The organism is Aestuariivirga sp. (genome assembly GCF_046294715.1).
Taxonomy (GTDB): Bacteria; Pseudomonadota; Alphaproteobacteria; order Rhizobiales; family Aestuariivirgaceae; genus Aestuariivirga.
In genome coordinates this window covers 1-54,277 of the sequence record NZ_JBKBKI010000005.1, presented here as the reverse complement: position 1 = coordinate 54,277, position 54,277 = coordinate 1, and the positions used below count along the sequence as shown (strand labels likewise).

At 60.8% G+C, this 54,277-nt stretch carries 64 protein-coding genes, 1 pseudogene, 1 riboswitch and 2 other annotated features (1 of these 68 cut by a window edge); of the genes and pseudogenes, 21 read left to right on the top strand and 44 right to left on the bottom strand.

Features of this window, described 5'->3' with window-relative positions; all coding sequences use genetic code 11:
* Together ACK4HL_RS05300 and ACK4HL_RS05295 are read right to left on the bottom strand one after the other, a co-directional pair.
* Positions 1-1,290: the 5' portion of a sensor histidine kinase gene (locus ACK4HL_RS05300; RefSeq protein ID WP_409756999.1), read on the bottom strand. It extends 93 nt beyond the left edge of the window; 1,290 of the gene's 1,383 nt are visible here — the first part of the coding sequence; it begins with the start codon at positions 1,288-1,290; its stop codon lies beyond the left edge, outside the window.
* A gap of 74 nt (positions 1,291-1,364) precedes the next feature.
* Complete coding sequence (locus tag ACK4HL_RS05295) at positions 1,365-2,270, bottom strand: PhnD/SsuA/transferrin family substrate-binding protein (RefSeq protein ID WP_409756998.1); 906 nt, start codon at positions 2,268-2,270, stop codon at positions 1,365-1,367.
* A 177-nt stretch (positions 2,271-2,447) separates the two neighbouring features.
* Here ACK4HL_RS05295 and ACK4HL_RS05290 point away from each other — a divergent pair, with 177 nt between their 5' ends.
* The 10 genes from ACK4HL_RS05290 (at position 2,448) to ACK4HL_RS05245 (ending at position 9,854) form a co-directional block, all read left to right on the top strand.
* Entirely contained in the window at positions 2,448-2,738 is a 291-nt protein-coding gene (locus tag ACK4HL_RS05290) for an ArsR/SmtB family transcription factor (protein WP_409756997.1), read from the top strand.
* Positions 2,735-3,796: a permease gene (locus tag ACK4HL_RS05285; RefSeq protein ID WP_409756996.1), complete on the top strand. Its 1,062-nt coding sequence runs from the start codon at positions 2,735-2,737 to the stop codon at positions 3,794-3,796. The genes ACK4HL_RS05290 and ACK4HL_RS05285 overlap by 4 nt, the downstream gene beginning before the upstream one ends.
* A gap of 11 nt (positions 3,797-3,807) precedes the next feature.
* Positions 3,808-4,038, top strand: a complete 231-nt coding sequence (locus ACK4HL_RS05280; protein ID WP_409756995.1) for a thioredoxin family protein — start codon at positions 3,808-3,810, stop codon at positions 4,036-4,038.
* Between the two features lie 176 nt (positions 4,039-4,214).
* Entirely contained in the window at positions 4,215-4,688 is a 474-nt protein-coding gene (locus ACK4HL_RS05275; RefSeq protein ID WP_409756994.1) for a rhodanese-like domain-containing protein, read from the top strand.
* Positions 4,689-5,047: 359 nt separating this feature from the next.
* On the top strand, positions 5,048-5,947 hold the full coding sequence (locus tag ACK4HL_RS05270; RefSeq protein WP_409756993.1) for a cation diffusion facilitator family transporter: 900 nt from the start codon (positions 5,048-5,050) through the stop codon (positions 5,945-5,947).
* A gap of 5 nt (positions 5,948-5,952) precedes the next feature.
* Positions 5,953-6,174: a hypothetical protein gene (locus ACK4HL_RS05265; RefSeq protein ID WP_409756992.1), complete on the top strand. Its 222-nt coding sequence runs from the start codon at positions 5,953-5,955 to the stop codon at positions 6,172-6,174.
* Between the two features lie 75 nt (positions 6,175-6,249).
* Positions 6,250-7,071, top strand: a complete 822-nt coding sequence (locus ACK4HL_RS05260) for a class II glutamine amidotransferase (protein WP_409756991.1) — start codon at positions 6,250-6,252, stop codon at positions 7,069-7,071.
* A 289-nt stretch (positions 7,072-7,360) separates the two neighbouring features.
* Complete coding sequence (locus ACK4HL_RS05255) at positions 7,361-7,783, top strand: EamA family transporter (protein ID WP_409757174.1); 423 nt, start codon at positions 7,361-7,363, stop codon at positions 7,781-7,783.
* 430 nt (positions 7,784-8,213) lie between these two features.
* Positions 8,214-9,332, top strand: a complete 1,119-nt coding sequence (locus ACK4HL_RS05250; RefSeq protein ID WP_409756990.1) for a hypothetical protein — start codon at positions 8,214-8,216, stop codon at positions 9,330-9,332.
* A gap of 192 nt (positions 9,333-9,524) precedes the next feature.
* Entirely contained in the window at positions 9,525-9,854 is a 330-nt protein-coding gene (locus ACK4HL_RS05245; protein ID WP_409756989.1) for a S24 family peptidase, read from the top strand.
* Positions 9,855-10,145: 291 nt separating this feature from the next.
* On the opposite strand, the gene ACK4HL_RS05240 is transcribed toward ACK4HL_RS05245, so the two are convergent.
* Positions 10,146-10,481 (bottom strand): hypothetical protein, encoded by a 336-nt coding sequence (locus ACK4HL_RS05240; RefSeq protein WP_409756988.1) that lies wholly within the window; start codon positions 10,479-10,481, stop codon positions 10,146-10,148.
* 237 nt (positions 10,482-10,718) lie between these two features.
* On the opposite strand from ACK4HL_RS05240, the gene ACK4HL_RS05235 reads away from it, so the two are divergent.
* Positions 10,719-11,960: a D-alanyl-D-alanine carboxypeptidase family protein gene (locus ACK4HL_RS05235; RefSeq protein ID WP_409756987.1), complete on the top strand. Its 1,242-nt coding sequence runs from the start codon at positions 10,719-10,721 to the stop codon at positions 11,958-11,960.
* A gap of 103 nt (positions 11,961-12,063) precedes the next feature.
* On the opposite strand, the gene ACK4HL_RS05230 is transcribed toward ACK4HL_RS05235, so the two are convergent.
* On the bottom strand, positions 12,064-14,115 hold the full coding sequence (locus ACK4HL_RS05230; protein WP_409756986.1) for a transglycosylase SLT domain-containing protein: 2,052 nt from the start codon (positions 14,113-14,115) through the stop codon (positions 12,064-12,066).
* Between the two features lie 771 nt (positions 14,116-14,886).
* Positions 14,887-15,471, bottom strand: a complete 585-nt coding sequence (locus ACK4HL_RS05225) for a DUF2062 domain-containing protein (protein WP_409757172.1) — start codon at positions 15,469-15,471, stop codon at positions 14,887-14,889.
* 114 nt (positions 15,472-15,585) lie between these two features.
* Between ACK4HL_RS05225 and ACK4HL_RS05220 the strand changes: the two genes are divergently transcribed.
* From ACK4HL_RS05220 to ACK4HL_RS05205, 4 genes are all read left to right on the top strand, one after another.
* On the top strand, positions 15,586-16,164 hold the full coding sequence (locus ACK4HL_RS05220) for a J domain-containing protein (protein WP_409756985.1): 579 nt from the start codon (positions 15,586-15,588) through the stop codon (positions 16,162-16,164).
* Complete coding sequence (locus ACK4HL_RS05215) at positions 16,161-16,433, top strand: chaperone modulator CbpM (RefSeq protein WP_409756984.1); 273 nt, start codon at positions 16,161-16,163, stop codon at positions 16,431-16,433. Before ACK4HL_RS05220 ends, ACK4HL_RS05215 begins: the two co-directional genes overlap by 4 nt.
* A 715-nt stretch (positions 16,434-17,148) precedes the next feature.
* Positions 17,149-17,206 (top strand) — a sequence feature (sul1 is cis-regulatory element that is thought to sense ions involved in sulfur or methionine metabolism; They are found in Alphaproteobacteria).
* 156 nt (positions 17,207-17,362) lie between these two features.
* Positions 17,363-18,262, top strand: coding sequence for a 3-hydroxyacyl-CoA dehydrogenase NAD-binding domain-containing protein (locus ACK4HL_RS05210; protein WP_409756983.1), 900 nt, complete (start codon positions 17,363-17,365; stop codon positions 18,260-18,262).
* Between the two features lie 11 nt (positions 18,263-18,273).
* Positions 18,274-19,539 (top strand): M20 family metallo-hydrolase, encoded by a 1,266-nt coding sequence (locus ACK4HL_RS05205; protein WP_409756982.1) that lies wholly within the window; start codon positions 18,274-18,276, stop codon positions 19,537-19,539.
* 12 nt (positions 19,540-19,551) lie between these two features.
* On the opposite strand, the pseudogene ACK4HL_RS05200 reads toward ACK4HL_RS05205, so the two are convergent.
* From ACK4HL_RS05200 to ACK4HL_RS05165, 8 genes and pseudogenes are all read right to left on the bottom strand, one after another.
* A pseudogene (locus tag ACK4HL_RS05200) lies at positions 19,552-19,735 on the bottom strand (choline-sulfatase); the annotation flags it as partial.
* 253 nt (positions 19,736-19,988) lie between these two features.
* A complete protein-coding gene (locus ACK4HL_RS05195) occupies positions 19,989-20,216 on the bottom strand; it encodes a hypothetical protein (protein ID WP_409756981.1) in 228 nt (75 codons plus the stop codon).
* Positions 20,213-20,422: a TraR/DksA family transcriptional regulator gene (locus ACK4HL_RS05190; RefSeq protein WP_409757170.1), complete on the bottom strand. Its 210-nt coding sequence runs from the start codon at positions 20,420-20,422 to the stop codon at positions 20,213-20,215. Before ACK4HL_RS05190 ends, ACK4HL_RS05195 begins: the two co-directional genes overlap by 4 nt.
* Positions 20,423-21,008: 586 nt before the next feature.
* Positions 21,009-21,590, bottom strand: a complete 582-nt coding sequence (locus tag ACK4HL_RS05185; RefSeq protein WP_409756980.1) for a methyltransferase domain-containing protein — start codon at positions 21,588-21,590, stop codon at positions 21,009-21,011.
* 14 nt (positions 21,591-21,604) lie between these two features.
* Positions 21,605-22,204 carry a class I SAM-dependent methyltransferase gene (locus ACK4HL_RS05180; RefSeq protein ID WP_409757168.1) on the bottom strand — a complete coding sequence of 200 codons (600 nt, stop codon included), beginning with the start codon at positions 22,202-22,204 and terminating at the stop codon, positions 21,605-21,607.
* Between the two features lie 81 nt (positions 22,205-22,285).
* Complete coding sequence (locus ACK4HL_RS05175; protein WP_409756979.1) at positions 22,286-23,011, bottom strand: spermidine synthase; 726 nt, start codon at positions 23,009-23,011, stop codon at positions 22,286-22,288.
* 203 nt (positions 23,012-23,214) lie between these two features.
* Entirely contained in the window at positions 23,215-23,757 is a 543-nt protein-coding gene (locus ACK4HL_RS05170) for an RES family NAD+ phosphorylase (RefSeq protein WP_409756978.1), read from the bottom strand.
* A 465-nt stretch (positions 23,758-24,222) separates the two neighbouring features.
* Complete coding sequence (locus ACK4HL_RS05165) at positions 24,223-24,558, bottom strand: TraR/DksA family transcriptional regulator (protein ID WP_409756977.1); 336 nt, start codon at positions 24,556-24,558, stop codon at positions 24,223-24,225.
* 103 nt (positions 24,559-24,661) lie between these two features.
* Here ACK4HL_RS05165 and ACK4HL_RS05160 point away from each other — a divergent pair, with 103 nt between their 5' ends.
* The 3 genes from ACK4HL_RS05160 (at position 24,662) to ACK4HL_RS05150 (ending at position 28,891) form a co-directional block, all read left to right on the top strand.
* On the top strand, positions 24,662-25,915 hold the full coding sequence (locus ACK4HL_RS05160; RefSeq protein WP_409756976.1) for an MFS transporter: 1,254 nt from the start codon (positions 24,662-24,664) through the stop codon (positions 25,913-25,915).
* 482 nt (positions 25,916-26,397) lie between these two features.
* Positions 26,398-26,455: a sequence feature (sul1 is cis-regulatory element that is thought to sense ions involved in sulfur or methionine metabolism; They are found in Alphaproteobacteria), on the top strand.
* Between the two features lie 65 nt (positions 26,456-26,520).
* Positions 26,521-28,011, top strand: coding sequence for a SulP family inorganic anion transporter (locus tag ACK4HL_RS05155; protein WP_409756975.1), 1,491 nt, complete (start codon positions 26,521-26,523; stop codon positions 28,009-28,011).
* A 28-nt stretch (positions 28,012-28,039) separates the two neighbouring features.
* Complete coding sequence (locus ACK4HL_RS05150) at positions 28,040-28,891, top strand: universal stress protein (RefSeq protein ID WP_409757166.1); 852 nt, start codon at positions 28,040-28,042, stop codon at positions 28,889-28,891.
* A gap of 198 nt (positions 28,892-29,089) precedes the next feature.
* Here the strand turns inward: ACK4HL_RS05150 and ACK4HL_RS05145 are convergent, their stop codons facing one another.
* Together ACK4HL_RS05145 and ACK4HL_RS05140 are read right to left on the bottom strand one after the other, a co-directional pair.
* On the bottom strand, positions 29,090-29,872 hold the full coding sequence (locus ACK4HL_RS05145; protein ID WP_409756974.1) for a DUF1194 domain-containing protein: 783 nt from the start codon (positions 29,870-29,872) through the stop codon (positions 29,090-29,092).
* A 305-nt stretch (positions 29,873-30,177) separates the two neighbouring features.
* The gene (locus tag ACK4HL_RS05140; protein ID WP_409756973.1) at positions 30,178-30,504 is read right to left on the bottom strand and encodes a YnfA family protein; all 327 of its coding nucleotides are present in this window, start codon (positions 30,502-30,504) and stop codon (positions 30,178-30,180) included.
* Positions 30,505-30,708: 204 nt separating this feature from the next.
* Here ACK4HL_RS05140 and ACK4HL_RS05135 point away from each other — a divergent pair, with 204 nt between their 5' ends.
* The 3 genes from ACK4HL_RS05135 to ACK4HL_RS05125 all read left to right on the top strand — a co-directional run bounded on the left by ACK4HL_RS05135 (position 30,709) and on the right by ACK4HL_RS05125 (position 32,491).
* Positions 30,709-31,458, top strand: a complete 750-nt coding sequence (locus ACK4HL_RS05135) for a sulfite exporter TauE/SafE family protein (protein WP_409756972.1) — start codon at positions 30,709-30,711, stop codon at positions 31,456-31,458.
* A 49-nt stretch (positions 31,459-31,507) separates the two neighbouring features.
* Positions 31,508-31,568: riboswitch (Fluoride riboswitch) on the top strand.
* Positions 31,569-31,674: 106 nt separating this feature from the next.
* The gene (gene crcB / locus ACK4HL_RS05130) at positions 31,675-32,049 is read left to right on the top strand and encodes a fluoride efflux transporter CrcB (RefSeq protein WP_409756971.1); all 375 of its coding nucleotides are present in this window, start codon (positions 31,675-31,677) and stop codon (positions 32,047-32,049) included.
* 7 nt (positions 32,050-32,056) lie between these two features.
* Positions 32,057-32,491, top strand: coding sequence for an EamA family transporter (locus ACK4HL_RS05125; RefSeq protein ID WP_409757164.1), 435 nt, complete (start codon positions 32,057-32,059; stop codon positions 32,489-32,491).
* A 108-nt stretch (positions 32,492-32,599) separates the two neighbouring features.
* Here ACK4HL_RS05125 and ACK4HL_RS05120 read toward each other — a convergent pair whose 3' ends face one another.
* The 29 genes from ACK4HL_RS05120 to ACK4HL_RS04980 all read right to left on the bottom strand — a co-directional run bounded on the left by ACK4HL_RS05120 (position 32,600) and on the right by ACK4HL_RS04980 (position 54,231).
* Complete coding sequence (locus ACK4HL_RS05120) at positions 32,600-33,133, bottom strand: DUF4376 domain-containing protein (RefSeq protein WP_409756970.1); 534 nt, start codon at positions 33,131-33,133, stop codon at positions 32,600-32,602.
* 12 nt (positions 33,134-33,145) lie between these two features.
* Complete coding sequence (locus ACK4HL_RS05115; protein ID WP_409756969.1) at positions 33,146-33,697, bottom strand: hypothetical protein; 552 nt, start codon at positions 33,695-33,697, stop codon at positions 33,146-33,148.
* Positions 33,624-34,577, bottom strand: coding sequence for a hypothetical protein (locus ACK4HL_RS05110; protein ID WP_409756968.1), 954 nt, complete (start codon positions 34,575-34,577; stop codon positions 33,624-33,626). The genes ACK4HL_RS05115 and ACK4HL_RS05110 overlap by 74 nt, the downstream gene beginning before the upstream one ends.
* A gap of 51 nt (positions 34,578-34,628) precedes the next feature.
* Positions 34,629-35,612: a hypothetical protein gene (locus ACK4HL_RS05105; RefSeq protein ID WP_409756967.1), complete on the bottom strand. Its 984-nt coding sequence runs from the start codon at positions 35,610-35,612 to the stop codon at positions 34,629-34,631.
* Between the two features lie 24 nt (positions 35,613-35,636).
* Positions 35,637-35,858: a hypothetical protein gene (locus tag ACK4HL_RS05100; RefSeq protein ID WP_409756966.1), complete on the bottom strand. Its 222-nt coding sequence runs from the start codon at positions 35,856-35,858 to the stop codon at positions 35,637-35,639.
* The gene (locus tag ACK4HL_RS05095; protein WP_409756965.1) at positions 35,858-36,202 is read right to left on the bottom strand and encodes a hypothetical protein; all 345 of its coding nucleotides are present in this window, start codon (positions 36,200-36,202) and stop codon (positions 35,858-35,860) included. Before ACK4HL_RS05095 ends, ACK4HL_RS05100 begins: the two co-directional genes overlap by 1 nt.
* Before the next feature lie 132 nt (positions 36,203-36,334).
* Positions 36,335-36,592, bottom strand: a complete 258-nt coding sequence (locus ACK4HL_RS05090; protein ID WP_409756964.1) for a hypothetical protein — start codon at positions 36,590-36,592, stop codon at positions 36,335-36,337.
* Positions 36,589-37,527 carry a TIGR02594 family protein gene (locus ACK4HL_RS05085; protein ID WP_409756963.1) on the bottom strand — a complete coding sequence of 313 codons (939 nt, stop codon included), beginning with the start codon at positions 37,525-37,527 and terminating at the stop codon, positions 36,589-36,591. The genes ACK4HL_RS05090 and ACK4HL_RS05085 overlap by 4 nt, the downstream gene beginning before the upstream one ends.
* 87 nt (positions 37,528-37,614) lie before the next feature.
* Entirely contained in the window at positions 37,615-37,929 is a 315-nt protein-coding gene (locus tag ACK4HL_RS05080) for a hypothetical protein (protein WP_409756962.1), read from the bottom strand.
* 14 nt (positions 37,930-37,943) lie between these two features.
* Positions 37,944-38,951 carry a phage late control D family protein gene (locus tag ACK4HL_RS05075; RefSeq protein ID WP_409756961.1) on the bottom strand — a complete coding sequence of 336 codons (1,008 nt, stop codon included), beginning with the start codon at positions 38,949-38,951 and terminating at the stop codon, positions 37,944-37,946.
* Positions 38,952-38,957: 6 nt separating this feature from the next.
* Positions 38,958-39,179, bottom strand: a complete 222-nt coding sequence (locus ACK4HL_RS05070; RefSeq protein WP_409756960.1) for a tail protein X — start codon at positions 39,177-39,179, stop codon at positions 38,958-38,960.
* Positions 39,176-39,598, bottom strand: coding sequence for a phage tail protein (locus ACK4HL_RS05065; protein ID WP_409756959.1), 423 nt, complete (start codon positions 39,596-39,598; stop codon positions 39,176-39,178). The genes ACK4HL_RS05070 and ACK4HL_RS05065 overlap by 4 nt, the downstream gene beginning before the upstream one ends.
* Entirely contained in the window at positions 39,598-41,985 is a 2,388-nt protein-coding gene (locus ACK4HL_RS05060) for a phage tail tape measure protein (protein ID WP_409756958.1), read from the bottom strand. Before ACK4HL_RS05060 ends, ACK4HL_RS05065 begins: the two co-directional genes overlap by 1 nt.
* A gap of 3 nt (positions 41,986-41,988) precedes the next feature.
* Positions 41,989-42,129, bottom strand: coding sequence for a hypothetical protein (locus ACK4HL_RS05055; protein WP_409756957.1), 141 nt, complete (start codon positions 42,127-42,129; stop codon positions 41,989-41,991).
* Entirely contained in the window at positions 42,126-42,395 is a 270-nt protein-coding gene (locus tag ACK4HL_RS05050) for a phage tail assembly protein (RefSeq protein ID WP_409756956.1), read from the bottom strand. Before ACK4HL_RS05050 ends, ACK4HL_RS05055 begins: the two co-directional genes overlap by 4 nt.
* A 26-nt stretch (positions 42,396-42,421) precedes the next feature.
* Complete coding sequence (locus ACK4HL_RS05045; protein WP_409756955.1) at positions 42,422-42,952, bottom strand: phage major tail tube protein; 531 nt, start codon at positions 42,950-42,952, stop codon at positions 42,422-42,424.
* A 26-nt stretch (positions 42,953-42,978) separates the two neighbouring features.
* A complete protein-coding gene (locus ACK4HL_RS05040; RefSeq protein WP_409756954.1) occupies positions 42,979-44,226 on the bottom strand; it encodes a phage tail sheath family protein in 1,248 nt (415 codons plus the stop codon).
* A gap of 71 nt (positions 44,227-44,297) precedes the next feature.
* Positions 44,298-44,519: a hypothetical protein gene (locus tag ACK4HL_RS05035; protein WP_409756953.1), complete on the bottom strand. Its 222-nt coding sequence runs from the start codon at positions 44,517-44,519 to the stop codon at positions 44,298-44,300.
* A gap of 18 nt (positions 44,520-44,537) precedes the next feature.
* Positions 44,538-45,377, bottom strand: a complete 840-nt coding sequence (locus tag ACK4HL_RS05030; RefSeq protein WP_409756952.1) for a hypothetical protein — start codon at positions 45,375-45,377, stop codon at positions 44,538-44,540.
* Complete coding sequence (locus tag ACK4HL_RS05025) at positions 45,377-46,111, bottom strand: hypothetical protein (RefSeq protein ID WP_409756951.1); 735 nt, start codon at positions 46,109-46,111, stop codon at positions 45,377-45,379. The genes ACK4HL_RS05030 and ACK4HL_RS05025 overlap by 1 nt, the downstream gene beginning before the upstream one ends.
* Before the next feature lie 50 nt (positions 46,112-46,161).
* On the bottom strand, positions 46,162-47,358 hold the full coding sequence (locus ACK4HL_RS05020; RefSeq protein WP_409756950.1) for a hypothetical protein: 1,197 nt from the start codon (positions 47,356-47,358) through the stop codon (positions 46,162-46,164).
* Positions 47,359-47,362: 4 nt separating this feature from the next.
* A complete protein-coding gene (locus ACK4HL_RS05015) occupies positions 47,363-47,545 on the bottom strand; it encodes a hypothetical protein (protein ID WP_409756949.1) in 183 nt (60 codons plus the stop codon).
* A gap of 13 nt (positions 47,546-47,558) precedes the next feature.
* Positions 47,559-50,003: a hypothetical protein gene (locus tag ACK4HL_RS05010; RefSeq protein WP_409756948.1), complete on the bottom strand. Its 2,445-nt coding sequence runs from the start codon at positions 50,001-50,003 to the stop codon at positions 47,559-47,561.
* A gap of 7 nt (positions 50,004-50,010) precedes the next feature.
* On the bottom strand, positions 50,011-51,252 hold the full coding sequence (locus tag ACK4HL_RS05005; RefSeq protein ID WP_409756947.1) for a phage tail protein I: 1,242 nt from the start codon (positions 51,250-51,252) through the stop codon (positions 50,011-50,013).
* Positions 51,245-52,105: a baseplate J/gp47 family protein gene (locus ACK4HL_RS05000; RefSeq protein ID WP_409756946.1), complete on the bottom strand. Its 861-nt coding sequence runs from the start codon at positions 52,103-52,105 to the stop codon at positions 51,245-51,247. The genes ACK4HL_RS05005 and ACK4HL_RS05000 overlap by 8 nt, the downstream gene beginning before the upstream one ends.
* Positions 52,102-52,518, bottom strand: coding sequence for a GPW/gp25 family protein (locus ACK4HL_RS04995; RefSeq protein WP_409756945.1), 417 nt, complete (start codon positions 52,516-52,518; stop codon positions 52,102-52,104). Before ACK4HL_RS04995 ends, ACK4HL_RS05000 begins: the two co-directional genes overlap by 4 nt.
* Positions 52,515-52,739 (bottom strand): hypothetical protein, encoded by a 225-nt coding sequence (locus tag ACK4HL_RS04990; RefSeq protein WP_409756944.1) that lies wholly within the window; start codon positions 52,737-52,739, stop codon positions 52,515-52,517. The genes ACK4HL_RS04995 and ACK4HL_RS04990 overlap by 4 nt, the downstream gene beginning before the upstream one ends.
* 120 nt (positions 52,740-52,859) lie before the next feature.
* Positions 52,860-53,438 carry a phage baseplate assembly protein V gene (locus ACK4HL_RS04985; RefSeq protein WP_409756943.1) on the bottom strand — a complete coding sequence of 193 codons (579 nt, stop codon included), beginning with the start codon at positions 53,436-53,438 and terminating at the stop codon, positions 52,860-52,862.
* Entirely contained in the window at positions 53,431-54,231 is an 801-nt protein-coding gene (locus ACK4HL_RS04980; RefSeq protein WP_409756942.1) for a hypothetical protein, read from the bottom strand. The genes ACK4HL_RS04985 and ACK4HL_RS04980 overlap by 8 nt, the downstream gene beginning before the upstream one ends.
* Positions 54,232-54,277 lie beyond the last annotated feature (46 nt).

Here is a 54,277-nt window from a genome sequence, read left to right as displayed (position 1 = left end):
AAGTTCATCACAGTGGCGCTTCACGATCCAGAGGCCCAACCCGGACCTCCGGTCCATGGGAGCAGCGCCTGCGCCCTGGCGCTCCAGATACTCCCTTACATGCTGAGGAATTCCATCACCGGAGTCCGACACTTCGGCGAAGAAATTTCCATTCTCTACGCCTGCTCTGAAGCCCACACTGCCTCCATCCTTGCAGGCATGACAGGCATTCAGCAGCAAATTGAGAATTGCATCTCGGATCGGGACAGCAGGAACGTGCAAGGGTTGAGAAAACTCAATCTGCCAGGATAGCCGCAGCCGTTTTTGGCGCGCCTCAGGCTTCACAAGAAGCCGCAGGTCGTCGAGGTCGGTGGGGGTCAGATCCCTTGGCCGCTGATCGGCACGGTAGGACGTCAGTGTGGATCGTACAAGATCGCGTATGCCTGACAGTCCATGTTCCAGAAGCCTGATGGAGGTGGCCCTCACCTCCTCCCGCGCCCCATACCGGCGCAGCGAGTCCAAGGCGTTAAACATGCCACCCAGCGGATTGTTGATCTCATGCGCCATGCCAGACGCCAGACGGCCAACGCTCGCGAGCTTTTCCTCCTCAGCCAACTTTGCCGCCAGCATCTCGCGCTCGTTCACGGCCACAGTCATTGTATTGTAGTGCTCGAACAGGTCCTGGAACTCTCGGCTTTGGCGTTTGACATCAGCAGCCGGAATGGCTGTCATGTTCCCTTCCCGAGCTCGCGCGAAATGACGCGACAGCAGGCCGACTGGCTGCAGCATCCGCCGAACGAAGACAGCTCCGAAGGCGACAAGAAGGAGCGTTAGAATCGCATTCGTGATGACCAGCTCACGCAAGGCGTTCGCTCGCTCCGCGACCAGCCCAGAAATGTCCGCCACGGCATAGATATGGCCAATGGTTTGCTCCTGATAAACGAGCGTCCTTTTCATCCTGGCTTCGGCCGTATCATCGCTGATGGAGACATCTGCCTGGGGAGAAAACTGCGACACGACCTCAGACGGCATTTCCTCGAGAGGTGGAAAAGTGCCTGGAGAACTGGACGCGATCGTCTGATTGTCAATATTTGTGACGGTCACCCACTGAACATTCAACCCCTTGTACCGCTCGCGGGATCTGTCGAGCGTATCGAACACTTCCCAGACGTCCTCCCTGACCACGGCCGGAGCGAGAGAAGCCGACAGTCCGTCGAGATAGGCGGACGAAAGCTGTTCCAGACTTCGCTGCTGGGTGTCCTCGAGGCGGGTCAGGGCTCGCACCGTGACCACGGTGCTGATCGCGATCATCAGCAGCGCAACGACGGCAGGCACCCGCATGGCGAAGGAACGCGATGCCTGCGACCAGCCCGTGAGACCCCGCCTCACGGCGTTAGGCTCCGGACAAGCCGCATCTTGGCGGCGATGGGATCGAACAGGCTCTGCGGCTCTTCCGAGAAGCCGTCGAGACGCAGCAAGGAAAGAACAGAGCGTCCCTCCGGATCATCGCGCATAGCGAGCAGTGCATGCCTGATGAGTTCGACATCGGTTGAGGCGGTCTGGCCGGCGATACAGGCCACCGGCGGGAACCCGAGAAGTTCCGATTTCCGGATCACCTTTGTGCGCGCCGTAAGATCGGGTTCAATCGACGCCATGACCTCCCAGACATAGCCATCCACGCTACCGCTCTGTGCAAGACCAGAAGCGACGGCCCGCACCACGTTACGGTGGCCGTACGTAAAAATCGTGTCACGGAAAAACACCTCAGCTCTCAGACCAGTTGCGGCAAGAAGGGCTGCTGTAACGAGGTAACCCGAATTGCTGTTGGGATCGGAAAAGGCGTGGAGGTCGCCTCTCAGTTCATCGACGACGGAGACCTGACGGCCAGCAGGCACGATGACGTAGGAACTGTAGAGCGGCTGATTCCTCCAGAGCGGAACTGCAAGGAGAGACAGCTGCGGGCGGTACTGGACAAGCGGATATCCGCAGATCCAGGCGGCAGTGAGTTGACCCGACAGGAGCAGACCCGTGATCTCTTCGTAGGTGCGACGCTGAACGAGCTGGACCTCCCTGCCCGTTTGCCGTGAAAGATAGCCCTTCAGCTTCGTGAGCAATTCGACGTCATTGCTCAGAAAAACTGGGGTCAGCCCGAATCTGAGGGGCGACGACGTCGAAGCTGCTCGGACTGACTGCCCGCCTCGCCAATGAAAGAGGATACCGGCCGCGACAGTGCCCAGCACCTGCCGGCGCTTTGTTTTCATGCATTCCAGCGAGAGAAGCTTTCCAGCCATGATTTCATTATGAGCCCTCGCCGGTTTCGCTGTCCACCGACACCGTGGACTCCGGCCAGTCAGGCTCACGAGCCTGCACACGGGTTGCCTCATTGTCGCGGAAGTCCCTGGAGCGATTGACGATCGATCACGGATATCTTATATGCTATTAAGCGCATAAGCGGAGATCCACATACAATGCCTCTCGCAGTCCTGTCTGCACTTTCCGAACCCACCCGCCTCGCTGCGGTCCGGATCCTTGCGGACGGCGGCGAACACTGCGTCTGCGAGTTGATGAAGCGGCTTGATGCTTCGCAGAGCAGGATGTCGCGTCACATGCAGATACTGAAGCAGGCAGGACTGGTGAGCGACCGGCGCGATGCGCAGTGGGTGCGCTACCGGCTGAATCCTGCCTTGGCGCCCGCTGTCCGGACACTGCTGGAGGCGGTGCTTGCCGCTGCCGCAGCGGAGGAAAGGAAAGCCGCATGAGCACCGATCTGTCCGTCTCAGCCCGGCTAAAGCGCCCCGACTGGTTCTGGCACCTGGGGCTTACTGCTTCTGTGGCTCTCTGGTACGTCGCCTACACCCAGCTTATTCCCCTCTCCGAGTGGATCACGAGCCTGTTTCCCGTGGACCGCCACAGCCACACCGGGGAAGCCATCGCGTTCTTCTTCTACGATGTGCCCAAGGTGATGATGCTTCTGACTCTCATTGTCTTCGCCATGGGGGTGGTGCGCAGCTTCTTCTCTCCCGAACGCACCCGCGCCATGCTGGCCGGCAAGCGCGAGGGGGTCGGTAATGTGATGGCAGCAGGCTTGGGTGTGCTCACGCCATTCTGCTCCTGCTCTGCTGTGCCTCTTTTCATTGGGCTTGTTTCCGCGGGCGTGCCTCTGGGTGTCACCTTCTCCTTCCTGATCTCGGCGCCCATGGTGAACGAGGTGGCGCTGGTGCTACTCTTCGGATTGGTCGGCTGGCAAGTGGCCGTGACCTACGCCGCTTTCGGACTGATCATTGCAATCCTCGCAGGCTGGGTGATCGGACGGCTGCATCTTGAGGGATGGTTGCAGGACTGGGTACGAGACATACACTCGGGTGCATCGGTTCCGGCTGCGGTGGAAGGTGAGCGTCTCACCATGGTGGAACGCTACAAGCTCGGCATCGAGGCCGTGCGGGAAATCTTCGGCAGGGTCTGGATGTGGATCATCCTCGGCATAGGTATCGGAGCCCTCATCCATGGCTATGTGCCTCAGGACCTGATGTTGCAGATCATGGGTGCAGACAAATGGTGGTCGGTTCCGGCTGCCGTGCTCATGGGCATTCCGATGTACACCAATGCGGCCGGTGTGATCCCGATCGTCGAGGCTTTGCTTGGCAAGGGCGCCGCGCTGGGCACAACGCTCGCCTTCATGATGAGCGTCATCGCATTGAGCCTTCCCGAGATGATCATATTGCGTCAGGTGCTGACGCTGAAGCTCATCGGAGTGTTTGTCGGGGTCGTGGGGACAGGCATCCTCGCTGTGGGCTTTCTGTTCAACTTGCTCTTCTGAAAGGACGACACATGGAAATCAAGGTTTTGGGCCCGGGCTGCGCGAAGTGCAAGGCGACTGTTGATGTCATCGACCGCGTCGCGAAAGAGACCGGCAAGGCTGTGTCGATCGAAAAGATCGAGGACATGCGGAACATCGTTAGCTTCGGCGTGATGACGACCCCCGCCGTCGTGATCGAAGGCAAGGTGGTCCACAAGGGCTCTGTCCCTTCGCACGATCAGGTTCTGGCCTGGCTTGAGTAACGCCAAGGCTCCGCACAAAACGGAATTGAACCTCGGTTTCGGGCCTGACGTCTACCTATTCTGGGCGGCCTTTGGGGATTGCCGCTGTAAACGCGTTCCAGTGCCTTTCGTCCCCGTCCCCGTCGCCGCCGAACTGACAACCGGTCTGCCTGGCATTCACCCCTGAAGGATACCCCATGAAAGAGACAATAAAAAAGGACCTGACAGAGGCGCGGGAAGTCTGCCCGACCACCTCGCAGCGCCTCCTGAAAGAAGGCGCCCTGCTGGTGGATGTCCGTGAACCCGCGGAAGTGGCACAGATGGGTTTTGCCGGCTGCGAGGTAGTAAACATTCCCCTCAGCCAGTTCGAAGCCCGCTGGTCCGAAGTGCCCCGCAATCGCGACGTGATCCTGGCCTGCGCAGTGGGCGAGCGCAGCCTGAAGGCAACCTATTACTTAATGTATCATGGCTATGATCGTGTTGTGAACATGCGCCCCGGCATCGGCCGCTGGGTGCAGCGCGGCTTCCCGACTACCGGGTCGGCAAGCGGCATTGCCCCGTCCGATGCAGCCTCATCCTGCTGCGGCGGATCGGCCGACGCCTCGCCAGCGGCGTCTTCCTGCTGTGACGGAACATCGGTTGCCGCGTCGCAGAATTCTTCGTGCTGCTGAATGAGTGCACAATGGTTCACGATGGTTGGTGCCGGTCTGATGCTGGCCAGTCTTTTCCTCACACATTTCCAAGGACAGAACGATCTCTCCGCCATATGATGGCTTTGGCTGTCGCTGAACGTCGGAGCCAACCTCTCTATCGCAGGGCTGACTGGCCCTTGCCTGATGGCGAGGATTCTCAAGGCCGCAAGTGCGCGTTGACCGGAACTGGAAGATGGGGCCATGCCACGAACCAGCGCAGGGCGCTTCTTGACCTTGCGGTCATGAGTGCTCCAGGTGTTGTCGTTAGGCAAGGTGGGCTAAGAGGGACGGCCACTTCGTCACCTGACCCCTGCACGATCCGGAGAAAAGGCTGACCCTTGGCACACGATCACGCGCACACCCACACCCCACCCGCAGACCTTGGCCCCGCCTTCCGTTGGGCGGTGGGGCTCAACACGGCATATGTCCTCGTTGAGGCGACAGCGGGCCTCATGACCGGCTCACTTGCGCTGTTGGCGGATGCTGCTCACAACCTGACCGATGTGGCGGGGCTGCTGATTGCATGGGGAGCGGCGGTGCTGGCCAAACGCGCGGGAAGTGCCGCCTACACCTTCGGCTATGGCCGGGCCACCATTCTTGCTGCCATGTTGAACGCAGTTGCTATTCTGATCGGTGTCGTCGTGGTGATCTGGGAGGCGGCGCACAGGTTCGAGACCGTGGTCGAGGTACCAGGGCTGACCATCCTGCTGGTGGCACTGGTCGGCATCGGAGTGAACACCGGATCGGCACTCTTATTCATGAAATCCCAAAAGGATGACCTGAATGCGAAAGGTGCCTATCTGCATATGGCCGCCGATGCGGCCGTGTCAGGCGCGGTTGTATTGGCAGCAGCTGGAATCATGCTGACGGGGTGGCAGTGGCTTGATCCGGCAGTGGCGATCATGGTCAGCCTATTGATCGCCTGGACAGCCTGGGGCCTTCTGCGCGACTCGTTGCGGCTGGAACTCGACGGGGTGCCAGAAGCGATCGACCGACAAGCTGTGGCCGCTTGGCTGGGTGATCAGCAGGGTGTCAGCGATGTTCACGATCTGCACATCTGGGCGTTGTCCACCACCAGCACCGCGCTTGCGGTGCATCTCGTATGGGACGGGGCCGATGCTGATGTCTTCCTCGATCACGTGACCGACGAGTTGGAGAATGAATTCGGCATTGGTCATGCCACTGTGCAGCTTGAGCGCGCAACTTGCGAACGCGCGGGCGCCTGCCTTGCCACGTGACAAGTTTGAACCGGGTCGAGCACAAGCAGGCCGACCCGGATCAGCCTGCGATCAACACTACGATCGATGCCCCGATGAAAGCCGGCGTACAGGTGAGGGTCTCCTCCGGCATTGCGCAGCAAATCGGCGCCGAGACAGCGTTCCGCGCCTGCACTCCAGCGCTGGATTCGGAAGCGGGGTCCTTTCCGCGGTCTGCGACCGACGGCCCGAAGGTCATCAGCTTCTGACCCCGGTGGTGTGTTTCTGTCAACGAATGGATAAACTCGTCTTTGCCTGTCGGTCTACCAGCGAGGAACCGCGCCATGTGTGAGCTTCTCGGGCTATGCAGCAACCTGCCTGCCACGCTGAGCCTTTCGCTTGAGCGATTGGCTGAACATGGCGCACCTCCGACATCGATCCGAGATGGTTGGGGGATCGCATACTATGAAGGCGCTGATGTTCGGCTGATCAAGGATGCGGGGCCTGCAGATGAAAGCGATTGGCTGCGGTTTGTCGGCCAGCACGATCTGCGCAGCAACATCGTGGTGGCGCATATTCGCAAAGCCACGATGGGTGCGCCCTCATTTCGCAACGCGCAGCCTTTTGTACGCGAGATGGCGGGCCGGATGCACTGCTTCGCCCATAACGGCTGGCTGCCAGGAATTTCTGAAACCCCCGCTTTCCGATCATTCCGTTTTTCTCCCGTTGGCGAGACGGATTCGGAACAGGCATTCTGTGCTCTTCTCGAGCGGTTGAGCACTATCTGGACCAAAGCTGGCGAAGTTCCGCCACTGGAGGATCGCCTGAATATCGTCACTGTCTTCGCGGCAGAACTGTGCCGTCTAGGCCCGGCGAATTTCCTTTACTCGGACGGCGACGCCTTGTTCGCCCATGGACATCGGCGCAAGTCATCAGTGACGCTCAAGGTCGCGGCACCCGGTTTGGTTTATTTGCAGCATCAATGTGCGTCGACCGGTGCGACTATCACCGCTAATGGCCTGTCGGTCACTGCCGCCGATCAGACCATAGCCCTTGTTGCCAGCGTCCCTTTGACCGCAGAGCCTTGGAAGGCGATGACCGAAGGCGAGCTCAACGTCTTTCGAGCCGGTCGCATAGTCGCCCAACGTGACGCCCGGAATGCATGATTCCCGGTTGATGTCACTTTCCATCAGTCAACACGGCTTGCTATGCCGATACCCGGTTGCGCAACGCGGCAACAAGAATGAACCGCGGGATCAGCGCGAAAACGATCTCGTGCGGCGGCCCTCGGGTCATTGGCTTGGCCGACACGAGGACAAGCCCCGCCTCATGAACCAGCGCGGTGTTGCGGTCAGGCGTTTAGTGCGTTTGTCTATGTGCTGGCGTCTTTCGTGCTCGCAGTCGGCGGCCTCTTCGCAGGTCTCAATCTCGTCCGGCAACTGGTGCGAGGCGATGATGAAAACACTTTTTCAATCCTGGCAACTCTGGGCTTTCCTCTCTGCGTTCTTTGCTACTCTGACGGCGATATTCGCCAAGATCGGAATTGAGAACATCAACTCGGACTTTGCGACGTTCGTTCGAACGATTGTCATTCTGTTCGTGCTGGCTGCGCTCCTGGCAGTCACAGGGCAGTGGCAATCGTCATCGACCGTATCCAGCCGGACCTATCTGTTCCTGGTGCTGTCGAGTTGCGCCACGGGAGCCTCGTGGCTCTGCTACCTCCGCGCCCTGAAAGTCGGCGACGCGGCACGGGTGGCACCCATCGACAAGCTGAGTGTCGTTCTGGTGGCGATCTTCCTTGGAGAAAGACTCTCGGGCACCAACTGGGTCGGAGTCGTGGCCATCGTGATCGGAGCCGTGCTGGTGGCCCCAAAATAGAGGGGTTACCTGTTTTCTTTCTTGCGAAAGATAAAGACTTGTTCAGCCAGCGTTGAGAATCTTTGAAGTGCAACAGCCTAATGGGTTAAGAACTGATTATGAACCGTCCGGGTGTCCTCGTCCGTCGCTGTTGACGGGGCAGCATGATGCCAGATCGGCAATGGATGTACATTGGAAGATGTCCAAGCTGCAGAAACGAGTGAGCGACATGGCAATATTGAACGTCGTGCCCGTCATCGCCCCATCAAGAACGGCATCGCCATGGTTCGATATGTCCAAGGACTTATTTTGGTACATTCTCGCCTACGGGCCTTGGTACACATGATTCTCCAGGTTGCAGCACGAGAGCAGAATGTGATGTAAAATTCGGTGCTGTTCATCGGTTTTCTGATAGCGTGCAGATCGTCATTCAAGAGTCTGGAGAATTACTATGCTTTACGTCGATATCCCGTCGCGCCCCGAAATCGAGAAGCTGGCGACGTCGCGGGCTGAGCCTTCCGTCGCAATCTATATCAAGACCACGCCGCTGACGCAGGAGATCGGCGCCAGCCGCATCGCGCTCAAGAACCACGGGCATCAGGCGCTGGAGCAGCTCAAAGCCGCTGGCATCGACAAGCGCCGGCTCTGGCCCATTGAGGAAGCGATCAACCATGTGGTCGACGACGATGCCTTCTGGGCTTCACAAGCCAACAGCCTGGCACTCTTCGCCACACCAGATGGTGTCCGTACTTACAGGCTCGCCAATCATATTCCCGATCAGGTGCATGTGTCGGACCGGTTCCATATCCAGCCACTGCTGCGCGCGGTCACATTCCCGCACAGTGCCTTCATTCTCGTTCTTGGCGAAAATGGCGTGAAGCTCTGCCAACTTGATGCGGACAGTGAACCTGTACAGCTGCGCGTGCCGGATCTGCCCAAGGATGCCGGCGACGCGTTGGGCAAGACCACGCTGAACGACCGTTCGCCCTCAGGTCGCATTCATGGCTCGGAAGGCCAGAACTTCCGGCTCCGGCAATATGCCCGCATCGTTGATCAGGCGCTACGTCATGTCCTGACGGGCCGCGACCGGCCGCTGATCATCGCCGCCACCGATCCGCTGGCTTCCATGTTCCGCCAGGCCAACACCTATCCGCATCTGGCGCCGGGCGAGATCAAGGGTAACGCCGAACGCATGACCATGAGCGAACTCGCCGCCGGCGCCCGACAGGTGCTCGATGATCTCTATGCCGCGCAGATGGCTGAGATGAAGGCGCTCTATGCCAAGCGCGAGGCCGAGGGACGCGCCACGGCCGATGTCGCCCAGGCTGCACGAGCCGCCACCTTCGGTGCCATCGACACGTTGCTCTTCGACATGGATGCCAGCGAGGCCGGTACCATCAGCGAGGAGGATGGCCGCGTCAGCTTCGGAAAACCGGGACCGGGAACCTATGGTATTGTCGACGAGATCGCCGGCCGCGCCTTGGCCACTGGCGCCAAGGTCATGGCCGTACGCAAGTCAGATCTCCCCGCCGGTGAGGCGCTCTCGGCGATCCTGCGCTATCCGATCTGAACAGACTACGAGAACTTGTCTACCGCATGACCGTGCTGAGGATCGCCGGGCACATAGCAACTGACCTGTCTTCCTCAGCATTTCGGCGACCCTTTCTTGAGATTCCTTCTCCTTGTCTCACGAGAACGCTGCCCGGAGGTCGGCTTCGGCCGTAGGTAACGTTGCCTATGGTGGTTCCGACAGGGGAACGACATGTTTGATCCAGCTACAGATATCCCAAGGAAAGACATGAGTGTCGAACAGTTGCAGGTGTCTGGGAAAAGGATGGTCACGGTTCTGGGCAATTCCATGATGCCGCTTTACCGTCATGGCGACAGGCTCATCGTTTCCGATCAGGTGCCAATCACCATAGGAGACCGGATCGTCGTCAAATCCAGCATTCACGGCACGCTGGGCGGGACCCTTCTGCATCGGAACAAAAAATGTATCGCCGTGACGCTGGGCGGCAAGTCGCGCCGCGATGTGCTGGTCGATCCGGACCACGTGGAGTTCATGGGAAGAATCATCTGGGCAAGCCAGTGATGATCCGCAACGACCTGCCGCACGAGACTTTTTTTGCTGGACCGTACACACAATGCACCGCGCAATCGGGCAGGAACACTCACACATCGCCGCCCCGCGGTGTTCGCTGAGGGATCGCAATGAATTCGATTCAGACGGACATCGACATTTCACCGCTGCAGCTATTGCTCATCGTTCTGCCGATTGTCACTTTTTTTGCCATACTAACCGACTATATGTTTCTACCGTAATTTGAGTTCGGCAGAAACGGCAGACTCGGCAGACAGTCGCGAGCAGCAACTGCGCCACTCGTCAGTCCTCGTACTCTTCAGCAAAGACAATTCCTTCGCAATCTTCGTTCCCCAAGCGAACTTTCAGAAGCAGGCCATCTGACAAAGTTGAGAGCACCTCCGCTTCTTGACCCGAGTTCGCCCAGCACGCGATGAGAGAATCCAGATCGCCTTCGTTCACTCTCTCATTCGCCATGAGGTCGGCCGCCCTTTCAAGGTCCTCCTGCGACTTCCAGATGACAACCACATCATCGAATGTGTAGGCTTTCAATGTGCCTGCATCTGCCCTGCCATCGACGAACAGCAGAAACACAGCTATGGCCAGGAACCCATCAAGTCCCAACAGTGATTTCCTCATGATCGTCCTCACTGCCACCTATTCTCGTCCGGCCACGGTTGGCAAAAAACAATGTAATGTGGAGTTATCTCTGGTTCAAGTCAGGTCCCAGGCCACTCACCGAAAAGATGGCGCACCTAACTGCCAGAACACCGGCGATGACGACACTCTGGAGCTCAGTGCGCACTGCGCACCAGTCATTGAGTTCTACCCGAACCGGAGCTTTAATCGCTCCAAGCTATGTGCAGGAGACTTGGAGTGAAGGCACTTCGTTTGCTGGCCACGGTGCTGATTGTCACTTTCGGCGTTGCAACGACCAATAGTCGGGCAGCTGGCCCTACGCTCGTCTTTGATCCCATAACCGGCGACGTCCTCTTGGAGGACCGTGCCGGGGAACTGTGGTACCCGGCATCGCTCACGAAGCTGATGACGGCTTACCTTGTGTTCCGGAAACTGAAGGCCGGAAAGCTTTCACTCGATCAGCCACTTGTCGTTTCCAGAGTAGCGCGATTGCAGCCGCCAAGCAGGATTGATCTTGAACCTGGCACAACCATCAGCCTGGATCTTGCCCTTCAGTCGATGCTTGTCTACTCGGCCAATGACATGGCCTATGCCTTGGCGGAAAATGCCAGTGACTCGATCGAGGCCTTTGTGGCGGAGATGAACGCCGAAGCTCGCATACTGGGCATGACCGGGACCCACTTTGTCAATCCCAATGGATTCTTCGATCCGCGGCAGATCACGACGGCCCGCGATATGGCGATTCTTGCGGCAGCGATCCTGAGAGAGTTTCCGGACCGCGCGCACTATTTCGCCCAGGCGGAGGTGACCATCGGAAAGCGCAAACTTGTGAGCCGAAATCTTTTCTTGCGGCAAATGGACGGCGCGGATGGCATGAAGACCGGATACGTCTGCAATTCGGGTTTCAATCTGATCGCCACAGCAACGATTGCCGGCCGCAAACTGGGCGCCGTCGTGTTTGGTGCGCGAAACGGGAAGCAGCGGGCCGACAGGGCCCAGGCATTGCTCGTCGATGCATTCACGACCAAAGGGTCGAAGACAGGGCCGCATGTCAAGCAGATCAAGAACATGTCACTGGGTACGGTCGTGCCGAACGACCTCACGGCAAGCGTCTGCCCGCAGAAGACACCCGTCAGAATTGTCAGCGCGCGGGAACTGGATGGTTGGGGGATTACATTTGGCACCTACACCTCTGCGAACAAGGCAGACATGGCGCTTCGCGGCCGGATACTTGGTGCCCCTGGCAGGGAGCTTCCCGGACCCACCGGAGTTATCCGGATGCCCAACAATGCCGGCTTTGCCGCGGTTGTATGGCGGCTTACACGGGAACAGAGCCAGTCAGCCTGCTCCGGCTATCAACAGGACGCGGCACCTTGCGCCATCTTCGCACCAGAGGACTTCGCAAGAATTTCCGCTCTGACCCCAGATCCGCCGCCGAAACCAAGGCTCAAACCGAGTACTCGCCCTCCCTCAAGATAGACAGCGTGCTTCCCGGCAGTCCGGGTTCCGCACTGATCTCGACCGCCTCCTGCGGCGGCTGAAGTCAGCCCCGTGCATGGGCCAATCTCGGAAGCCGCACATGTCAGTCGCAGGACAAAAGATCGGTAATGGAACTCCCATCACACGCAGTCCCACCATCTTGTGCCGGGTCAATTGTGGATACCACCATGGTGTCGACGGTCGATCCCCGTGCCAGGTCGACTGTCATCGGCTGGACCGTTTTGGGGGCCAGACGCGAGCGATAGATGTGCAAATTCTGCATGACTTTCTGCACATACTGACGCGTTTCCTGAAACGGAATCGACTCCACCCAGTCCACCGGATCGATCTCGCCAGTGCGGAAGTCACCGTATTCGGCGATCCATTCGCGCGAGCGGCGTGGTCCAGCATTATAGGATACGAGGGCAAGGACATATGAACCGCCGTGATTGCCGATCAGGTCGCCCAGATGGGCTGCGCCCAGCATGACGTTGAACGCGGGATCTCGTGTAAGGATACCATCCTGGTAGTCGAGCTTGTACTGCCTGGTAATCATCTTGGCCGTGCCGGGCATGATCTGCATGAGGCCCTGCGCGCCAACCTTGCTGCCGGCTTTAGGATTGAACTCGCTCTCCTGGCGGGCCAGCGCGTAAACCAGTGGTGCTTCAACCGGCTTGCCGATCTTCCTCCACTCAGGCAGCGCACGCACAGGATAGCTCCATGCGTCGATGTCGATATTCCTGGCAGCGGCGGCCTTGGCCAGACGCACAGCCATTTGAGTGCCCCCTACAGACCATACGACGCTGGCCGCAGCGTTCATCTGATCCACTGACGTGAACCGGCTGGCGAAGGAACCGAGGAACATCTGCAGGTCGTCCTTGCGCCCGGCCTCGGCCAGCAAGCGAAATGCCCGGACTACCTCGTCCTTCTCGACGGCTGCCCGGGCGGATTCCGAGGCCTCACCTGCCGGTATTGCCTCCGGCGACATGCCAAGCCCGATTCTCTCACGGGCCAGTTGTCCGTAGTAAACTGTCGTGTACTGCGAGGCAGCACGATAGTGGGTCTTGGCCTTCGCCTTCTGCCCCATCGCCTCCAGGGCCCGCCCTGACCAGTACCCCGCGCGGGCCTTTTCGCTCCGCGACTCGGCGACTTCACCAAGGCGCTGAAAATGCTTCAGGCCCGTTTCTGGGTCCCTCAGGTAGCGTAAGGCGATCCAACCCGCCAGAAACTCACCCTCCAGGGCCTTCTCACCCCTGGTAAGCCCGTGCGACTTCGCAATCTGATACCCAATCCGTACCGCATCTCGATGGTCTTTTCCGAGCAAATGGCGCGCCACAATGCGCCGCTCCACCCACCACGCTTCGGGATTACCCATGACACTGGCGTCACCCGGTATAGCGGCGAGAATCGCGCGGGCCTTCGCATAGTCCTTGTTGCTCCGGTAGAAGAGCACAAGTGCGTATTTCATGGCTGGCTGTTCGCGCAAGGCCGCGGGAAGCTTTGCATACTGCTTGTCAGCTCCCGGCTTGAGGTGGAGGAGCTCCTGCGCAACTGCGGCCGCCTTCTGATATTCGACCGGCAGACGCCTTGCTGCGCGGACCGCTGCATTGCTGTCTCGGGCGTAAACCAGTCGCCACATCCGATGCTTGTCATCGTTGGCATTGAGCATAGTGCCGAATTCAGCGACAATTTGCTTCTCGAGCTCCGACGGAATATCGGAATTGTAGTAGGCGCTTCTGACGTATCGCTGAGCGGAATTGCGGTCGCCCATTGCGTTGAACGCACGTGCGTAGGCAAGTGCACCTTGCGCGGTAGTTGGCGGGCGCCTCTTGAAGTGCCCAAGGACCAATTCCGTTGGTTCGTTGTTGACATGGAGCGAGCGCTCGGCGCGCCTTAGCAACGCGTCCGTTAGGGGCCAGTTCGGCGCTACATCGAGGAAAGACATGATGCGCTGGTAGCCAGCCTCATTGGGTCTGTCACGAAGATAGATCAGCTCAACGAGCTTGATTGTTGCGGGATCACCCGAGCGTCTGGCTAATTCTTCTGCCTGGGTGAAATTACCTTTGAACGCCAGGCCCACAGCGTCAACTGCGAGGCTTGCTGCCTTAGGCGCGGCGAAGGTTGGACTGTAAGTCACCGAGACAGTTGGAACCAACAGAGCGGCTAGCACTGGGAGTACGAAAAGGGCAACGCCAATGCTGCGACTGGAACACACCATTACTGATCTCTTATTTCAATTATCTGTTGATTTGACGTTGCAGACGGGCATTAGATCTGCCGCGGGAGCTGAGGAATCCGAACTACCCTTTGGCCCCACGTTCTACTGCCCGTAAGATCACTTGCATGGCTCACTCTAGGTTCGACCCGGTTTCCAAGTGATTACCCAAATCAATGTTTACGCATTTGTAATTCTCAGGCGCAGACCCTCATAGGTAGCGCTACCGATTGGCAGCTTGTGAGGCATACCGCATTCCTGCATATCCGTGTCTGCAAGGGGCGCGAAAAGGAACGAGCGTCAGCAATGCGTCCTATAGGGAGAGTTATGAAGTTTTTTGATTCTGCAGCTATCCTGCCGTTCATTGCTTGGTCTCAGTTGGTTCAGGCCTCGGATATACCGCGGCGATGGATCTGTGATGATGGCCTTACGGTACAAGTCGCTGAGGCTGGTCGCGCGATCCTCATTCGGCTTGAATCCGGTAAAACCCATAGACTGCCACTTGCCTCTGATGTGTCGGGAAATCTCACCTGGAATGAGCAAGGCTCATCACTATGCGATAACGTTCAGGGGCTCTGCGCATTTAGTGGCTCAGGGGAAGACAGGATATTTCTTTTCGTCTTCGTGAACGTCGAGGATGAACCTCTGTCATGCAACAGCCTAGACTGAAGGGGCTCCCTGAGGCTCTGTTCAAGTCCGGATTCATTTAAATCAGGTCCAACTACGGCGAGCAAGAGCTGAGGGGCGGGAGAATGAAGCTGCGCGCCTGCGAACCCCACTAAGAGAGGAGTAGACGAGCAGGTAGCAGCCGGACGCACAGATGAGCCCCAGCGGTAAAGCACCGATGAGCATTGGCCAAAATGTCTCACCAAGTGCCTCCCAAAGTCGAGGAATGGAATCGGTACTGAATCCAATCTGAAATTCTGCCGGATTGGGGCTACCTTCGGTATTGGGATGTCGATTTTGGCCGGTGAATGCGACCCCAACCTTGTAGGTGGCGAACCAGATCATCGGAAAGGTAATCGGATTGCCGACGACCGTGCCCACGGCCGATGCGATGATGTTGCCCCTGACCGCGAAGGCCAAGGCTGCGGCAAGGATAAAATGCAGACCGATCAGAGGCAGGAACGAGGCAAACGCGCCCGCAGCGAAGCCAATGGATATCTTATGCGGGGATGTCTTGAGGCGAGACAGGCGTAACAATTGACAATTCCACGCCCGCCGGAAGCCGCAGTGAGGCCAGACGACGACTGATACTCTCGCAACTAGACTGACCTTTCGTGTGGATCTGAACATGCCAATTTTCATCAGTAGCGGTAGGTCAGGGTGAAGATAGCGATATTCGGGCGTTCTGCCATAGGTAGCGATACTGATTGGCTTGGCGCGCAGACCACAGAGCCTTGGCAGGCGATGACCGAAGGCGAGCTCAACGTCTTTCGGGAAGGTCGGATCGTCGCCTGGGCCGACCTCCACTATACGCTTGTGATTGATTTCCTCGACGCAATGAACGGCGCCACCCGGAGGTTGACACTGCCATCCGGTGGCTCAATCGATGTCGCAATCCCGGCCGGCGTGCGGGAGGGGCAGGTTATCCGCCTGCGCGGCAAGGGCGCTCCATCCCGCGGCGAGGGGCCCGCCGGTGATGCACTTATCGAACTCAACATCCGGCTGCACCGATTTTTTGTCCTCGAGGGGGACGACATCCGTCTCGAATTGCCCGTTACCTTGAAAGAAGCCGTGCTCGGCGGACGGATAAAGGTACCAACGCCGGCCGGTGCTGTCATGATGAATGTACCAAGGGGCTCCAACACCGGCACGGTTCTGAGGTTGAGGCGCAAGGGGGCACCGCGCAAATCCGGCGGTCACGGAGACGAACTGGTCGTCCTGAAGGTCATACTGCCTGCTTCGCCCGATCATGGCCTCGAGGAGCTTGTGTCGAACTGGTCTCCAAGCACAAACGATGACCTCCGCCGGGAGATGCTGTCATGATGATCAGCCGTTCTGAATTCCTGGTGCGGATGAAGCTCGACGACATCACGCTCGACCTGTGGATGGTGGAGGAGTGGCTCCTGCCCCGACGCGTCGAGGACGATGTGTTGTTCACCGAGGCCGACCTTGCACGCGCGCAACTCATCCACGACCTGCAGCATGATCTTGGAGTCAACCGCGAAGGCATCGGCATTATCCTAAGCCTCCTCGACCAGGTGCATGGCCTGCGGCAGGCCCTTGCCGGCAAAGTGCATCCCGCGGAGGGATAGAGATGGCTGGGCTTAAACCTACCGCAAGGCATGGACTGCCAAAGCCTTTCTATCGGAATGCCAGACGAGCAGGGCTGAAAGTCGAACTCCTGCTTGAATGTCATGCTTGATCTTTGGAAGACTATTTCCTGCTTAGCCCAGCAACACCGCATACTGATGGCAGTCGAACGGCGACCGTGACGAGCCAGCTGGCTGGTCGTCTCGTGGAGCGGTTTTCGGCACGCCTAGCCTAGCCCCAAATACTACTTCCGATGACGATTGAGTTGCATGGTGCTGTGACCTCGTCCCAAGCTCGATTGCTCACTGTTTCTGATTTTTCGGTATCACCAGCAGACTGTATGGGATCGCCTCGACCGCTATCTTGCCTGAACTTTATGGCACCCGGCATCTCGGCACTCCCGAGCGGTCTGTCACCTGCTCATCTCCGGCATCTGATCTACCGGATTACCCCTTGAGCAGGTTGTCCTACCCTGCAGTCTCCCGTGCCCGTCTATGGGACTTCTGGCACGGTCCACCAACCGCCCTCTTCGCAGGAGCGTGCTGAAAATCGATTCTATGATCCTGACACAAGGAACGCGCACTTGGCGTATTCTCAGATCCGGCGGGGAATTTCCGGGCGTCAACCATGTCGCGTCGATGGGACCCTGCGACACAGCGTATGATAAGTTCCCGGTCTTGCATCGGCTTGCAATTCTTTCTATTATTCTCGCATTGCGAAGGTCCTGGGTGCAATTCCCGGGTGGCTCTTCCGACCGCCAATCCGTCGGACAACCTCGGCATAGCACCTCGGCTGTGGATAAACGCGACAATTGCAAGCAGGTCGGAAAGGATCTGTACACACGTCTGCAGTCGCTCACCGCGATCCTCTCTCACGCCAAGAGCAATAACTGCACGGCTCGCCAGCCGTTCGTGCACCGGAGTGAATTCAATTGACCTGCTCAAGCCTAGAACGACCTACAATCAAGAGTGTGGGAATCATCGGTACCGGCACCATGGGCACTGCTCTGGCCCGAGCGTGTTGTCTTGCAGGTTTCCAGGTCCACCTGAAGGGTGTGTCAGATGATCAAACGATTATCGCACTTGAAACCCTGAGGCTTGAGTTAGAACAGAATTTCTCAGACGACTCACCCGCAGCCAACGGTTACCATTCTGCAGTTGACCACCTCAGACCAGCCACATGCTATGAAGACTTTTCAGATTGCGATATCGTCGTGGAAGCAGCAGTCGAGGATAAGGCGGTAAAATACGAGATTTTTTTAGGCCTTGGATCGGTACTTCCTGCGGGTGTCGTTATCGCGTCGACAACTTCATCAATAGCTATAACCCATCTCGCGGCGAAGACCTCGTTGCCGGAACGCTTCATCGGATTACACTTCATACATCCAGTGACGGAAACTCAGGTTGTTGAACTGGTGCGGGGTATCGCAACAGAGGATCGCACATTTGAACTGGCCAATTTGTTCGCAGTCCAACTTGGCAAGACCGTCATCGAGGCGGCTGACTTCCCTGGCTTCATTATCAATAGGATCATGTTACCTCTCATTAATGAGGCGGTATATGTCCTCTACGAAGGGGTTGCCTCCGTTTCGGATATTGACACAGCGCTGGAGTCAGGTGCTCGCCACTCAATGGGACCTCTTAAACTCGCTGACTTTATCGGACTGGATACCTGCCTTTCCCTTATGCAGTCGCTTCATGAAGGGCTTTCCGATACCAAGTATCGGCCGTGTCCCCTGCTTGTGAAATATGTCGAAGCCGGCTGGCTGGGCAGAAAAACCAAGCGTGGCTTTTACGACTACAGATCAGACGTGGCGACACCAACTCGATAATTTCAACAGTGATGGAGTTTATAAGAGTGCCAACACTTCAGCCGAACCTTACCATCAACCCTGAGCGGCTCTGGGATTCCCTTATGGAAACCGCAGAATTCGGAAGGACTGCAAAAGGCGGTATCAACCGTCTCACGCTCAGCGATGAAGACAAGCGCGTACGGGATTGGTTCCGCGGGGCCTGCGAAAAGTTGGGATGCGCGGTCACAGTGGACTCGTGCGGGAATATGTTTGCAGTTCGCCCGGGCAAGCGCGCCGACCTGCTGCCCGTCGCCATAGGTTCGCACCTGGATACCCAGCCGACAGGCGGCAAATTCGACGGCGTACTTGGTGTTCTCAGTGGGCTTGAAGTACTTCGAACGCTGCACGAAACCGGATATGAAAGCAATGCGCCTATCATGGTGGTAAATTGGACCAATGAAGAAGGATCGCGCTTCGCCCCCGCCATGCTTGCTTCTGGTGTCTACGCAGGTGCTCTTACTGAGGAATTTGCCCACTCCCGCACTGATCGGAACGGCGTCACCTTCGCTGCTGAACTTGAGAGGATCGGATACAAGGGGACCGAACCCATTGGAGTGCAAAAGTTCCAAGCCATGTTCGAACTGCACATCGAGCAAGGCCCCATTTTGGAGGCCGAGAAGAAGATGATCGGCGTTGTGACAGGCGTGCAAGGAATGCGCTGGTATGAGGTCACCGTACGTGGTCAAGAGAGTCACACAGGCGCAACGCCCATGGGGTTACGCAAAAACGCGCTGCTCGGCGCCGCCAGGACGATAGAAGCGATCCACCAGGTCGGGATGTCTCATCTGCCCGGCGTCGCGACCGTAGGGCTGATTGAGAATAAACCCAACAGTCGCAATGTCGTACCTGGCGAGGTTTTCCTCACGATCGATCTTCGTCATCCGGACGATGCCGTACTCGATCAGATGGAAGCCGACTGCAGGGCGGCTCTGCCTCAAATAGCGAAAGAACTCGACATCGACATCGAAGAAAAGCGTATCTGGAACTCTCCCGCAGTGAAATTCGCGCCTCAGCTCATTGAATGTGTCAGGCATGGCGCAGAGGCAGCAGGTTGCAGCTACCGGATCATGACATCCGGAGCAGGTCACGATGCCGCCTATATCGCTCGCGTGGCACCAACAACAATGCTGTTTTCCCCTTGTCTCGGGGGCTTGTCACACAACGAAGGTGAGTCAGTTGAGCCACAAGAATGTGGTGCTGCAGCGCAGGTGCTGCTCAACGCCGTCCTGGAGTATGACCGACGCGTCAGTCAGTAGCCTGGATGGAAATCACTCTCCTCGGGGAAACCGCTTAGTTTCCTCGAGAATGTTGAGATCCATGTGACCGCGCATGTAACGTTCGCATGCCTTCTGCCGAGGCTGCTATTCCCAAGGAAAGTCACTTTCGTCGTACCTCATAGACAACCCCGCGGCGGGCCTGACTGGCGCGATCAGCTCTGTCAAAAGCAACGAGCCGGCTGCCAGAGTCGGTGCGATACATAGAATAGATGTGAGTTGTCAGGTCTGACCCTATTCCTTCAAACCTGCCTTGTTCTTTGCATGTTTGCGGAGGTACTGAATTTTCTGCTGTAGTGCGTGATCCGGGATATTCGCGTGTAGAAGGTAACGCCATCCTGACTTTTGCCAAATCAGCATTTGGGGAAGCCAGCAGGAACCTCGCGATAAGCCGATCCAATTCTTTCCCTTCAACCATCGTCGGATTTCCATTACCTTAAGTCTTGCCGGATATTAGCTCTCTCGCCGAAATGCTTGCGAAGTGCGTCAAGCTCCAACTCATCGTTGAGTTCGACTGCCGCGCCGGAGCCAAGGGAATAGAGTCGAACACGGCGCTTCATCAGCGCTTCGATTTCGCGGGTTGCGTTCTCCAATCCCTTGCGATCCACTTCGTGGAAGAACAGTCGGAACGCTGGCAAAACCCGGTTCCGGGCATTCATGCTGCCTTCTTTCGGCATTGGTGGCAGAATACTTCCGTGGGTTCACTCTCAAGCCGATGGTGGCTGATCTCTTCTCCGCATTCACAGCAATACCCGAACTCACCCTGATCCAGCCGACTCAGCGCATTACGGATTCGTGAAAGTCTCAGTTGCGCGCGGCGATGTTCCGCCTGCCTCTGAGCACTCTGAAAATAGTCTTCGCTCATGTCCGCTGCTGTTAACTGAAGCGATTGAGCTGACTGACCTAAAATGTGTGATAGAACTTTCTCCTCATGCTCAAGTCGTTCTCTGAAATACCTTTGCTGGTTCATGAATCCTCCATCGATAAAATACTGGCGTTAAAGCAATTTCAGCGGCTGAATACGTACCGGAAGATCTGCTTTTTATAATTGTGGCCGTAGACACCACGTTCCGCAATGAGTTCGGATCTTGTGTCTGCGCAAGTAAAAATAGCGAATTTGACCAAGTTCAGCTCTGCGGCGTCTTAATCGACGCCAAGGCTGACAAAAGGTGTTACCGGTGGATCTCGATGAAACAATAATCAGGGCGGCGCACACTCTCCTTTGTGCGCGATAACTAATCTACCAAGCATGCAGAAAACCGGAACTTGAACAGGACTAAATTGTGCAATCTTAAAAAGAACGGTGACGACGATAAAGCTCTCCGGTCGGTATGATATACGGTTACAGACCATCATGTTAAATGCCGCATGGCCACTCTGATAATAAGTTTCTTGTGGGCATAATGGTCGATGCCAGTCAAGTCAAATCAGACCAGCTGTAACACAGCGTTTCAGGCTTTTCTAAAGACCACCATTTGCGTTGCGCCCGCATCCAAGGAATGAGAGGTGCTCAATCCTTCAACGTGGAAATTGTATTGCCATCGCCGCGCTACGCCAGCAGCCCACTTTTCCAGTTTGCGGCGGCCCCATTCAAAACGGTGATCCGGGTGACGAAAGCGGTGCGGCGGCACGCCAAGACGGGCATTTTGGTCACGGTCAGGTGTCGTGATAATCACGGCCTCGGGAGCGGCGTTGCCGAATACAGACTGTTCCAGCAGAGAAAGTCGTGCCGGATCGATATGCTCGATTGTCTCGATGAGAATAGCGACATCAAATCCTGCAAAAGTCTCATCCAGATCAAGAAATGACGCGCGCCGGAGTTCGGCTTTCCGGCCAATCTCATCAGTCTCACGGTCCAGCTGACGCCGGATCCGGTCCAGAGGTTCATCTATTTTATCAATCCCGAGTATGCGACTGATCTGATCCTTGCATACCAGCTTCAGCAAGGCGGCGCCCTCGCCGCAGCCAAGATCAAGAACAGTCCTCGCATTCAGAGACATGACACAATGAACCACAGCATCAATACGCTGCACGTGTAACCGCGACGTCACCTTGGATGTTTCCCTTTCTTGCGCATCATAAACACATCTTTTGATACTCGTTCAATGTCCCATCCCCGCTGAGCGCTGATAACAGCCAGAGTGTTTTCGCGATAGAACACTACGTGCGTCGGGTCGCTGCGGTAGTGCCATGATGCGAAGCGCGCATCCTCGGTCTGAATGCACGTCATCAGAGCAAGCCAGCCACCAGGTTGAAGCAGACCATCAAGAAGGTCGAATTCTTCAGCGGGCCTGTGAAAATGCTCTGCGGTTTCGGTGCAGGCAATGAAATCAAATCCTGGCTGTAAACCAGCTCGATCAGGGTAAAAGAATGGATCATACAATGCCACTCTGTGACCCGCTTCCTCCAGCATTGCTGCGAGCGCAGGACCGGGTCCGCAGCCAAAATCCAACCCCCTTGAAGCGGGCTTCAGTCTCATGAGTAGCGGAACCGATACCCGGGAGAGAAACGCTCGATAATGGCTGTCGCCGGCATCGTTCTCATGCTGGAGATAGTGAGAGAACTCCTCCTCCTCGGATGGCAAGAGATGAGGATCAAGAAACGTTGCTTCGCATCCCTCACAACGCCAGTACTGTTTGGTTTCCACAACAGCGAAGAACCTGGGGGCCGGTATGCGACATACCGGGCAGTTATCAGGAGTTGGATCCGCCAACTGTGCGCCTCCCTTCTAGACTGCGCTGGGCAGTCGACCGACGTACACCGTCTGGGTAGACAGATTGTCTTGCAGCGGATTGCGAAAAGTCACTGGAATGGCCCTGGCATCAGCGAACACTTCCGCCAGCCGACGTGTGAATGACGCTTCGGGGGGTGCATTTGACCACAATCCGAATACGCCGCCGGGCTGCAGGTGGGAGGCAAGCCGACTCAGCCCCTCCGTCTGATAGAAAGAGGCGCTGCGCTGATCGAGCAGCTCATCGGGTGAATGATCGATATCGACGAGAATCGCGTCGAATCTCCGCCTGGACTGTCGAGGATCGAAGCCGGTGTCCGATGCACTCATGGCAAAGAAATCCCCATGCACGAAACGGCAGCGCTTGTCGCCCGTCAATACTGGCCCCAATGGCAGAAGGCCGCTCCGATGCCACTCAATGACCGGTTCGAGCATTTCGCATACAGTCAGGGACGCCACACGAGGATCTTCAAGAACCGCTGCTGCCGTATAGCCAAGCCCCAGACCACCAACCATGACGTCAATGGCCGTTGCATCCAGCAATGACAGGCTCCGCCGTGCCAATTCCACCTCAGACTCGGTGAACAAGCTCGACATGAGGAAGTGCTCTCCCAGCTTGATCTCGATGACGTCCACACCAAGTCGTAGCTCCCTCCGCCGCCGGAGTGACAGAGCACCAATGGGTGTGGGCTGATAATCGAGTTCCTCGAAGAGTGCGCTCATAAGCCACCCATTACATCACCCGCCTTGGGGAATCATCCAGAGAATGAACAACTTGTCCAAGGCACTCGCTCTCTGAGGGTCGGCCTATCGGGCTGGAAGGGGGCGCCATTCACCGGGCGCTCCCTGTTCCGTTCCGGCAAATCTGCTGTGGTGAAAGGCGGACCACAGACAGCCACCAGGATGAATGAAAACCTCCCAGGAACTCACTCGAGGCTCAACGCTCGAAATTCGAAGGTCGCCTTCTTGACCTGGAACAAATACGACTCTGTTTGAAGCGCAACGCCCAATTCGAAGAGAGCGATATTGTAGCCGTCAGGTGCAAGGGCACTCTTATAGATCACCCCATCATAGCCCTCGGATCGAAACACTTCTGCGATAACCTGAGTGGCGGCATATTCAGCCGTGTTGTCGCTGCGTGTGACAGGACGTGAAAACGCGTGGTCGATATGCGCCCATACGCTCTCGCTCACAGGCTCTGTACCGGCGTTTTCGGCAGAAGGAGCATCAATCCCATGGTATTTTGAACAGTCGACGACGGTCACTTGGCGGTTGAGGCTGAAGCGAGCGACGGACAAAATCGAACCAATCCACGGACGCACTTCCGACATCGCTACGTCCCTGGCCGTCGCGAGGTAAAGGCATGGAATTCCCTTCGGGTTGACGCGGCCTTCGTAAGCCCGATCCTGGAGGGGACGCATACGGCTCTCTGAAAGAGGACCGCTGATGCGCCGGCCGTCGGCGTCCATTGTCCAATCATGCCCTATTTGTGCTCGCCAGAATTCACTGCCCTTCGGGAAGCACCAAAGGCGCCCCTTGCAAGAGTCGGCAACGGCTCGCAGAAACTTTTCTCCTGTGGCGGAGCGCAGATAGCGCCTGTGATGTGAAATTTCGGATCTGAAGTTTAAAAAGTCCATGTGACCTGAGAAATTTGCCAATATGCACCCTTCCGAAAACAACCTCCCGGAGCAGCCGGGTTTCCCATTGGACACGGCAGACCGATCGAGCTTCCTCTTTTATCATCGCTCTCGGCAACAGCCCCTCAGGGGGCGGACACACTCGCGATGATGCTTCAAGTTCCATTAGTCTCGAATATTCCGCAAGTCCCCTGACAGTGGGGATGCCACGGGCCCGGGGCCCATTCTTTCTGACCTCACAGGCATCAGGATCGATCCTGGATCGCTAGGGAAAATCCCGCGCCCTTAGACGAGAGCCTATTTGCGGTTTACCGCGCAGTGTATGCAGGTTGGCGTCGCTGGATCAAGCTCCAGCCGCGCTGCTGCGATTTCACCGCCGCACACGCTGCAATAGCCGTATTCTCCTTCCTCGATGCGTCGAAGTGCAGCCCGGATGCGAAGAAGATCGTTCTGCCTTTGGCGCTGCGTCGCCATCGCCATGGCCTGGTGTTGCATGGCATCCATGCGGGAGAGACGCCCGACGCTGGCCTGGTCCAGTTCCACTGGCTTCCGGCTTTCCTCAGAACCCTTGATCAAAGACTCGATTTCGGTCTGGAGAGCCAGAAGCCGGGAGCGAAAGACCGTCATGTCCATGCATCAACTCGCTTTTTTGCGCAATCGGGATAGCCTCCCCCAGGTTCTCGGTTCATGTCCAGACCCTGCCATTCACAGAAGACATGCCTGATACGGAGCCACCATGTTAATGGGGCTTCTTTCATTTCAAGAAATTGCCCAACTCGACATGAATCCTCTCAACGCTCTGCGCGAAAACGGTCGCCTCGTCGCCTTCGGATTCTTTATGTGCCTCTGTTCAAGCGTTGGGCAGACTTTTTTCATCTCCCTGTTCAACGGCGAAATCCGCCGCATGTTCTCGCTCACTCATGGCGACATCGGCACAATGTATGCGGCCGGTACAATTGCAAGTGCTGCCACACTGATGGTTGCCGGGCGGCTGGTCGATCGTGTGCGGCTTTCCCTGGTGGTCACGTTCGTGCTGGGAGGACTTGCCGCAGCGGCCCTCGGCATGGGTCTACTATGGAGCGCCATGGTACTTCCCGTCGCTTTCTTTGTCTTGCGACTGTTCGGCCAGGGGCTCACCTCTCACACCGGTATGACGGCGATGGGCCGCTATTTTACGGCAACACGAGGACGCGCCATCTCGCTTGCAGCACTCGGCTACTCGGCTGGCGAGGCCATCCTCCCAAGCGCGGTCATCGTACTCCTTGGGTATCTTTCATGGCAGTCAATTTGGCTTGGCATTTCCGCCGTCGTGCTGGCTTCGCTTCCGGTTGCCCTTTATCTGCTTGGGGGAAAGCCCCCAACTGAGACGGAGGGCTTCTCCACACAGGCAACTGCGCCTCGTGAACACTGGCGGTTGGGTGAAGCATTGACCGAGCGCGGCTTTTGGTTCCGCATGCCAACCTTGATCTCTCCGGCCTTCATTCTCACCGGATTTTTCTTCCATCAGGTCCATCTGGCGGGAGAAAAGGGCTGGCCGCTGCCCCTGATCGCTGGTTCGTTCACCGGCTACGCAGTGTCATCCATTGTGACGGGGCTGTTGAGCGGGCCTCTCGTGGACCGATGTTCAGCGCGCAAGGTCTGGCCCTGGATACTGCTTCCGATGATGGCCGGTTGCATGGTGCTATGGGCATTCAACGCAAGCTGGATAGCTCCGCTATTCATGATCCTGTTCGGGATTTCCACCGGACTATATGGGATTGCTTCGACCGCGATCTGGCCTGAGCTCTATGGAACGCGCCACCTCGGTGCAATCAAGGCCTTTGTGCAATCCGTGATGGTGCTCGCAAGCGGACTGTCGCCCGCTCTCTTCGGACTTCTGATCGATCGGGGGATCCCACTTGAGCAGGTCGCCCTGGCCTGCGGTCTCTGGTGCCTGTCCGCGGGGCTCCTGGCCATGTTCACCAACCACTCTCCTCAAAGGAGCGCGTAACGGCAAAATGGCTAACATGCTGCCGGGCGGGCTGCGCCGTGCGTGAGTGCCACAACCGCTATCTGCGGTCGACAAATGAAAACCCGCCAAGGATTTCTCCCGGCGGGCCAGATCGTTAGCGCCAAATCGCTACCAGTACATCCGTGGCAAAGCAGAAACGTCGCACCCGATAACTACGCTTATGAGTGGTGTTTATGTCTTTTCCGTGAACGGCAGACCCATCGAGCTCCGTTCGCTGAAAGTTTGACGACGCGAATTGCGGATTGCAGGTCACGTAGCTTTACATCTGTCCCGACAGTCCAATGATGCCAGGCTCCGCGAGTGTCTCAGCACGAGGTTCGAGCCACCCGGCCCCGGACGTCTGCCTGCCCCGTTTGTATGCTTTTTCTTACCGCTGCCCTGCTGGCTGGTGTCAGACAGCCCTGTGGCGACTTCACGTCCTTGCGCTGACTCAGGATATTCCCTAGAAGGCTCGACATCAAAATGGACCCGGGTGCGATCCCCGGGTGGCTCTTCCGGCCGCCGACCCGCCGGATAACCCCATCCAATGCACCTTTCACATCGACGCGCAGCCTCCGGCCCGCGTCGATCAGGAACGATTTTACATGATTTCTCTCGACGCTTACCGCGACCAATGGTTCGGGAACATCCGCGCCGACCTGCTGGCAGGCCTGGTGGTGGCACTGGCCCTCATCCCCGAGGCCATTGCCTTCTCCATCATCGCAGGAGTGGACCCCAAGGTCGGACTTTACGCCAGCTTCTCGATTGCCGTGCTGATCGCCTTTGTCGGCGGCCGTCCGGGCATGATCTCGGCCGCGACAGCGGCAACGGCCGTACTGATGGTCACGCTGGTCAGGGATCACGGGCTCGAATACCTGCTGGCCGCGACGGTTCTGGCGGGATTGATCCAGATCGCCGCCGGTCTCCTCAAGCTGGGCTTCGTCATGCGCTACGTCTCGAAATCGGTGATGACCGGCTTCGTGAATGCACTGGCCATCCTGATTTTCATGGCGCAATTGCCGGAGTTGGACCCGGGCAAGGTGTCGTGGCTGACCTATGTGCTGGTCGCCGCCGGCCTGGCGATCATCTACCTGTTCCCGCTGTTGACCAAGGCCATCCCATCGCCCCTGGTGACGATCATCGTCCTGACGGGGCTAGCCATGACCTTCGGATGGGACGTCCGCACCGTGGGTGACATGGGTGCCTTGCCCGATACGCTGCCGATCTTCGCGCTCCCGCAGATTCCGCTGACGGTGGAAACGCTGCTGATCATCCTACCCTATTCCATCGCCGTGGCGGTCGTGGGCTTGCTGGAAAGCCTGATGACGCAAAACATCGTGGACGACCTGACGGACACGAAGTCCAGCCGCAACCAGGAGTGTATCGGCCAGGGGATCGCCAACACAGCGACCGGCTTCATCGGCGGGATGGCGGGCTGCGCGATGATCGGCCAGTCGATCATCAATGTGAAGTCCGGCGGACGGGGGCGGCTGTCCGCCTTCACCGCAGGCTTCGTCCTGCTGATCCTCGTGGTGTTTCTCGGGGACTGGGTGGCACTCATCCCGATGCCGGCGCTGGTGGCGATCATGATCATGGTGTCGATCGGCACCTTCTCCTGGTCGTCGATAAAGGCGCTGCGGGTGCACCCCCGCTCATCCTCGATCGTGATGATCGCCACCGTGGTGACCGTGGTCTACACCCACAACCTTGCGATCGGGGTGCTGGTGGGCGTGCTCCTCTCGGGCATCTTCTTTGCCGGAAAGATCGCACAGTTGTTCAAGGTTACTTCCACGACCTCGAGCGACGGACGCGAGCGAACCTACTTCATCGAAGGCCAGCTTTTCTATGGCTCGGTCGAGGATTTCATGAATGCCTTCGACTTCAAGGAGGCCCTGGACAAGGTGGTCATCGACGTGTCTGCGGCCCACATCTGGGATATCTCCAGCGTTCAGGCGCTGGACATGGCGGTCCTCAAGTTCCGCCGCGACGGGGCCGAGGTCGAGATCGTCGGCATGAACGCCGCAACGGAAACCATCGTCGACAGGCTCGCGATCCACGACAAGCCCGGCGCGATGGACAAGTTGACAGCGCATTGAAGTGGGAAATGACAAGATGACCCAGACCATGCAGAAGATCATCGCCCTCGTCGATGGCTCCACCTATTCGGCCAGCGTCTGCGACCATGCCGCGTGGATTTCCCAGCGGGCGGGAGCGCCGGTCGAATTGATCCACGTCCTCGGCCGCCGCGAGGCATCCGATAGGCATGACCATTCGGGAGCAATTGCGCTGGGCGCACGCACCGCGCTGCTGGAAGAACTGGCCGAACTCGATGCGCAGCGCGCGAAACTCATCAGCCACCGGGGGCGTGCAATCCTGGAAGATGCCCGCGCCATCCTCGAGAAGGCCGGCGTGACCGGCATCACCACCCGCCTGCGCCACGGCGACATCGTCGAGGCGGTGGCCGAGATCGAGGGCGAAGCCCGCGTGATCGTGATCGGAAAGCGCGGCGAGGCGGCGGATTTCGCGAAGGGGCATCTGGGGTCGAACCTGGAGCGCATTGTCCGCGCCAGCCACAAGCCGGTGTTCGTCGCCTCCCGCGCCTTCAAGCCGATTTCAAAGGTGCTCGTCGCCTATGACGGGGGCAGTTCGGCCATGAAGGCGGTCGATCATATCGCCCGCAGCCCGGTGTTTCAGGGACTGGATATCCACCTCGTCACGGTGGGTTCCTCCACGCCAGAGGCGCAGAAGGGCCTCGAGGACGCCAAGGCACTTCTCAAGGCCGCTGGGATCGAAGCCAAAACCTCAATCCTGGCCGGCCAGCCCGAGACCGCCCTCGGCAAGCTGGTGGATGAGGCGCAGTTCGACCTGTTGGTGATGGGTGCCTACGGACACTCGCGAATCCGCAGCCTCATCATAGGCTCGACCACGACGGAAATGATGCGGTCGTGCAAGGTGCCGATCGTTCTGATGCGGTGAAGGGATCTCCATCAGGAATCAGGCAAACCAGAACGAACCAGCAAGCCAGACGATGGCGCCCGGCATGGCCGGATTGCCGTCCTGCGGTTGAATCAAACAGGACGCTTTCGCTTCTGACTTGGCCCGGCAATCATCTTGGAAGGTCCCAGCAGTCGACCGGAAGCATTCCGCCTTGCGCCCCCCGAATTCCACCCAACACTATGGAGGCGACGGGAGATCAGTCAGGACATCAGGCTTGCTGTTCTTTGGCGGAAGATCAGAGATGACCCGCGGGCCGATTTCCCGGATCAACTTGCGGCGGAGTGCCTCGGCAAACGCGTCGTAGCTTAGTACTTCCATGACAAAGGCATCTGGCCCCGTGATGACATTCTCCGCATAGTACGACGCGAGTTCTGCCTCATCACTGACAATCGCCAGCGCATTGATCTCGACGTTCTGGGTATCCGCGAGGTCCCTCACCTGGGGCGGTGCGGGTGAACGTCTCGGGCGCCGGTGGACGCGGGTCTCCTCGCCATCTCCCGAAACGTTGACGATCTTCCTAAGGGTGCAAGAATCGAGCGAGTTCAGCATGTCGAGCGCGGTCATGAGGCCTGCCCCAAGCCCCGTATCCCCGGTGACCTGGCGCGGCATGGATTCCACAGTGCGGGCAAAGACTTCCGCACCTTCCTTGCCCTCCAAGAACACCCAATTCGACTGCGGTTTCGGCAAGCCCTCCGCGCCCCAGAACACGACCGACACCACCACACGTCCCGCCGACGCGATTGCATCGAGCCCCGCTGGGTCGCGGAATGCCGCTGCGATACCGCTCTGCTGAAGGTCGAATTCCTGGCGGGATACGCTTGCCGATGAATCGACCGCAAGCACCAGCGCCACATCGATACAGGACGGGGCAGCCTTGCCATTTCCGGCGATTGCCGGCTGGAGGATTGGCAGAAACATAGCAGCGCCAACCAGTACGGCTGTAGAAATGCCAAATTTCATAGGCGTTTCTCCCTACCCGGTCATACACCATTTTGTGCTGCGCTGTCTCGCCGTCGAGTGAACCTTGGTGATTCTCCCTCCTTGGGCCCCCTTCCCCGGCTTTTGTCCTTCGGGCGCAAACACATTTGCCGAGCGGAAGACGTTGTGAGGTCTCTGGACCGGAATGCCATGCCGCTGAATACAAACACGGGCTCAGAACTCAATATGCGTGTTACCCAGAAAAACCGAGAGCGATGCGATGCCCGCTTGCTCCGCCGGACGCGGACTTCTGAAAAGGGGCCGCCTGCCCTTCGCGCACCTGGATTTCAAGCCGTGCGAGGTCCCCAGAGAATGATCCCAGCACCTGTGATGCAGACCAACGACCCGATGAGGTCCCACCGGTCGGGCCTCACGCCATCAACAGCCCACAGCCAGCCGATGCTGGCCGCGATGTAGATGCCGCCATAAATTGCATAGGCGCGACCGGCATTCTCTGTCGGGGCGAGCGTCAGCAACCAGGCAAACGCAATCAGCAAGGCGACCCCGGGCAACAGCCACAGTGGCGATTTTCCGTGGTTCATCCAGGCCCAGAAGGCGAAGCACCCGGCAATCTCGGTAATCGCGGCCGCGGAGAAAATCAGGAAGGCATACATCGTCGCGGATTCTCTGGCAAAATTCGTCCGGATGGCGGGAGCAGCACCGAATCGAGATCAAAAAAGTATAATCGTGACATGCAGAATCTGAAAGTCCCCTAACACCAGAAGAGCCTGATTGACAGCAGGCTTATCCGAAGTATGTTCGGGCATAGTAGCGTTGTATATGTTCCGCTATAACGAAGCGTTTATAACACTGCACTCATGCTGCTTTCTTTGAACGCTGAACTCCTGCTCGCTCTCTGCATGTTTCTGGGCGCGGTGCTTTATACCTCGGTCGGCCATGCCGGGGCATCGGCCTATATTGCCTTGATGGCGCTGTTCAGCGTTCCCGCAGCGGTCATGAGGCCCACGGCCCTTGTCCTGAACATCCTTGTCGCGAGTTTCACCTCGTTTCTGTTCATCAGGGCCGGCCTCTTCCGCTTCCGTACCCTTTGGCCCTTTCTCGTGGGTGCGCTGCCGATGGCCTGTCTCGGTGGATATATCCAACTGCCTGGCCAGTACTACCGACCCCTTGTTGGCGTCGTGCTCCTGATAGCTGCCGTAAGGCTGCTGTGGCCGGCGGAATTACGGAGTAACCGTGAGTGGTCTGACCCACCGCTGTGGCTTGCGGTTCTGGCTGGCGCGGTCATTGGTCTGCTTTCCGGACTTACGGGCACAGGTGGCGGCATCTTCCTGTCGCCGCTCCTGCTGTTCCTTGCGTGGTCGGAGACACGCACTGCTTCGGGCGTTGCCGCGGTGTTCATCCTCTGCAATTCGGTGGCGGGACTTCTCGGTAACCTCGCCTCCGTAAAGGCGCTGCCTCCCGACTTGCCGCTCTTCGCAGTGGCCGTGCTGCTCGGCGCCGCCATCGGAACAACCCTCGGCATCAGCAAGCTTGCTCAACAGAGCGTTCTGAAGGCTCTGGGACTGGTACTCATTGTTGCCGGATTCAAGCTTATTGGGATTTATTGAGTGCTCTGCCAGCCTTTGACGGCTCGACCACACTGAGCTAGTGTCAGGTCTGTGTGATGGGGATGGGGTCCCCCGATAACCGCCGCGAGGCTGATGGCTCCTACCGGGTGCATTGCGCCGGTGGGATCTATAGTATGCCCCCATGCAATGTTCCCAGCTCAGCTCGCATCTGCCTGTCCAGCAGGCTGATGCTTATCGAAGGGAACAGTAGAAGTGATGGCTTATCTTCTTGTGTTTTTCGGAGCAGGATTCGGCGGCGCGCTGCGCCACGGTGTCAATGTGACATTGGCGCGCCTGCTGCTTCCAGGCTTTCCGCTGGCAACGCTCACGGTCAATGTGCTGGGCTCCCTCGTCATGGGGTTGCTGGCCGGATATTTTGCCTTCAAAGGTGATGCCTCCCACCACTGGAGGCTCTTCTTGACGACCGGGATACTGGGGGGCTTTACGACCTTCTCCACTTTCTCTCTTGATGTTGCCCTGCTCTGGGAACGCGGCCAGGTTCTTGGCGCACTCGTCTATGTTCTGGCGTCTTTCATGCTCGCAGTCGGCGGACTCTTCGCAGGTCTCAGCCTCGTGCGGCAACTGGTGTGAGGCGATGATGAAAACCCTGTTTCAGTCCTGGCAACTCTGGGCTTTCCTCTCCGCCTTCTTCGCAGCGCTGACGGCGATCTTCGCCAAGATCGGCATTGAGAATATCAACTCGGACTTTGCCACGTTCATTCGGACCATAGTCATTCTGGGGGTGCTGGCTACGCTCCTGGCCGTCACCGGACAATGGCAATCGCCCTGGACCGTATCCAACCGGACCTATTTGTTCCTTGTGTTGTCGGGCTGTGCCACAGGAGCCTCGTGGCTCTGCTACTTCCGCGCCCTCAAAATCGGCGACGCGGCACGGGTCGCTCCCATCGACAAGCTGAGCGTTGTTCTGGTTGCGATCTTCGCTACGCTCTTTCTCGGCGAGCGGCTGTCCGGGTCCAACTGGCTCGGCGTGGCGCTTATCGCCATTGGGGCTGTATTCGTGGCGCTGAAATAGCGATTTCGGGACTGAAATTCCGTGGGCGAGAGGAGTTAAGTCAAAATTTATCACTACGTCATGCCCTGATCAAAAGTCCGTGGCGACAAGGGGCACGCCCCCTGCCTCTCAGGGCCATCCGGTGTTCAGATCGACTGCGGCAATCGCTTCTGCGGTGGTGGCAGCTTCGATTTCCACCTTGAGCGCCGCCTCACTGTCGAAACACGCTTGCACATGCGCCCGCACCGCCATCGCAACAGCGGTGATGGCGGCAGCATCGAGGGTCACGAATGAGCCATTCGCCATCTTCCAGTTGATGATGGCATCCGGGTCGATCTGCGCGCCCACCACAGCGCCGATGTACTTGGTCTGGCTCACCGCGTCGGTGGCGACAGGCATGCCGTTGAACAGGGTACCGCCGGTCTCCTTCTCCCAGCGGAGCGCGGCAAGCTCCGCAAGCTTTCGGGCGCGGAGTTCCTCCAGCGTCGGCAGCGCCGCGCGGACCACCCAGCTGCCGTTCTCGAGCCCGGTGAAGGCGGTGGTTCCTTCGCCTCGAACGACCGGATGCCACGACACCTTCTTGTGCGGGATGTCCGCGGGCTTCTCGTCATACTGACGGATTTCCCTGAAGGCTCCATCAATGAGAAGCGCATATTCAGTCATGACGATACCTCCTTATGCTGCCTTGCCGATCTTGATGGCAGATACCTGGATGGGCTTTGAGCTATCAGCGCCCGTTACGCCGATGTAGCCGGCACCCGCACCTCGGGCGACCAGGGTGGGACCGATCATTCCCGCACCATAGCCAGCGTTGGTGAAGGCCACATATGATGCGTTAAGCACCGGGGTCCTTATATTGGAGGTAAATCCGCTGACATTGTTGGACATCAGCTTGATGCCGATTGCGAAAGCGCAATCGTCAACCTGGGCGGCTGTAGAGAAGTGTGCGGTAGCGCCATTCGTATTGTTTCCGCCGGCTGCAGCATGGTCAATCGATGGATTTGATCCTGCACCGCCCTTCAGGACGTAGACAACAACGGCGGACGCCCTTGAGCTTGCGAAGGTAGCAGTTACGTTGGTCAGTCCGCTTCCGGGTGGTACCTTTGCCACCCACCATTCCGAGGCGCCATAAGCATAGGCGCCACCGACCTTCTCAGCCGCCTTGCCTCCGACGCTGACGGATGCAGCGCCCGTGCCACTGTATTCCAGCACGCCGACGAAAACCATGCGGTCGGCATACTCCAGGCCAATATCCAGATCTCCGCTGTTGCTGACCGCCGTCTGAGTTCTGTGCCCCACGAAGAATGCCTCGTAGGGTCCATTCGACAGCCACGTTCGCCGGAGCCCGCGCGACCTGGAAGATCACCGTGTCGCCCTGTGCTGGCGATCCAGCCACGGTGAGGTTTCCGCTCACCACTCCTGCATAGAAGGTATTCGTGGCACCGCCCGTGTCTGTCACGACAATCGCCGTGCCGAAGGCAGCATCGGCGGCATCGCCATCGCTGAGCGCGACCGCCTGCAACTGCCAGGTGACGCCAAAACTTGTTGTCGTGGAAGGATGCAGCCAGATCGGGATATATTGAAGAGCACCCTCATCCCATCCCTTCGGCATCCTCACGGAGAACTGCGCGAATTCCTGTGTGGCGGTGTCGAAGTCGAGCGTTTTCAGCATCACCTTGTTGGTTGCGGTTTCGACCGTTCCTGCGACCGCGCCATTGGTGATGCGCGGCGTCATGGCCGAGGCAGGAACCCAGATGGTCTGCTTGCCGAGAATGGCTGTCAGGTCCGCCTTCGCATCGAGCGCAGCCTGGAGGCCCGTCACATTGGAGATGGCGTGATTGTGCGCAGCAGCCGCGTAGGAGCCTGCCGCCTGCTTGCCGTCGAGCGCCGTCTGCAGGCTGGCGACGTCGGCGATGCCCAAGGCAACAGCACCCGTCCTGCCGGCGACCGAGCGCACCGGGCCCACTTCCACGATGGCTTCTGCGCCGTCAATCTTCTTGAGATAGAGCTTGCCATCCCATGTGTTGACGGCAAGTTCTCCCGGTTCGAGGTCGGCGACGACCGGAGCCTTGCTGGCGACCGCCGACCGTTTGAGCCTGATTCCCATATGGGGTCCCTTTCAGATTCTATCTGCTTTGGAGAATCAGTCCCCGACGTCTCAGAACGTGCCACCGTCGATGGTCACGCCATCGATGGTGCCGCCTGTGATCGCAACGCTGGCGGCGTTTTGGGTGGCGATGGTGCCGAGGCCGAGGTTCGATCTGGCCGTCGCCGCATTCGTCAGGTCGGATAAATTGGACGACGCGGCAAGCTTCGACGCGAGCCCGTTGGTAATGGTAGTCGCAAAGCTCGCATCATTGCCAAGCGCCGCCGCCAGTTCATTGAGCGTGTCGAGAGCACCCGGCGACCCGTTGATGACGCTTGAGATCGCGGCAGCGACGAAGGCCGTGGTGGCGATCTGGGTGTTGTTGGCTCCGCCTGCCGCTGTCGGAGCGGTGGGCGTGCCGGTGAGGGCCGGAGACGCCAGGGGCGCCTTGGCGGCCAGCGCGGCATCGAGCCCGGTAATGTCCGATGTGGCATGGCCATGCGTGGCGGGCGTGAAGGTCGATGGCTTGCCCGTGACACCCGTCCACGGTACCGCTTCGGCGGTCTCCGCGACGTCCACCTTGCCGTTGTTTGTGGTGTCATAGACCGACTTCGACATGTCGCCCATGCCGGCACCCGACAGGGCCGCCTGCACGAAGGCGGTGGTGGCGATCTGGGTGGTATTGTTGGCCGGGGCCGCGGTGGGCGCGGTCGGAGTGCCGGTCAGGGCCGGAGAGGCGAGCGGCGCCTTTTCGGCGAGCAGCGTATCGACCTGCCCCTTCCGCACGAGGTCCGTGGCGGCGGACGCATCCTGAGACGCCTTCGGGACGATGGAGAAGGTCTTGGCGCCGCCGATGGTCTGGCTGGACGAGAGATCGGCAAATGCGCCCTTGCCAGCGAGGGCAATAACCGACGTCGCATTGCCGGAGCCGTCGTCGCCCTTGCCGATGTACAGCGTATCATCGACTTCGTTGTGAGCGAGTTCAGCAGACTTGAGAGCAGCTGGAGCGCCGGCGTTGCCGGACGCGCGGCGCTTGATGCGAATGACGTTCGCCATTGGAAAATGCCTTCTGGTTCAGGTTCAGAAATTGCCGCCGTCGATGGTGATGCCGGCGTCGAGACTGCCGGGCGGCCCTTGTGGGCCCGGGAAGCCTGGCGCGCCGTCCTGCCCTTGCGGGCCGGGCGTGCCGAGAACCCTGACGGCGATGGGCACGCTGCTCACCCGCACCATCACCTGTTCGGTGCCCGACACCCGGATGCGGATCGGTCCGGTATGGGGTGCGAGCTCGATCTTCCCCGCCATCAAAGTCCCCGCGTGACAGGCCGGATGACGGGGATCTCGAGGGTGAAGTTGAGGTGCCGGTCCGGATCGAGATCGGTGCGCACCATGTCCATGACGATGCTGCCCGGCGGAAGATTCGCTGTCGCGCCAGCCAGGATGGTGATCTCGACGATGGTGTCCGAGATCCGCGCGAGGCCACCGTTTGCGGTGGTGAGGACTGCGATGACGGCGCTGTCGCTGACCTTGGCACGCACCTGCGCCGCGAGTGCGCAGCCCGCCGGGAACACCGGGCTGTCGGCTTCCAGCTGCAGCCGGTACTCGTAACCAGCAACGATTGCGGGCCCGTCTGCGACGCTGACAGTCATCGCTTCCACCCGCAGATCTTCGCACCCGCCTCGTTGTGAGAGACGATCTGCTCCCTGGTCTGCCGGGTCAGCACGTCTTGCCGGGAAGGCTTTATGGGCTGGGCCCAGTCGCAGTCGCTCTTCAGCCGAGGATCAGTCGCGCATCCAGCGGTCGAGACGGCGATCAAGAGCAGCATCGCTGCCGGTCTGTACGTCATGCCGGATGTCTCCTGATTGGCGTTGGGCCTGCTCGCGGACCTGGGCGCGCCTGGTCTCCCAGGAGGCCTTGCCCGCCGCACGGCCCCTGAGCCACGCGATGCCGAGAGCAGCCACGATGGCGGCGGCGAGCGCCGCCCAGCCCGACAGGCGGGACCAGGCGGCGCCAAGGATGGAAAGAAGAAGCCCCGTCACGGCGTCTTGCCCGTGCGGAAATCCTCGACGCGGGCGGCCTTCGCCTTCCACGCCAGCACGATGACAATGAGAAAGATCACCGCCCCCGCCCAGGGCAGCACAGGCAGCAGCCAGTCCGTGAGATTGAGAATTCCTACCGTGCGCTCGGTCACGTCCTTCGCGCGCTCAGCCGTTTCCACGGCAGGAGCGATGACGGAAGCCGCAGCCCCGGCCATGCCGACGACGCCGGTGACGATCTGGGCATCCGCAGCCTTCACGATCCGCGAGCCCTCGGGCCTGCCGGCTGCGCGTTCCCGCGGCACGGTGCGGGGCTTTGCTTTCTGCAGCGCCTCCGCGAGCACCGGATCCACGTCCGGGCTGAGGCCCAGACCATTGTCGGCCCGGAAGGCCAGGACGGCGGCCCGCGTGCGGGGGCCGTAGCGCCCGTCCACCATGCCCACCTCGAAGTAACCGAGGTCCTTCAGCTGCTGCTGGATGACCTTCATCTCAGGGCGCGGCTGAACATCGGTGCGCAGGGGCCGCCGGATGCCGAGCAGCCGGGACCTGGGATAGCGGGCAATGGTGACGCCGTCCGACTGGTTGCCGCCCAATACCTCGATCTGCGACCCCGTTGCCTTCAGAAAGAACGCGACATGGCCCTGCGCCGTGCTCGAGCCGCGCGTGAAGACGACGACATCGCCTTCCTTCGCCTGCTCAGGGCCAGCAACCTTCTCGCCCCAGGTGAGGTAGGACCGCGCGTTGAGCTTGCGCGTCGAGGGGAGACCAGCCTTCTCCAGGCAGTGCCCGACGAAAGCGGCGCACCAGGCGACCTCGTCATGCTCGACCCATTCATGGCCGATGGTGCGGTACATCTCCATGATCCTCGGGTTGTCGGCGGAGCCTTTCAGTTCCTTCGTGCCTAGATAGCTGCGAGCAACATCGATGGGGGTCGTCATGGGAAAATGCCTCCTTGTTCCGGCAAGGCCCTGCGGCTGCCGGAAGGGTTGAGTCCGAATTGTGAATGGGAGAGAGGTGCGCGCCGCTCAGGACGGCAGCTTGGTCAGGCGCTCGAGCAGGAAATCGTAGAGCTTGTCGATCTTGCCCTCGATGGCGTCGAAGCGCTTGGCGATCGAGGGCTGATCGATGCGGGCGACGTCGAGCTCCAGCATGCCCACACGGGCGCGGATGTCGTGGATGTCAGCCCTGATCGAGGCGATATCCTTGCTAACCTGGCTGTTGGCGTCGGGGACGAGCGCCTCCTTGAGCTTCAGCATGGCGAGAAGGGCGCCCGCCACGCCGCCCAATCCCACCACGAAATAAACCGCCGCCGGGATGTCCCCGGTCCAATCCTGCGTCATCAGGACATCTCCTGTCAGGTATCGCCCGCGCTGCCGGACGCCGGCTGCTTCAGGCTGAGCTGCGTGACGAAGCCGCTACCGCGGGAGTAGCTGTGGGTGACGCTCTCGATGCGGTAAGGCCCGTCGACGCCGGACCTCGTACCCGTTACGATACAGAGCCCATCGGGAATGGCGGCGGTGTCGCCCTCGACGGTGACGCTGCCTTCGCCCGCATCGCGCTCCGAGGTCGCCTTGTCCGAGGATGTCTGCTGCGTTGCTTCGTCTTCGTCCGGCTTCGCGTAGCGATGATCGTGCCGGGCATCGACAGAAAGAGAGGTGCCCTCCTCCGTCTCCTGCCATTGGGCTTTCTTCGGATCGTACCAGCGGGCGCGCACTTGCGAGTATTGAGCGCGACCAAGGGCTGGGGAGATATCCCAGCCGTGGAGATTGCGTCCCCACGCCGCCACGACAGCAGAGGTGTAGCTTCCACCACGCTTCGACATGATGGCCTTCGCGCCCTGGATGCGGAAGTTGCCGCCGATCTCGCGGGCGAGGCGTTCCCCCATGTGGATGAAGCTCTCGTCGCGCATCTCGAAGTATTTGCGGGTGATCGCGGCCAGCGACGGATCGACGTCTATCTCCGTGACGCCCGCCGTCTCGCCGGCCTGCTTCAGCATGTCCTCGACCGTCCTGTCATCGAAATGGCGCTGCTGGCCTTCCTTCGGTTTCTTCGTGGTGTCCATCCCCTTGGCAGTGATCGAGAGGGTGCGCCCGCCGCCGCGCGTGCCGGACGACCTGACTTCATCGACCGTGCCGGTGAACACGACACGCACCCCCTCGCCCTCCCAGCCCAGCGCCACGATGACGGGGGCGCCAATCTGCGGCAGTACGATGCGTCCCTCCGTGTCATCGACCTCGAGCGAGGCCGTATCGGAGTGGGTCCCAACCTTGTCCGACACGGTCAGCGAGATCAGCACCGGCAGGAGCGTGGTCGTGATGTTGGTGCCCGCCACCGTCACCATGAACGCTGCGCGCTTCGACATGGGGCCTCACCACAGCTTCACAGGATCGAGGATGGCCGGTTCGCGGGGCGTCGGCACCGGCATGTCGAACGTAGTGCCGACCGACAGAAAGGCGCCGAGCTCGCCGAGCCCCGGATTGATGTCGAGGATCTGCTCGACCAGCCCCGGCATGGGGCGCCTGAAGCGCCGCCAGACGATGAGCGACACGGTGATGAACTCGCCCTCGACCGTGACACGCTCGACGATCATGAGAACATCCCCGAGAAGAGCGAGAAGAAGCTGCCGTTGGACGGCTTCGCCGCGCGCCGCACCGTGATATCCACATCGACCACCCGGCCGATGCCTTTGGCGTCGAGATAGCTCGACCGCTCGGCGACCTTCTCGATCACCACCCAGCCCATCTGCGCGCCATCGCCGCGCATGAGATAGAGGGGCCGCCCGGCAGCGCGGGCCTGGTAGAGCGTCTTCAGGTCACCCAGGCCTCCGAAGCGGTGCGGGAAGATCCGCGCCGTGATCGACCAGCTCTCCGACCCCTCGCCCACCCATTCGAGGGGCGGCCTGGCGCCCAGCACGGGCTTTTCCACGAAGCTGGATTCGTGGTCATGGCCGTAATCCGTCGCGTTGAAGGGGTAGATCTCGAAGCGGACGGGACCGAGCGACATCAGCATCAGGCAAACCTCAGGCCGGCATCGGCATAGATGCCGCGGAAGGTCTCGCGGACCTCGTCCCGTAGCACGCGGCGGATCTGCTGGACGACGTCCTCCGGCTCCGTGCGGCCGTTGAAGCTCATGTTGAAGACAGGCGATACCGTGATGCCGCCCGCCGGGAAGGAGCCCGCCCTGTTGACGTAGCCGGAGCGTCCGGCGGTGATGAGCTCGGGTCCGCGCTCGCCCACCATGTAGCTGGCGCCTCGGCTGACCGGACCTCCCCCGGCGCGCTTCGTCAGGTCCTCGATGGGGCCGACGCCATAGGGGTCGTTCGGATCGGCTGCAGGCTTCAGTCCCGCCCCGGCGCCGCGCGGATTGACGGCGGGCGCCGGTGTGCTGCCCGGGAATGACAGGGCCGAGCTGATGCTGCTGGCGATCCCACTGGCCCAGTTGAGGATGTCGTTGCCGATCGAGATGAGCCCGTCGAAGAAGGACTGCATGAACTGCCGGCCGACGTCATAGAGGCTCCCCAGAGAGGCGGCGATCCGGGCGGGAAGTTCCGCGAACCAGCGGATGGCATCGCCCGCGGCCGTGCCCGCCGCCGCACCCCACGCCTGCCACTTCGCCGGAGAGATCTCGAAGCTGAGCCTCGACAGCCAGCCGAACAGCGTGCTGACGCCGGAGATGACCGGATCCAGCAGCGGGCGCAGAGGGCCGAGCGCCGTCGAAAAGGACTGCCCGAAGGCGGAGAACATCTGCCCGATGCCCTGCCAGTTGTCGTAGATGAACTTGCCAGCCATGGCGATGCTGAGGAGGACGGCGCCCACGCCCGTCAGCATCACGGCGCCGCGAAGGGCGACGGCGGCCGCTGTCACCAGCCGCATCGGGTTGAGCAGCCCCAGAAGGCCTGAGCCGAGCGTGCTGAACACGGCCGACAGTCCGCCCGCCTGCCCGATCATGGCGAGGCCCAGCAGCGAGCCCCGAAGGCTGGCGAGGCCGCCCGACAGGAGCGCCAAGGGTGCGGTGATCGCCACGGCCCGGAGGCCCACGAGCGCCGCCGTCAGCGTGCGGAACCCAAAGGCCATCGTCGTCAGCATGCCGCCCTTGCCCATCAGACCGATGAAGGTGAGGCCTGCAAGTGCTGCCTTCAGCGCAATGAAACCTGCTGTGATGGCCACGAGCGCACCGGAGACGCCCGGATATCGGTTGACGATGGCGGTGAGCATCTCGAGGACGGGCTTCAGCGCCCCGGCAATGCCGCCCAGCACCGGAATGAGCGCGGACCCGAGGCCCGTCTGGAAGTTCTGCAGCGCGATCTGGAACTGCTTGATCCGTTCGACACTGGTTTCCATCATCCGCGCGAAGTCGGCGCTGATCACACCGTCGGCTTTCGCCGCCTCGTCCCGGAGCCGGATGTAGTCCTCGAGCCCGGTCAAGAGCGGGATGAGACCCTTCTGGACCTGGGCGTCGGCGAAGAGTTCGCCCAGCCGCGACATGTCCCCGCCGAGTGCCGTGTTGATGGCCCGCAGCGAGGCCTCGAGCGGATCGGTGCCATTGGCCTTTGCGTCCTTCAGGACCTTCTGGATGTCGATGCCGAGCTTCCTGAAGTTCCGGATCGCGTCGTTCGAATTGATCTTCTGCAGGATGTTGCTGAAGTTGGTGGCGGCCTCCGAGGCATCCCCCGCACCCCGGCGCACGATCTGCAGGGCGGCGGCGATCTGGGCAAGACCGCTCTCACCGGTCATGCCCTTGGAACTGGCGAGCGCCGTGATGGAGGGCAGATACTGCGCCATGTCCCTGAGCTCGAAGCCCCCGGCCTTGCCGGCGGCCGCCATGATGTCGAAGGACTTGCCCAGGCCTTCGGCGGCAACGCCGAGGTTCGACATGGCGGCGAAGCCCGCCTTCGACAGGTCCTCGAGGCTCGCGCCTGTGGCGGTCGCGGCCCGGGCGATGGACGGCATGGCCTTCGTGGCCCGCACCACATCGAGGCCCATGCCGACCAGGAAGTCCTGCGCCTTCACGATGTCGGTTGCGAACTGGTTCATCTCCGAGGACGTCTGCTTCGCCGCCTCGCCGATAGCGCGCAGCTGCTCTCCCGTGAGATTGCCCTTGGCGCCGATCTCGGCCAGCGCCCGGTCGAACGCCTGAGCTGCCTGCACCGGTGCGGTGAAGGCGCTCTTCAGCACGTAGAGGGTGCCCACGGCATCCAGCATCCGCCCACGGGCCGCATCGAGCGCCCGGTTGTTGCGCGTGATGGCGGCATCGAGCCGGTCGGCCATGGTGATGGGCGCCGAGGTCGCGTCCCGGACGGTTCGCGTCAGCCCGCGCAGGCTGTTGGCCACACCCCGCGCCGGGCCCGAGACCCGGTCGAGCAGTTCGACGATGAGCTGGGTGGTCTGGCTGGCCATGAATTACTGTCTCCCTGCACCGGCAATGCGGCGCGCCTCGGCGTGCCAGAGCAGCACCTCGGCCCAGTCCATGTCGTCAAACGCAATCACTGGCGTCGACAGCACATGCGCGACATCCGCTACTACGCCGCGCCATGCGCTCATGCCGGCGCCTTTGGCAAAAAACCGCCGAGCACCTCCGAGATCGCCGCAAAGTCGGCGGCATCCATCTCGTCCATGGCCTCCAGCGGCAGGTCGCAAAGCGCGGCCGCCATGGCAATGCCCTGGTCGAGTTCCGTTCCTTCCGGCTCGCGCATCTTCTCCATGGCGCGGAGATCCCTCACCTTCGGGCGGCGGATGGTGACCTCAGTGATCATCCGTTCCTCCACCCTGATAGGCCGGACGAGCTTCAAGCTGGCAGTATCGGTCATGTCACTATCTCCCGAAGCTCTGATCATCAGCGCTGGATGCGCAGGATGCGGCGCTCGTCGTCGTTCTGCGAGACGCCGTCGAGGCGCCATTCGGTCGAGAAGAAGTCCCAGAACAGCTTCTCCTTCTCGTTGAACCAGAGCTCGTAGTGCATGACCTCGTTGATGGCGTATTCGTGCCCCTGCAGTTCGCCGCGCTGGAAGGCATCGGGCTCGATCTTGCCGAGACGGCCCTCGATGATGGCCTTGGCCTCGATCGCAACACCGGCGCGCTTGTCGCGGATCACCCCATAGGCGGTGAAGACCTTTTGGCGCGAGGAGCCGAGGCCGAACTGGGTCAGCAGGTCCGGGTCCCAGCCGTTGAGCTTGAAGGTGGGCTCGAGCTTCTGGATGCCGACCGCCACCTCGATCTGGACGCGGGATCCCCCGGCATGGTGGTCCTGGTACATCTCCTGCAGGGTGGGCAGCTTCAGTTCGGCAAGGGTCAGGTGCTTCGAGGCAGTGGGGTCGTGATCGCCGGCAAACAGGTTTGCCGATTCCATGATGAAAATCGTGCTCACAGAGGGTACTCCTTCTGAATTGATGATCAGCCGGTGACGGCGTCGACCTGGGCGAGCAGGTCATCGAGCAGCGCGTCGAGCGCGGGCCGGTAGCGGGCGGACTGGATGCCGAGGTAGCGAAGCACCGGGGCTTCCTCGGCGGCGAAGTTCACGGTGAAGCGGCCCTGTCGGAGTTCCTCGGCGGAGTTCTGGTCCCGGGTGAACTTGACCTCGTAACCGAGGATGTCGCCGTCAGCCTTGAGGTCGCGCATGGCGAAGCCCATGGTGTTGAGCACCGCCTGGATGGTCTGGCCCGTGAGGTTGAAGCGCCCAAGGTAGAAACGCAGGGTGCGCAGGAACATCAGGTGGATGTAATCCCTCCCGCGCGTGACGTTGTAGAAGCGCCAGAGATCGTCCTCGCCGGCATTGTCCGTGCCAACAAACACGAAACCACCCGATGCAATAGCCGTCTCGACGCCGAGCTCGCCGCGGAGAAGGACGCCGACATTGTGCGAGAGCAGCCGCTGGCCTTCCGTTGCGCCATCGGTCAGCGAGAAGCCGATGGGCCGCGAGGGTCCGACGATCCCCTGCGCCGGCTGGTTGGCCCAGGAGTGGAAGGGCCGCCCCTGCTTCTCGTGGTCACGCCTGACGCCGATGCCGATGACGGCGGGCGAGAGCGGCATGATGGCGACCTCGCTTCCCGCCATGACACGCACGGCCGGGTCGACGGGAATGAGCCGGCTCGAGGAGATGGTCTCGCGCCAGTCGATGGCCGCCTGTTCGGTGGTGGCGGGCCCGTCCACCACGGCGTGGGCGAGAAGCTTGTTGCAGATTGCGGGCAAGGCAGCGCACACCGCATTGGCATCGGTCCCTGTCCGCTGGCTGGTGAAGCCGGGGGCGCAGATAAGCCTGGGGATGACGCCGAGCAACGGCCCCGCCTGCACGAAGGCCTCGAGCCCCGTCGAGATGCCGTCGCCGACGATGCTGGCGATCGTCTCCGCCGTCGTATCGCCTTCCTCGACCCTCACCACCACGACCTTGGCGGCGACCTGAAACTCGCCGAGCTGGGCATTGATGAGGTTCAGCGCATCCGGGATCGTGCCTTGCGAGCCGAGCGCCGTCCGCTTCGCCGCGTCATCCGAGTACATGAACACCGGCGTATCGAGGGGGAACACGTCCGCACTTGCGTTGGGCGCCGTTCCGATCAGCCCCACCACCGACATGTCGGACCAGACGGCGGGACGCGGCTCATTGTCGATCCGCGTGATCGATATGCCAAAGGTCGGATCGCTCATTGCTCAAGCCTCCTAAACTGGAAAACCCCGCACGAGGGCGGGGCGAGATGGACGGAAACTGTGGGAAGGGTTCAGAACTGCAGGACGGGCGTCGAGACCTCGAGACTCGCCTTGTCGAGAGCGGTGAGCGTCACGTCGAGGATGAGCCGTGGCGCACCGTTGACGGCGGGCGTTCCGAAGAACCGCACGGCCCGCGTGAACCCTCCGTCGACCTCGACGATCTCCGTCACCGAGACGGAAGCGATCTCTGTCAGCAGCAAATGCTGCTCTGTAATACTCAGCGACGAGGACATCGGCAGCTCCCTGCAGGTTCAGTAATTGGTGGTCACCCAGGCGGTTCCGTTCCAGCGCTTCAGCGGCTTCGCCACCCACTGCGAGCCGCTCCAGACCTTCACGGGCTTCGCCACGAATGCGCTACCGGTCCACGCCTTGACATTGCCGCCCGAGGGTGCGGGTCTGAGGATCACGGTCGCCGCTCCCCAGGCGTCGCTGGTGGTGCTCTTCGAACTGACATAGGCGCCCGGATCGACCACCTGGCCCGAGGTGAGCGGTGTCGCGAGATAGCCGCAGGCGCCGGCAACGTCAGCGAGGATGTTGGCGGTATTGTTCCCCTTGGAAATGAGCGTGTAGCCCGACGAGACGGACGTGATCGTCTGCGCGGAATTGTTGACGCAGGCGTTGGCGCCGAAGACGACGGCGACGCAGCCCGCCTTGGTTGCCGCAAGGCCGGCGGGCGGGTTTGAGTGGGCGCCATTGATGGCGCCCGTGATCTGGATGGCGGTATCCAGCGGCGAGGCCGGATCGATGCCGCGCCAGACGGTCAGCATGGCGATGCTGGCGCCGTTGGTTATGGAGTTGGTTGTGACGTTGCCGGTGGGTGCCGAGGCGGCAAGCGCCCGGAACACGATGAAGTTCATGTCGGCGAGGTCGTGCTGGAAGACCTTGGTCGTGGCCGTCCATGTTAGGCCGCCGCCACTGGCGATCGAGAGCGCATTGTTCTGGTTGTTGGAGGTCGCGTTGCCGACGGCCAGCAGCGCAAAGTCGCCGGCCCGCATCTGGGTGTCGATACCGCCCGCGAGCGAGCGCGGGTTGACGCTGACAGCGCCGCCGTCGATCGTTGCCGTGCTGTGTCCGACGAACTGGATGGGCATCAGTTGGTATCCACCCAGAGGTCGTTGACGGCAGGGCTCGCGGGCGCGGTCGTACCAACGGAAATGTTGCGCAGCGATCCGGTTCCGAGGCCAAGCGCTGTTCGCTGGGCGGCGGCATCGGCGGCCGTCAGGACCGCGCGGCCCGCCGCGGTCCCGTCGGAGATCTGCGCCGCCGTGTGGGTGTGGCTCAGGGCCGCCTTGCCGTCGAGGGTTGTCTGGAGGCTGGTCACATCCGCGATGGCATGGGTATGCGCCGCGGCGGCCTTGGTGGCGCCGAGCGTGTCGACATAGGCGGTGGTGGCGAGACGGGTCGAATTGTTGCCCTGTGCCTGGGTGGGTGCCGTCGGCGTGCCGGTGAAGGCGGGCGAAGCCAGCGGCGCCTTGGCATCGAGAGAGGTCTGCAGGTTCGCTACGTCAGCAATCGCATGGCCGTGAACGGAAGCGGCCTTGCCGTCGAGCGCCGACTGCATGGCGGTCGAGACCGGCTTTGCCGCGTCCGAGGTATTATCGACACTGCCGAGACCGACGTCGGCCTTCGCGAGTGCTACAGCGCCCGTCCTGCCCGCCACGGACACGACGGGCCCGACCTCGACGATGAACTCACCGCCGTCGCTCTTCTTGATGTAGAGCTTGCCGTCGGTCGTGTTGACGGCGATCTCGCCCAGGGCGAGGTCCGTCGTCGCGGGAACCTTGCCCGCAAGCGAGGACCGCTTGAGGCGGATGGTGTTGGCCATGAAGCCTCCGCATGAGAGATGAGTTCAGACGCCGGGAAACGGGAGTCCGTTCAGTAGGCACCGCCGTCGAGGGGCGAAGTCGGCATCAGGAAGCGTGCATCGGCCTCGGCCTTCGACCAGACATCGGAGAGAATGAAGATCGACTTCTCGACCTCGATCGCATCTCCCGCGGCGGCCGGCGTTACCAGCGTCACCGTGGTGCCGTTGCTGGCGGTGAAGCCTGTTCCCGCGATCAGACGAAGACCGTTGCGGTAGACAGTGACGCGCCCGACATCGTAGCCACCGCCGATGGTGAAGACGGTCTGTCCCTCGGAGGCCGTGAACGTCTCGATCGAGGAAGAGCGAAAGACGCTCGAGGCCGCGACGATCCACACGGCACCCGTATAGACCTTCATCAGGTTCGAGGCCGTATCGAACCAGAGAACACCGGGCGTCAGCGCATTCCCGAGGGCGTCGGAGGACGGGGCCATGGCGGAGGCTCCGGCATATTTGGCGCCGAGCCCCGCCAGCATGGCCTGCGCGGAACTGGCAGCCGTGGAGGCCGTGTCGGCACTCCCCGCCGCTGCGATCGCCGAAGCATTGGCCTGTGTCCGCGACGCGGCAGCAAGATTGGCGGCGTTCGCCGCACTGGCCGCCTGGGATGCCGCCGCCTGCTGGCTGGTCGCAGCCTGCTGGGCGCTCTGGGTAGCAGCCGTCACGGAAGCCGCGGCACTCTGGGCGGCGGCGAGGATGGATGAGGCCAGAACCGGATCGGTCGTGGCGGTGATGAACCAGTCGGAGTGAGCACCCGTCCCACCTGTGGCCGTCACGAGGACCGAGAGTTCGCGGCTCGACGGGTCATAGGCGTTGAGGCGTCCGGCCAGCCAGTTCTGGGGCGCGATCTCGCTCGACACCACGAGAAAGCCCGCCGGCGCAAAGCGCTGATGGTCTTCCTCGCGGATGAGGAATGTGCGGATACCGGTTCCGACCGTCACCTGGGAACTGGACTGCGCAGTGAAGATGGTTCCGAGATGCGCCGCCGTCTCGATCCGCTCGCGGATGACAAGGGCTTCCTGGAGGACCGGCAGCAGCGCCGCGTCGATCCGGCCAAGCGCCACGTCTTCGAAGCGCTCGACCTGCTCGTCCCATCCGACGGCCTTCTCCTCGACCGCATGAAGCCTGAGGTCGACATCCTCGTGGACGCCGTTGAAGTAGGCGGCCTGCACCTCGTCGTCGTCGGCGACCCGGTAGCGTTCGAAACGGCGCATCGGCTCAGACCTTCGTGAAGGTGATCACCGCCGCGCGGATCGTCTCGAGGATGGCGCCCGATACGGTGACGTCGGGGTCGTTGGGATGGAGCGCAATGCCGGAGAGCCTGATGGGCCGCGCCAGTTCCACGCGGTACATGGATTCGGGGTCGATGGTCTCTGCTTCAGTTCCGGTTCGCTTTGCCATGTGCTCAGGCTCCTCAGATGGCGGTGTCGATGCGCTGTTCGATGTGGAAGAGCTGCCCGGCGGAACTGGCGCCGCCGACAAGTTTTATCTTGTATGCGGCGATGGGGCTCGCGACGGTGAAGAGGTATTCCTTCTCGACGTCATTGGCGCGGTCGGAGGAGGACACATTGCGGGTCACGACAGCGGCCGGTGTGACGGAGGTGGCAAAGCCCGCTCCCGTCAGCAGCGTGACGGCAATCGTGTGCTGGGCGGCAACGAAAGGATAGAGCCTCACCACGACCCGCACCTGCTTGGTGGTCATGCCGGACGGCAATGTCCGTTCGCTCGAGACATGGGTGAACGCCGTCTTTGCGCGCGACACCCTGACCTGGCTGTCGGTTGCGTGGATCACCGGCATCAGTTCTGGCGTTCCGGTCATCACGGCGCGCAACGGGAGAACGGCGGGCAAGCTGCCGAGGAAGTCGGGGGTCGTCTCGGCGATCGAGTACCAGGTGTCGCCGACCCGGACCTGGTAGGTGAGGTTCGTCGCGTCCGGCACGATCTGCGGCGCCAGGATGTCGATATCGGCGACGCCGCCCGCCAGCTGCAGGGGCTTCAGCTCCACCGACACGCGGGTGGATGTGAACTTCGCCACGTGGACCTTGAAGCGGATGTCCTTGGTGAGATCGCCGAGGAGATACTGTCCGTCGGTCGAGAAGAACAGCGTGCCAGAGGTGAAGTTCGAGCCCGAGACGGTGCCGATGTAATGGGCGCCGCCGGTGATGACGAGGAGCCCGTAGCGCCCGCCTTGCTTGAGGAGTGTCGGGCGGATGGGAAACAGCGTCCATTCCGGAAAGCGCTTCAGGTTGCCTTGAGCCAGCGTCGACTGGGCAAGGACCCGGTTCGGATTGGGGGTGCCATCGGACCGCGTCTCGCAGATTGCCACCGTCACATTTCCGGTGGGACCGATCTGGGTGAAACCGAGCGACAGGCCGGAGCAATAGCGGGCCTGGCCGTTGACAAAGGTCTGGCCGATCTGGACGCCCTGGATGGTCGAGATCGTCGGCTGGTACTCCCAGTAGGTCTCATCGAAGGTATCGGTCCAGAACTGGCGCACACGGTACCAGCCATGGGCTGCGTTGCGGCCCACGGCGGTCGGAATGTTGCCATTGGCATCGCGAACCTCGAACGTCTCGCCATTTTTGGTGAACACGCCGGTGACGGAATTGTACTGGCCGCCCGACCAGAAGCTCGAGTTGGTGCAGACGGTGCGGGTGGTGCCGTAGCGGATGCGGGTGCGGCTGATCGAGCGCTGGATCAGCTGGTGGGTGGCGAACTGGTAGTCCGCCACGGGGATCGCCTGCACCACCTCATTGGCAACGGGGGCTCCAACCACCAGGGCATCGATGCTTGTATAGTTCGGCACCATCAAGCCGTCGGCGGTCACGGTGACGGAGCCGTTGATCGGATTGTCGAGCTGGAGCGTGGACAAGGCAGTGGCGGCCCAGGGAAAGCGCACGCCCTCTTCTACCAGGGCGTCATAGCCCGCAGCGGTGACATCGCTCTCATCCGCCGTCAGGAACTGGTCGGCGCCGTAGAGGGAATTGAGGTCGGAGAGGTCGAGGTTCTCCTTCACCACGGCAAGGTTCGCGGCAATCGCCGTCAATTGGCCGGCCACGAGGTCGGCGAAGGCCTTCATCTGGGCCTTGATCACCGACAGATCAGCCTCGATGGACGCCGTGATATTGCGGCGAAGCTCGTCCAGCGCCATGCGCAGGGCCGCAACCTGAGCCGCCAGATCGGCGAACTCGGCCCGCGTGGGAAGGCTGTCCACCCGGCGCCCGAGGGTCGCAAGGTCGGAGAGGAGTCCGTCCAGCACCTGTCCCACGCGGAGCTGCCAGGCGGTGATGCCGTCGAGGCGTTCCTTCGCGAGATCGAGCTCGGGAACGGCAAAGTCGGCCCGCATGGTGACGGAGATGATCCCCGCCGTACCGATCAGGACATCGGCGATGGGGACATAGGCCTCAGGGATGGCCGGGCGCTGCGGGTCGGCACTCTCGGAACCGGGAACGACCGAGACCTGCGCCACCCGCTCCTGCACCATGGCGACCGACTGCGGCTCGGTGGCCCTCGTCGTCACGTTGATCAGGAAGTCGCGGGGTTCGATCTCCGAATCGATGGTCTGTCCATAGGCCACGAGCGTCACGATGCGCTGCGCGGCGGCCGGCAAATAGGTCGAAAGACTCACGGACAGTGTCGCATCATGGGCGAAGATGCGGCCGGCGCTGTAGAGACGCCCAGCACCCACCTGCACGGTCGTGGCGCTGTCGCGGGTCGAGAGGAAGCCCGCGTATCCCTTGCCGCTGATGAGGAGATCGCTCACCACGTCCTCGAAGGTCCGGGCGGCATAGTCCTGGATCGCGTTGAGGTCGCCGAAGGTCACGTTCTGGCGGGACCGGAAGATGCGCTGCTTTTCCATAGGTGATCTACCTTTCGAGCCACTCGCCGAGGCGAAGGCCTGCAAATGACTTTCCGTCACCGAAACGGACGGGGCTGTGGGCTTTGGAGTTCAGAAAGATCGTGTCGCGCGCCGACTGCGAGATCCGCACCGCGTCGACGGCGTTGAGAAGTCCCAGCGTATCGTCTTCGACCAGGTGATCGTCGACGAACTCGAGGGCCGCTTCGGGCTTTTTGCCTGTGATGCGCACCGTCAGTTCCGCAGTGTAGGGGTCGAGCCGGAACCTTGCGCTGTCGACGAAGTCAGTGGACAGAGGCAGTTGCGTAGCCCGGTCGAAGTCAAAGAGTCGGATGCTGTCGTAGATCCGGAAGCGCGCCCGCGATTCAACCAGCCAGACGAGATCGATGGGCAGGTCGTCGGAGAACAGGCTGACGTCGTCGGTTGCTTCCGTCGTGACCCGTTCAGGCCAGGTGGTGACGGGGGTGAGCGAAGGCCTCACCAGATTGTAGGCATAGCCGCCGATGGTCTCTTCCGGAGCGGCTGCGAAGGAGATGATGCGGTTCGGCGTATCGGGATCGTCGAGGAACAGTTGGGACGGAACGTCATCGGCAAAATACAGCCCGCCCGCCTCACCGGCCAAGATGATCTCCTCGTGGAAACGTCCGCTACCGGTCGTGACCTCGGACCACAGCAGCGGGACCTCCGCACCATCCCGGTAGAGAACAGCCCGCCGTCCCAGGGCCTCGCCCGGGTTGAGCCCGTCATCCGCGAAGAAGCTCGGACCATCGTCAGCGCCAAGATAGGCATCGGCATGATCGGCGGGACCGCTCATCGCGGTCACCCGGTCAAAACCCTCCCTCGCAAAGCTGCGAATGCGGATCTCCGGAAATTGCCTGACCCATTCCCGGCGGTCTTCTTCCCCGAATGCCGGTGCTGCAAAGAAGTCCGAGCGCGGTGTGAGGGTGCGGACGAGATCGGCGCCGACGAGCGACAGGTGCGCGCGGAACCCCGCTTCCGTGGTCTTGAGCCGGTGCAGCCGCGCCTGTTCGGCGATGACCCAGCGTTTCCGCTCAACTGACCACTCAGGGTTCCACAGGTCGACCGAGCGCTCGAGCGCCAGGAAGGGCAGCAACTCCGGCGGACAGAGATATGGATCAGTGACGTCGCTGACGAGATGGGCCGGAAGGTCCGCTCCCCTGGCAGAGGCGAGCGAGACGGCCTTCTCAAAGTCCGTGGCATTGCGCGGGAGAAGGTCGGCCTCCTCAGACATCGCGCACCACAACGCTGACAGTGATGGCGGTACAGAAAGCAGCCTCGTCCGGCCTGACGAAGATGTCGGCGACGGGTGCGATGGCCTCGACCCGCTCAGCATTGGGCACATGCGCCGCGCGCCAGAGGCCCGAAGCCGCGACCGTGACGCCGATCCGGTGACGCTCGTCGACATAGGTCCGGAGCGCCGCGAGAGCATTCGCCTTCACCGACACCGGATCCTGGCCCAGCGCCACATGCACCGTGACGGCGACGGCGTAGGGGACGATCCTCGCCCCGATGACGGCGATCACGTCGGTGGCGGGCGCCCCGTCATCGGCCAGCAGCTTCGCCCTGACCCGCTCGATGACTTCCGAAGCAACGGCCCCCTGCCCCGAGTTCCCGAGCAGCACGACATCGACATGGCCCCGCCCACGCGCCACGACGCCGACATCCTTCAGATTCGGAAAGGCAGCCTGGAGCGCCAGAAACTTATAGGAGCCCACCGTTCCGCCATGCGGCATGGCCTCGGGCGCCAGCTGGGTGCGCCGGCGGAGCGAGGCATCGGTCTCACCCTCGAAACGGGAAACGCCATAATAGGCGGCAATCGCATCTAGGTTCGCAGCCGAAGCGAAGGCTAGCATCCTCTGCCGCGCGGCATCATTGATGCGGGCCCGCAGCAGCACCTCCCGATAGGCGAAGACCTCGATCAGCTTCCGGGCCGGCTCGCTCTCGAGGTCGATGACGCCAACGATGGCCGGGAAACGCGAAACAAGGTCATCGCGCATCGACGTGACGATCGCCTCGATATCCAGGGTCTCAACTACGCCGGGATAGGGAAGCGACGCGAGGTCGAAGACGGCAAAGCGCGTCATGCAGTCTCCTCTTCGCGGATGATGAGCCCCGCGGCGTTCACGTAGCCGTTGACCCGCCTTGCCCCTTCGACCGTGAAGTCGTCATACATGGCGCGAGGCCGGTACTCGCCGTCGAGATAGAAGTGCAGTCCACCCTCGCGCGTGGCCTTCAGTACCTTGATCTCGGTCACCCGGAAGCGCGGCTCCCACTGCTCGATGGCCGAGGTGATGGCGACGAAGAAGGGCGTCACCTCATCGGGTGTGATCAACTGGCCCAGTAGGTTCGGCACGAAGGAGCCGTACCATTCGCGGATGATCCGCTCGCCGAAGCCTGTCGTGAAGATGTCGGAGAGGGACTGCAGCACATGCTCCCAGCCGGTCAGCACTGACCCCGTCGTAGCATTGAAGCCAACGGACGGGCTGGTGATGGTCATTGATCGCCATCCGCTGACTGTTTCTTCGGCCTGGGCTTCCGCTCTCCAGCTGGTTCTTCGGGTGTTGCCGGTGCCGAGGCCTTGTCCAATGCCGTCAGCGTACCGAGCCGAAGCTCGTGCTCTGCCTGGCGTTCGGAGAGATGGAGGACAGTTCCCACTCCGGTGTTGTGGTGGGCAGCGACGAAGGGGCCGGCCTTCTCGGTGATGGCATAGCGGGGCATATGATACCTCTATGATTGTCAGGAAGTTCGATGGTCCAACAGCTGGGCAGCGCTCGGCCCGCCTTCACCGCAGAATATGCGGTGCTTGTACGGCCTATTCTCCGCACCCTGCTCCGGCTGTCAGTTTGCGGGCACATCCGTCATGTCGCCGCCAGAAACGACCCCACCGTGGATATGACTGGACCCAATGTTCTTCCCGTCATGCGTGACCTTGCCGCCGGTGATGGCCACTCCGGCGTTGCTCACTTCAACGTTGACGCCGCCAACCTTGATCGTCACGGCGGCGGAGGTGACGTTCAGGGTGGCGGCGCCAACAACGACCTCGCAGAGGTCGTCCTTGATGGTCGCAGTGACATTTCCGTAGGTGAGGACGTTCTCATCGCCCTTGGACGACGGGGACTTGTTGTGGGCGCTCCAGGTCATCGGCAGCGCCACGGCCTGCTGCCAGTCGCCGTTGGGCGAGAGGGCCGTGAACTGCTGGCCCTTCGATGGCGGTGTGTGAACCTTCAGCGCGCCCGCGATCTGGGCGTAGGGCACCCAGGGTGACAGGAAGGGCTTGCCGTCGATGTCCTTCCCGAAGTTGAGCCTGACGCGCTGCTTGCCGGCGTCGACTTCCTCGACCCTCCCGTGACGCATGACGCCCGAGAAGCGGCGCTCGAGTTCTGCAATGCGAGCTGCAAGCTCGACGACCTCACGCATCGGCGATACGCGCCAGTGAGGTGTAGTGGTTGACAATCACCGGATCTGGAGCACCCGTGATAACGGCTTCCTCGAAGACTTCCGGGTCTTCGGAAAGATCCAGCACCGGTCCGAGGCCTATGGCATCTGCTGTTTCCAGATGGATTCCGAGCATGTTGGCCGCTCGGCGCCAGTCGGCAAGCGGTGAACCTTCGATTTCAGCGCGGAGCATGCGGGCGATGGGCGCCAGATCGGTGTCCGCCTCCATCACGGAGAGCAGATCAGCCCATGCCGTGCCGGCAGCGATGGTTGCGCCGTCGGTCGGCGCTTCGATCAGGTCACAGGTCAGCACGATCTGCCGCGCGGCAAAGCGCACGCCTTTCTCGACCGAGGCCCCGCGCCGCGACAGGCGCCTCGAGATGCGCGGTACGAGCCTCATCCAGACGCGCGACCAGTCGCTCCGCTCCCGCGTCAGCGCCGCCATGACCTGATGCTCCATGAGATCAAGGGCAAGCTCCATTCCCTCGTCCGTGTGCGGGATGGTGATGACGCTTTCCTCACCCGCAACCTCGACCCGTGCCGCGATGGCCGCCTCGATGACAAGGTCGCAAGAGACGTCGCCATGAAACAGGTCGCGGCCCGTCACCTCCATCTCGTGATCGTCAGTGGTCACGATCAGGATGGGCTGGCGCTCCTCCGCGATGGTCTGATCAATAGGTGCGATGGCGCTGTCATAGACGCGGGGCCCGGCCAGCGTTGCATCGCGAAGCGCACGCGCGGCAGCAATCCGCATGGCAAGACGGGCGAGGCTCATGCCGAAACTCCATCAACGCCGAAAACCTTCCAGACCGGAATCTTTT

Bases quoted from the DNA above. Each gene is read 5' to 3' on its own strand.
- ACK4HL_RS05135 (WP_409756972.1), top strand. From the start codon at position 30,709: ATGCTGCTTTCTTTGAACGCTGAACTCCTGCTCGCTCTCTGCATGTTT.
- ACK4HL_RS05060 (WP_409756958.1), bottom strand. From the start codon at position 41,985: ATGGCCAGCCAGACCACCCAGCTCATCGTCGAACTGCTCGACCGGGTC.
- ACK4HL_RS05105 (WP_409756967.1), bottom strand. From the start codon at position 35,612: ATGGCGAACGTCATTCGCATCAAGCGCCGCGCGTCCGGCAACGCCGGC.
- ACK4HL_RS05000 (WP_409756946.1), bottom strand. From the start codon at position 52,105: ATGACGCGCTTTGCCGTCTTCGACCTCGCGTCGCTTCCCTATCCCGGC.
- ACK4HL_RS05255 (WP_409757174.1), top strand. From the start codon at position 7,361: ATGAAAACACTTTTTCAATCCTGGCAACTCTGGGCTTTCCTCTCTGCG.
- ACK4HL_RS05225 (WP_409757172.1), bottom strand. From the start codon at position 15,471: ATGTTCAGATCCACACGAAAGGTCAGTCTAGTTGCGAGAGTATCAGTC.
- ACK4HL_RS04980 (WP_409756942.1), bottom strand. From the start codon at position 54,231: ATGAGCCTCGCCCGTCTTGCCATGCGGATTGCTGCCGCGCGTGCGCTT.
- ACK4HL_RS05190 (WP_409757170.1), bottom strand. From the start codon at position 20,422: ATGAGCGAAGACTATTTTCAGAGTGCTCAGAGGCAGGCGGAACATCGC.
- ACK4HL_RS05110 (WP_409756968.1), bottom strand. From the start codon at position 34,577: ATGGGAATCAGGCTCAAACGGTCGGCGGTCGCCAGCAAGGCTCCGGTC.
- ACK4HL_RS04990 (WP_409756944.1), bottom strand. From the start codon at position 52,739: ATGCCCCGCTATGCCATCACCGAGAAGGCCGGCCCCTTCGTCGCTGCC.
- ACK4HL_RS05290 (WP_409756997.1), top strand. From the start codon at position 2,448: ATGCCTCTCGCAGTCCTGTCTGCACTTTCCGAACCCACCCGCCTCGCT.
- ACK4HL_RS05075 (WP_409756961.1), bottom strand. From the start codon at position 38,951: ATGTCGAAGCGCGCAGCGTTCATGGTGACGGTGGCGGGCACCAACATC.
- ACK4HL_RS05140 (WP_409756973.1), bottom strand. From the start codon at position 30,504: ATGTATGCCTTCCTGATTTTCTCCGCGGCCGCGATTACCGAGATTGCC.
- crcB (WP_409756971.1), top strand. From the start codon at position 31,675: ATGGCTTATCTTCTTGTGTTTTTCGGAGCAGGATTCGGCGGCGCGCTG.
- ACK4HL_RS05010 (WP_409756948.1), bottom strand. From the start codon at position 50,003: ATGGAAAAGCAGCGCATCTTCCGGTCCCGCCAGAACGTGACCTTCGGC.
- ACK4HL_RS04995 (WP_409756945.1), bottom strand. From the start codon at position 52,518: ATGACCATCACCAGCCCGTCCGTTGGCTTCAATGCTACGACGGGGTCA.
- ACK4HL_RS05100 (WP_409756966.1), bottom strand. From the start codon at position 35,858: ATGGCGGGGAAGATCGAGCTCGCACCCCATACCGGACCGATCCGCATC.
- ACK4HL_RS05015 (WP_409756949.1), bottom strand. From the start codon at position 47,545: ATGGCAAAGCGAACCGGAACTGAAGCAGAGACCATCGACCCCGAATCC.
- ACK4HL_RS05085 (WP_409756963.1), bottom strand. From the start codon at position 37,527: ATGACGACCCCCATCGATGTTGCTCGCAGCTATCTAGGCACGAAGGAA.
- ACK4HL_RS05035 (WP_409756953.1), bottom strand. From the start codon at position 44,519: ATGTCCTCGTCGCTGAGTATTACAGAGCAGCATTTGCTGCTGACAGAG.
- ACK4HL_RS05165 (WP_409756977.1), bottom strand. From the start codon at position 24,558: ATGGACATGACGGTCTTTCGCTCCCGGCTTCTGGCTCTCCAGACCGAA.
- ACK4HL_RS05275 (WP_409756994.1), top strand. From the start codon at position 4,215: ATGAAAGAGACAATAAAAAAGGACCTGACAGAGGCGCGGGAAGTCTGC.
- ACK4HL_RS05295 (WP_409756998.1), bottom strand. From the start codon at position 2,270: ATGGCTGGAAAGCTTCTCTCGCTGGAATGCATGAAAACAAAGCGCCGG.
- ACK4HL_RS05005 (WP_409756947.1), bottom strand. From the start codon at position 51,252: ATGTCTGAGGAGGCCGACCTTCTCCCGCGCAATGCCACGGACTTTGAG.
- ACK4HL_RS05215 (WP_409756984.1), top strand. From the start codon at position 16,161: ATGATGATCAGCCGTTCTGAATTCCTGGTGCGGATGAAGCTCGACGAC.
- ACK4HL_RS05285 (WP_409756996.1), top strand. From the start codon at position 2,735: ATGAGCACCGATCTGTCCGTCTCAGCCCGGCTAAAGCGCCCCGACTGG.
- ACK4HL_RS05025 (WP_409756951.1), bottom strand. From the start codon at position 46,111: ATGGCCAACACCATCCGCCTCAAGCGGTCCTCGCTTGCGGGCAAGGTT.
- ACK4HL_RS05155 (WP_409756975.1), top strand. From the start codon at position 26,521: ATGATTTCTCTCGACGCTTACCGCGACCAATGGTTCGGGAACATCCGC.
- ACK4HL_RS05195 (WP_409756981.1), bottom strand. From the start codon at position 20,216: ATGAATGCCCGGAACCGGGTTTTGCCAGCGTTCCGACTGTTCTTCCAC.
- ACK4HL_RS05125 (WP_409757164.1), top strand. From the start codon at position 32,057: ATGAAAACCCTGTTTCAGTCCTGGCAACTCTGGGCTTTCCTCTCCGCC.
- ACK4HL_RS05175 (WP_409756979.1), bottom strand. From the start codon at position 23,011: ATGAGCGCACTCTTCGAGGAACTCGATTATCAGCCCACACCCATTGGT.
- ACK4HL_RS05205 (WP_409756982.1), top strand. From the start codon at position 18,274: ATGGAGTTTATAAGAGTGCCAACACTTCAGCCGAACCTTACCATCAAC.
- ACK4HL_RS05250 (WP_409756990.1), top strand. From the start codon at position 8,214: ATGCTTTACGTCGATATCCCGTCGCGCCCCGAAATCGAGAAGCTGGCG.
- ACK4HL_RS05055 (WP_409756957.1), bottom strand. From the start codon at position 42,129: ATGAGCGCATGGCGCGGCGTAGTAGCGGATGTCGCGCATGTGCTGTCG.
- ACK4HL_RS05040 (WP_409756954.1), bottom strand. From the start codon at position 44,226: ATGAGCGATCCGACCTTTGGCATATCGATCACGCGGATCGACAATGAG.
- ACK4HL_RS05020 (WP_409756950.1), bottom strand. From the start codon at position 47,358: ATGCGCCGTTTCGAACGCTACCGGGTCGCCGACGACGACGAGGTGCAG.
- ACK4HL_RS05115 (WP_409756969.1), bottom strand. From the start codon at position 33,697: ATGGTTTTCGTCGGCGTGCTGGAATACAGTGGCACGGGCGCTGCATCC.
- ACK4HL_RS05220 (WP_409756985.1), top strand. From the start codon at position 15,586: ATGACCGAAGGCGAGCTCAACGTCTTTCGGGAAGGTCGGATCGTCGCC.
- ACK4HL_RS05080 (WP_409756962.1), bottom strand. From the start codon at position 37,929: ATGACGCAGGATTGGACCGGGGACATCCCGGCGGCGGTTTATTTCGTG.
- ACK4HL_RS05170 (WP_409756978.1), bottom strand. From the start codon at position 23,757: ATGGACGCCGACGGCCGGCGCATCAGCGGTCCTCTTTCAGAGAGCCGT.
- ACK4HL_RS05145 (WP_409756974.1), bottom strand. From the start codon at position 29,872: ATGAAATTTGGCATTTCTACAGCCGTACTGGTTGGCGCTGCTATGTTT.
- ACK4HL_RS05120 (WP_409756970.1), bottom strand. From the start codon at position 33,133: ATGACTGAATATGCGCTTCTCATTGATGGAGCCTTCAGGGAAATCCGT.
- ACK4HL_RS05065 (WP_409756959.1), bottom strand. From the start codon at position 39,598: ATGCTGATGTCGCTCGGTCCCGTCCGCTTCGAGATCTACCCCTTCAAC.
- ACK4HL_RS05150 (WP_409757166.1), top strand. From the start codon at position 28,040: ATGCAGAAGATCATCGCCCTCGTCGATGGCTCCACCTATTCGGCCAGC.
- ACK4HL_RS05070 (WP_409756960.1), bottom strand. From the start codon at position 39,179: ATGATCGTCGAGCGTGTCACGGTCGAGGGCGAGTTCATCACCGTGTCG.
- ACK4HL_RS05245 (WP_409756989.1), top strand. From the start codon at position 9,525: ATGTTTGATCCAGCTACAGATATCCCAAGGAAAGACATGAGTGTCGAA.
- ACK4HL_RS05050 (WP_409756956.1), bottom strand. From the start codon at position 42,395: ATGACCGATACTGCCAGCTTGAAGCTCGTCCGGCCTATCAGGGTGGAG.
- ACK4HL_RS05240 (WP_409756988.1), bottom strand. From the start codon at position 10,481: ATGAGGAAATCACTGTTGGGACTTGATGGGTTCCTGGCCATAGCTGTG.
- ACK4HL_RS05160 (WP_409756976.1), top strand. From the start codon at position 24,662: ATGTTAATGGGGCTTCTTTCATTTCAAGAAATTGCCCAACTCGACATG.
- ACK4HL_RS05030 (WP_409756952.1), bottom strand. From the start codon at position 45,377: ATGCCCATCCAGTTCGTCGGACACAGCACGGCAACGATCGACGGCGGC.
- ACK4HL_RS05095 (WP_409756965.1), bottom strand. From the start codon at position 36,202: ATGACTGTCAGCGTCGCAGACGGGCCCGCAATCGTTGCTGGTTACGAG.
- ACK4HL_RS05280 (WP_409756995.1), top strand. From the start codon at position 3,808: ATGGAAATCAAGGTTTTGGGCCCGGGCTGCGCGAAGTGCAAGGCGACT.
- ACK4HL_RS04985 (WP_409756943.1), bottom strand. From the start codon at position 53,438: ATGCGTGAGGTCGTCGAGCTTGCAGCTCGCATTGCAGAACTCGAGCGC.
- ACK4HL_RS05260 (WP_409756991.1), top strand. From the start codon at position 6,250: ATGTGTGAGCTTCTCGGGCTATGCAGCAACCTGCCTGCCACGCTGAGC.